Genomic DNA, 57,671 nt, shown 5'->3' with positions numbered 1-57,671 from the left:
CAACAGCTCACGGATAACTTTGCCGAGTACGAGGCGTGCTTGAACTTTGCTCAGATGCTCGGCGGCTGTCCGGTTGGCACCGAGACCGGTCGTCCCAATGCGCAGAACCGCGTTGCTGACGACCGTATGACCGACGAGGCACTCGATGCGTTTATGGATGGACTCGCGCGCGTCTGCGAGTGCGCCGCGGCCGTGGGTGGGCAAATACTGATCGAGCCCGGCTGGAACGAGACGGTCAACACGCCAGATCGCTGCCGTGAGGTGCTGGAGCGCGTCCCGAGCCCGGCGCTCGGCGTGATCTACGACCCGGTGTCGCTGCTGCATCCCAGCGTCGTTGGCGAGGCACAGGAAATCACCGCGCGTATGCTCTACTTATGCGGCAGTAAGATTCGCGTGCTGCACGCCAAGGATTTTGAGGTCGTCGACAACGAGGACGAAGCCGGCTGGTGCGACGGTACGGGTTCTCGCCTGGTGTGCCACGGCGTGGGCGAGACGGGCCGCTATGACTTTGAGCCCGTGGTGGCCTGGGCGGCTGCCGCCTGTTCGGGGATTCCTTGCGTGGTCGAGAACAGCGTGCCGGCGACGGCGGCTAGCTGCCTGGCGACACTCGAGCGCATGTCCGCTCGCTGCGGGGCTCCGCATCGCGAGATATAGCATTGGCTTTTGCCGTGGCGGCATATTGAGTTTGCTTGACTGGGGGCGGCAGTGAAGGGTTTTTTTATCGTCGCCTCATTGGATTACATCAAAAAGGGGAGTTGCGTGGCTATCCACATTGTCGAAGAGGCGAATCGTTGCCTAGGTTGCAAAAGGGCGTTCTGCCAGCTTAAGGGCTGCCCGGTGCAGACGCCTATTCCGCAGGTCATCGACCTGTTTAAGCAGCGCCGTCTGGAAGAGGCAGGTGAGCTGCTGTTCCAGAACAACCCCATGAGCGCGGTCTGCTCCATGATCTGCAACCATTCGGGCCAGTGCGAGGGCGCGTGCATTCAGGGCCGCAAGGGCGCACCGGTGCATTTTTCGAGTATCGAGAACTATATCTCGACTGCGTATTTGGATCGTAGGGAGTGGAAGCCTGCGCCGTCGTGCGGCAAGCAGGTTGCCGTGGTCGGTTCCGGTCCTGCCGGCATTACCGTGGCCATTAAGATGGCCCAGCTGGGCTGTGCCGTCACGGTGTTTGAACAGCGCCCCGAGATCGGCGGCGTGCTGGAGTACGGCATCCCCGAGTTTCGCCTGCCCCGTGCTCTCGTGCAAAAGTACCGTCACGTGATGTGCTCGCTTGGCGTGCGCGTTCGTCCCTCGACCACCATCGGTGGTGCGCTGCATATCGACGACCTGCTGCGCGACGGCTACGATGCGGTCTTTGTCGGTACCGGTACCTGGCGCGCCCGCAAGCTGGGTATTCCCGGCGAGTCGCGTGGCAACGTACTGTTTGGTATCGATTACCTGGTCGATCCCACGAGCGTGGCGATCGGTCAGAACGTGGCGGTTATCGGCGCTGGCAACGTGGCCATGGATGTTGCCCGTACGGCCCTGCGCTCGGGCGCTCGCAAGGTTACCGTGTATGCCCGATCGCGCCATATCTCGGCCATCGATGACGAGGTGGAGCTGACCGAGCTTGACGGTGCCGAGATCGTGCGCGGCAAGGCGATTTGCGCCATCGACGATAACGGTCCGGTGTTCGAGACGGCTATTTTTGACGAGGACGACAACGTGGTGGGCTACGAGGAAGAACTTGACCATGTGCCCGCCGACACGGTTGTGATTGCGGCCTCGCAGGTGCCCAAGGACAAACTGGTGCTTACGACGGGCGGTCTGGAGACCGACCATCGCGGTCTGCTTTCGGTCGATGAGTGCGGCATGACCACCGTGCCGGGCGTCTTTGCCGCCGGCGACGTGGTCAACGGCCCGCTCACTGTGGTCCATGCTGTAGCCGGCGCCAAGCTCGCCGTCGAAGGCATGACCAGCTACCTGGGCCTCTAACCCATCCCATCCATCAGTTGCGGTGAAATACGGACTGTTTTGGCTGTCAAAGGCCTTATCTACTCCGTATTCCACCACAACTTTTTGTGGGCTGAGTAAAAGCCGGGGGAGCGCGCACGGTCGGGTACGGCGCGGTTACTGATACGATAAGTACGTTAGCAACTGCCGCCGAGCGGCTCAAATGAAAGGAACCCTGTATGGAGTCCTCCGCCTACCCGATGCTCTTTAGTCCGATCAAGGTCGGTACGACCGAGGTCAAGAACCGCGTCTTTATGCCGCCGGTATCTACCAACCTGGCCGATCACGGCTATGTGACCGACGACTTGGTCGATCATTACCGTGCCCGCGCCAAGGGCGGCGTGGGCCTCATCATTACCGAGGTCGTGACGGTCGAGCCCACCTATACCTATCTGCCGGGTGACATGTGCTGCTACGACGACACGTTTATCCCCGGCTGGGAAAAGCTCGCCGCAGCCGTTCACGAGTATGGCTGCAAGATCATGCCGCAGCTCTTCCATCCCGCCTACATGGCCTTTAACATTCCGGGCACGCCGCGCCTGATCGCTCCGTCCTTTGTAGGCCCGTCCTATGCCCGCGAGGCGCCGCGCCCCATCACGGTCGATGAGATCCACGAGCTCACGCATCAGTTTGGCGACGCTGCCGTGCGTATGCAGAAGGCCGGCGTCGATGGCGTCGAGGTTCATGCGGCGCACGCCCATGGCATGCTCGGCGGCTTTTTGACTCCGCTCTACAACAAGCGCACCGACGAGTACGGCGGCTCGCTCGACGCCCGCATGCGCTTTTTGCTCGAGGTCATCGCCGAGATTCGCGAGCGCTGCGGCAAGGACTTCATCATCGACGTCCGTATCTCGGGCGACGAGTACACCGATGGCGGCCTGACCCTCAACGACATGATCTACGTCTCGCGTCGCCTGGAGAAGGCTGGCGTCGACATGATTCACGTGTCGGGTGGCACTACCATCAAGCGCGGCTCCGCCATTCCCGCCGCCGGCACCCAGCAGGCCTCGCACGCCGCCTGCTCGCGCGAGATCAAGAAACACGTGAACATTCCCGTCGCCACGGTCGGCCGCATCAACGAGGCATGGATTGCCGAGGAGCTGATCGAGGACGGCGCCGCCGACATCTGCATGATGGGTCGCGCTAATCTGTGCGATGCCGAGTTCTGCAACAAGGCCGCTGCCGGCAACGCCGACGACATCCGCCCCTGCATCGGTTGCCTGCGCTGCCTGAACGGCATCATGTTCGGCAAGCGCATCTCCTGCACCGTCAACCCGGACGTGGAGCGCGACGAGGCTGGCTACGAGCCTGCCGCCGAGGCCAAAAACGTACTCGTTGTGGGCGCCGGTCCTGCGGGCATGGAGGCAGCCTACATTGCCGCCAAGCGCGGTCACAATGTGGTGCTCGTGGATAAACAGGACGAACCGGGCGGCGAGATGCGCATCGCGGCCGTTCCGCCGGCAAAGCAGGAACTCACCCGCGTGATCAAGTACCAGTATCGCCGTCTTGCTAAGGCGGGCGTGAAGTGCGTCTTTGGTACCGAGCTTTCGGCCGAGGACATTCAGCGTGACTACGCGGGCTACGAGGTTGTCCTGGCTTATGGCGCCGAGCCCATCGCCCCGGCCTTCATGCAGGGATTTAAGCAGGTCATGACGGCCGACGACCTGCTGGGTGGCAAGGCCTTCCCGGGCAAGAAGATTATCATCGTGGGCGGCGGCACCGTCGGTTGCGAGACGGCCGACTACCTGGCCCCACTGGTCAACGATCTGTCGCCGGCCAATCGCGACGTCACCGTTATCGAGATGACCAAGACGCTCGCCGCCAACGAGGGTGGTGCCGGTCGCGCGGTGCTCATCACGCGCATGCTCTCCAAGGGCGTCCACGTGCTGACCGAGGCCAAGGTGACCGAGATCACCGAGGATGCCATCAGCTACGAGAAGGATGGCGAGGCCCACACCATCGCCGATGCCGATACGCTGGTGCTCGCCATGGGCTATCGTCCCAATACCAAGCTGGCCGACGACCTTGCCGCTGCCGGTGTTGCCACCCACGTGCTGGGCGATGCCAACAAGTGCGGCAACATCCGCGATGCCATCGGCGATGGCTACAAGGTTGCCTGCGAACTCTAGTCAACCCCTGGAGCTAGGGGGACAGGCTGCTTTGCACCAACGTGGTGCCTAGGTATCTGACCCCTCTGCACCATTCGATAGCAAAAAGCGGCGGCCGCCCCGGGCTTCGGGGCGGCCGCCGCTTGCGTTGGCTGCGATGAGTCGTGCGATTAGAGGCCCAAGATCTCCTTGACCTTGGCGATGATGGCCTCGTCGGTGGCGTTAGCAAAGAAGTACTCCTGGAAGTGCTCGCCGGCAAGTGCGCCCTTCACCAGGTCCTGGTCGATCTCGCCCAGGACGTCGACGAGCGGACGCATGGTCACAGCGCGCACGCCATCGAGGATCTTCTTGTTGCGCTGCTCGGGCTCAACGCGCTCGGCGGGGTAGCCGTTGCCCGAGCCAAAGCCAAAGAGCTTCTCGAAGGTGTACTCGAGGTTGAGCTCCTGGCCCCAACCGTTCTTGAGAGCGAAGGGCATGGCGACGGCGTTGCCATCGTTGACCTGAGCAAAGGTGTAGGCGTCAAGCGGGTCGGCAACATGGCCGCACAGCACTCCGGGGAAGGAGTTGCAGGCGAGCATGGCGCCCTCGCCGGTGCCGCAGCCGGTCACGACGTAGTCGGCTGCGCCGGAGTTCAGCAGCACGGCGGCAAGGATGCCGTTCTGCACGTAGGTGAGAGGCTTGGAGTCGGCATCGGCATACATGCCATAGTTAAAGACGGTGTGGCCCATGGGCTCGACAACCTTCTTAAGGGCAGCCTCGATCATAGGGTTCTTGGAGTTCTGAGAATTCTCGTTGATCAGAGCGATCTTCATGGGGGTTAACCTTTCACTTTATTTATTAGTTTTAGATATGTTGTGCGCGTCATCTTCGAGCAGTGGGCCGTTGTGCGGGCGGTCGACAGTTAAGTCTGTCGCGAGTTCCGCACGCAAAGGAAAGCACTTAATGTGCTTTCCGTCTTGCGCAGGACTGTCCGAGCAGCAGACTTAACTGCCGACCGCCTCGCCCAGTTTCCTTACTGCGGTTGCTTGCCGATGTAGGCCAGGATGCCGCCATCGACGTACAGAATGTGCCCGTTGACAAAGTTCGATGCGTCGGAAGCCAGGAACACAGCGGGACCCTTCAGGTCCTCGGGCGTGCCCCAACGGGCCGCCGGCGTCTTGGCAATGATGAACTGGTCAAATGGGTGGCGGCTGCCGTCGGGCTGCGTCTCGCGCAGCGGTGCGGTTTGCGGCGTGGCGATATAGCCGGGCCCAATGCCGTTGCACTGGATGTTGGCCTCGCCGAACTCGGAGCAGATGTTCTTGGTGAGCATCTTGAGTCCGCCCTTGGCGGCGGCATAGCCGGCGATGGTCTCGCGACCCAGTTCGCTCATCATCGAGCAGATATTGATGATCTTGCCGTGGCCCTTGGCGATCATGCCGGGCAGGCAGGCCTTGGACACGATAAACGGTGCGTTGAGGTCGATATCGACGACGCGGCGGAAGTCCTCTGCACTCATGTCGAGCATCGGGGTGCGCTGGATGACGCCGGCGTTGTTGACCAGGATGTCGGGCGTGGTGCCAAAATCTGCCTCGATCTTGGCTATGAGCTCGGCGACGACGGTCTCGTCGGTGACGTCGGCAACATAGCCGTGAGCATCAAAGCCCAGCTCACGGTAGTGCTTTTCGGCCTCGGCGACTTTGTCGGCGTGACGGGCGTTAAAGGCAATCTTGGCCCCGGCCTCACCGAGTGCCTCGGCAATGGCCATGCCAATACCGTAGGTGGCACCGGTCACGAGCGCGACTTTGCCATCTAGGCGGAAGCTGTCCATAAGATCAGACATAGCAATCCTTCCTAAAGAAACGTTCATCTTTATGAGTCCTACTTCTAATACAAGCTCAGTATAGGAGAAGCAGAGGAATTTACTCGCAGCTTTTCCTAGAATCAGGTGAACGTTCACTTTTAAAAGGCGAACGGTTGTGGCCGATTGTCGCGATGCCCGCCATTCGCTCTGTGCCTGTGCACTCTCCGCAATCATGTTGCGGTTGTAGGGCAGGTGCAAACACATCGCATCGTGTGCCGCGGTGGGCTTGCGCGCTTTGTGGCCATGCTTGCCATCTGCGGCTCGAAGGGGAGGCGACATGCTCATAACCTGTGCGGGGAGCGCCGCGGGATGCGATAGTATTACGTGGTGATATTCGACAAACCGTGAGCTTCATTCGAGGGCTTTATGGAACAACACCAGCATTATCAGAGCCTGCAAGATCAGGCATACAACGCACTGCGCTCCAAGATCATCTATGCCGAGCTCAAGCCCGGCACACGCCTTTCGGCGATTGGTCTGGAAAAGGAGACGGGGATCGGACGCACGCCCATTCGCGAGTCCTTTGTGCGCCTGCGCGAGCAAGAGCTGGTGGAAACGCGTCCCAAGAGCGGCACCTACGTCTCTAAGATCAGCATGGAACACGCCGAGAATGCCTGTTTCTTGCGCGAGAAACTCGAAAGAAGCGTACTCATAAAATGCTGTTCGGCCGCTTCACCCGAGCAAAAGCATCGGCTCGAGCAGATTCTTGCCGAGTCCGAGTCGCTCGACCATAGCGAAACGCGTCGCTTTTTCGACCTGGATAACCTGTTCCATGAGACGTGTTTCGTGATTGCTGGCCGTCACATGTTGTGGGATTGGATGAAGAGCGTCAACACGCATTTTGAGCGATACAACTGGTTGCGTATGGTGTCGCAGGATCTGGATTGGGAGCCGATTCGTCGGCAGCATCGCCGGATTCTCGAGGCCATTAAGAGGGGCGATACCGACGCGGCGAGCTATCTGGCAGAGACGCACCTGCACCTGATGCCCGAGGAGCAGGGCCCGGTTATCGCCCTGCATCCCGACTATTTTGAGCTGTCCAAAGACTCGGCCATCTAATCGTTTCCCCCATAAGTCGCGATGAAATAGGGGTTGTTGTGCTGCCCAGGTGGTGCAGACGCCCCCAGTTCACTCACGAGCTCGGGGCCTTTTTCGTCCGGATTGTTGACGTATTGCCGAACGAAAATAGTTTGCGTTTGGTAATAAGCGTACGAAAGCGCAGTTTCCATTCTCATTTCGGACGCAAATCAAGACGAAAACCGTTTTCGTCTTCTATTAATCTGTACGAAAACGGTTTTCGTCTTATAATACGGTCATGAATGGTACGAAACGAAGAGGCTGGGCGTATGGTTGTTAGAGAGAGCCCTACAGTCGAATACAAGGAAAGCGTTACGCCGACGTTTCTTAAAACGGTTAGCGCTTATGCAAACTACGGGACGGGCAAGATTGAGTTTGGCGTTGATGACGAGGGCGTGGCTGTCGGCCTTGCAGATCCGGTCGCAGAGTGTCTCCGCATTGAGAACATGATTAATGACAGCTTGGATCCCGCTCCCCGTTACACGCTCGAGCCCGATGAGAAACACGGGACCGTAATCCTTACGGTTTATGAGGGACAGGACAAACCCTATCGAAGCAAGGGAAAGGCCTACAGGCGAAACGATTCGGCAACGGTGGAGGTCGACCGGTTTGAGTATGGCAGGTTGACGCTCGAAGGCAGCAACGTAACGTTCGACGCGCTCGCGTCGACTTGCCAGGACTTGAGTTTTTGCACGCTCGAACAAAAGTGTGTCGAACATCTCGGCATATCTGAGCTAACGTCGGATATTATGCGCACGCTTCGCTTGCTCGGCAAGGTCGGCTATACCAACGCTGCGGCGATTTTGGCGGATAAGAATGATTTTCCTGGCATCGACTGCGTCCGTTTTGGTGATACCGAGGATGTGATCTTGGATCGTGAGTCGGCGACAAATGTATCCGCCATTGAACAGGTGGACAGGGCGGTGGCTATGTTTGCACGCTACTACCGTTATGAACGTATCGAAGGGATGGAACGCGTCCAAACTGATCGAATTCCTCTCGAGGCGTTTCGCGAAGCCGTTGCAAACGCTTTGGTGCATCGGACGTGGGACGTTCGAGCGAATGTTCAAATTGCCCTGTACGACGATCGCGTCGTTGTCACTTCGCCCGGATCGCTGCCCGCCGGTTTGACGACGGAACAATACCTGTATGGGCAGATATCCGTGCTCAGAAACCCAATTGTCGCCGAGGTCTTTTTAAAGCTGGATTACATCGAGAAATTTGGCACGGGAATCGCGCGAATCAGGCGTGCGTATCGAGATTCTTTAAGCCGACCGGTATTTGATGTTCGCGGCGGCATGGTGACCGTCACATTGCCCGTTATCGATGCCTTTGAGGGGTCTGAGGAAGAGGCCCAGGTTCTCAAGGCTTTGTCGGTCGGACGAATAATGTCGCGGGGCGAGATTGAGCAGCAGACGGGGTTGAGCCGCGCGCGTGCGTTGACGGCGCTTGAATCACTGATTGGGCGGAAAGCGGTTGTAAAGCGGGGGACTGGGCGTTCCACGAAATACGAGCGCGCATAGGCCAAAAGAACCATATTGCAAGACAGGCCCCAAGCCTTTGCCCGCTTGGGGCCTGTTGTATGTTGGCTGGCAGCGGTAGATTTATAGCAAGATATAGCAACGTTAGTGAGATATAGCAACGTATAGCGCTGTTCGCGGGTTCTTACGGTGGTGCTATTATCCGAATGCCGCGCGGATAAAGTGCTGGGCGAAGAGCTTGTTGGCGACGTTGATGACGTGGCCCAAGAACAGCGCCGAGATGGCTGTGGTCACGCCAAAGCCGCCTAGGTTGTGCATGAGCGCGAGCGACAGAATGAGGGACACGGCGACATGTGAGCAGTCGAACACGACTTTTACGTCGCCAAAGCGGCGTTTAAGCTTTTCGGCAATGACCTGCACCAAGCCGTCGGGCGCGTTGGGGACAACGCCCATGTTGACGACGAGACTTACGCCAAATGCGGTGACAGCGAGGGAGAGCAGCATGGTCGCAACCTGTGCGGGGAGTGCCGTGGGATGCAGTGGGTTGACCGCCATGAAGAAATCGGTGAAGCCGCCGATGAGCGTCGAGAAGCACAGCTCGAGCAAAATGCGCGGCTGGAACTCGCGTCGCAAGATGGCCAATTGCGCCAGGATGTAGGCGACATAGGTAGCAGTGATCCAAAAGCCGAGTGTCTTGCCGGTGAGCATGGATAGGGTTGTGGCAAAGCACGTGAGCGCAGCGACTCCCAAGCCGGATGCCGTCTGGAGACTCATGCCGAGTGCCAAGATGGCAACGCCGGCAAGATACATGAGCATCCTGATGACTGTGTGGAACCAATCTATATTCTCGCCATTCATTACGATGAGCGGCCGCATGTCGTGACCTTCCTTTCGGAATTTGGGAGATGCAGTAAAGGCTGCGGCGCCGCTTGGGGGAAAGATCGGAAGCAAGGATCCATTCCTCCAGACGGCGCCGCAGCTGTTTGGGTGACATGGCTTTTGTCGAAGTGGCTTAGTTGAGTGCGCCTGCCAGCCGCATAAACAAAGCGGCTCGGGTGCGTGTCGCTTCCGTCACGTTCTATCAGCATACAAGACGGTTTCGGTTCTTGTCCGTGACGGAAACGGCGCGCACCCGAGCCGTTTTAAAGGGGCGCGGCCTCGGTCGCGCCCCCACGATAGAGAGCGAGTCAAGCGGGGAAGTCAAGCAGAAAATCCACCATTTCACCCCGTCTCAGGCGGCAGGGTTAGCCGCGGACCTTCTTGACGACGTCCATGGCCTCGCGGGCGATCTGCTCGACCTTGGAGAAGTCGCCGTCGGCGAACAGGGCCGGCTTGACCATCCAGGTGCCACCGCAGGCGATGATGGCGCTGGAGCTCAGGTACTCCTCGACGTTGGCGGTGCTCACGCCGCCGGTGGGCATAAAGCGATGGCCGACAAACGGAGCGGCGAGGGCCTTGATGGTGTTCAGGCCGCCATACTGGGCCGCGGGGAAGAACTTGGTGACCTTGAGGCCGAGGTTCTCGGCGGCGGTGACCTCGGAGGGGGTCACGGTGCCGGGGAGGACGGGCAGGTCGATGTCGATGCAGTGCTTCACGACGTCCTCGTTGTAACCCGGGGAGACGATGAACTTGGCGCCGGCGGCGCGGGCCTGCTCAACCTGCTCGACGGTCAGGACGGTGCCGGCGCCAACGCACATCTCGGGCTCGGCGGCGGCCATAGCGGTGATGCACTCGGCGGCGCAGGCGGTGCGGAAGGTGACCTCGGCGGACTTCATACCAGCTGCCATAAGGGCGTGAGCGAGCGGAGCGGCGTCCTCGACCTTGTCGAGCACGACGACCGGCACGATGCCCAGGGATTCAAGCGTGGTGTAGAACTGATCGAACATGGTGTTCCTTTCGATGTGAGGCGCGCACGGGCGCGTGATTGCCAAAGAAGATTGGCCATGAGCCGGTTCCGGATTGGTTATCGGAGGCACTGCTTGGGGTTCAAGCAATTTCGGAACCGGCTACGAGGCCAGTCGTGAAGGAATGCCAGACAAAACCGGAATGGGACTAAGTGGTTCTACCTGGCCGGAGGAATCGGGGAGCGGGCTGCAGAGGTATGGGTATGGAAAGCTGCAGTCCGCGGAATGGGGAACGAATTAACGGGCGACGCGGGTGCCACCGTCGGCGGCGTTGGCCACAGCGGCGATCTCGTCGGCGGTCACCAGATTGGAATCGCCCTTGATGGTGAGCTTGAGGATCGAGGCCGCGATGGCGTAGTTGACGGCGTCCTGCGGGTCAAAGTCGTTGATGAGGGCATGGACGAGGCCGGCGTTGAAAGCGTCGCCGGCGGCAACGCCCTCGAGCACATGCACGTCGTGAGCAGGGGAGAACCAGTGCTCGCCGCTCTCGGCGTCAAAGAGCATGCCCATCCAGATGGAGCGCTCGACGCAGGAGATGTTGCGGACGACCGAGGCGACCTTCTTGCAACCGTACTCGGCGCAGATCTGACGGGCCATCTCGACGTAGGTGTCGCGCTCCTCGATTCCGTGGGCAAGGGAGCCGGAGACGCAGGTCATACCAAGGCCGGCGGGTGCGTCCTCGTCGTTGGCGATGCAGATGTCGACGAGTGGCAGGAGCTCCTTCATGGTTGCCTGCGACTTCTCGGGCGACCACATCTTGCCGCGATAGTTCACGTCGCACACGGTGGTGATGCCCTTGGCGCGGCAAGCGGTGAGGGCATCCTTGCAGGCAGCGGCCATCTCGTCGGACACGGCGGGAGTCACGCCAGAGAAGTAGAAGACATCGACGCCCTTGAGGATTTCGTCCCAATCAAAGACGTCGCGCTTGGCCATGTTGATGGCGGAATACTTGCGGTCGTAGACGCAGCCGTTGCCGCGCTGCGAGGCGCCAACCTCAAACACATAGGAGCCAAGACGGTCGCCCTGGCGCACGACGCGCGTGGTGTCGACGCCGTAAGCCTTCAGCGAGCGAAGGGCGCACTCGCCCAGGCGGTTGGCCGGAACAACGGAGACGTAAGCGGCCTTGTCGCCCTGATAGGCCAGGGAAAGCGCGGTGTTGGCCTCGGCGCCGCCGTAGCGAACGTCAAACTCGGTGGCCTGTTCAATGCGCAAGTGATCTTTGGGCGAGAGCCTCATCATGATCTCGCCGAAGGTAAGAACCGTTTTACCCATGGTCGCGCAGCTCCTTCTTGCTCGTGCGTACACCTTTGATATGGCGTTGGCACGGAGGTGCCAAGACGGTAGGGTGCATCTTTGCACCTCCGTGCCAACGCTCGCCGAAATCGGTTTACGAAATCGGTTTCGTTTCGAGTTGTAGTATACTCACCTACAGCGTTTTGCAACCGAGATTTTTAAAAAATGCCTAAAATGGCTCAGACCGCCGACAATTGGGAAACGGGGTGCGCTATGGCGCAGATGAGAATCAAGGACATTGCCGCCGCGGCGGGCGTGAGCCCGGCCACGGTCTCGCGCTATCTCAATAACCGCCCCGGGCAGATGACCGAGGAGACCCGCGCCCGCATCGCGGCGGTTATCGAGCGCACCGGCTATCGCCCACGTGCCGCCGCACGCAATCTGCGCAGCTCGCGCACCAACCTCATCGGCGTGATTCTGGCCGACATCGCCAACCCGTTCTCCAGCGCCATGCTCGAAGGGCTTTCCGCCAGCGCCGCCGCGCGCGGCTGCTCGCTCATGACGGCCATTAGCGGCAACGACCCCGCCAAGGAGGCAGAGTCGCTCACCAGACTTATCGATGCCGGCGTGGACGGCCTGGTCGTCAACACCTGTGGCGGCAACGACGAGGCAATCGCCGCGGCCGCGGGACGCCTACCCGTTGTGTTACTCGACCGCGACGTTGCCGATGGTGGCATCGATCTGGTGACCTCCAACAACCGTGAGCTGGTCGCCGGCCTGGTAGACGCCTTGACCGCTGCCGGCAGCGAGCGCCTGTGCCTACTTACCGAGGCAAGCGACGACAGCCCCGTGCGTCGCGAGCGCGCCGAGGCCTTTGCCGACGAGCTCTCGCGCCGCGACCTTGCGGGCGAGGTCGTCACCCTGGCCGACGGCGGCGCCACGGGCGTCGGCCGCCTGGACGAGACTATTCGCGGCAACGCAGGCAAAAAACTCGGCCTTATTGCCGTCAACGGCTTGGTCTTTTTGCGTCTGACCGAGGCGCTGGCGCAGCTTGGCCCCTCGCTGCCGGCGGGTCTCAAGATCGCGACGTTTGACGATTACCCCTGGAACCATGTGCTCTTTGGCGGTGTGACCACGGCCGCGCAGGACACCCTCACCATTGCCGAGCGCGTAGTCGAGCGTCTGTCCGAGCGCATCGATGTCGTTACCACTACGGTGGGCGAGGCCGCAAGGCTCGCCCCCAAGCGCATCGAGGTCCCCGGCCACATCGAACACCGCGCTTCGACCTCGCGCTAGTCTGTGTGATATTATATAGACAATGTCATACAGGAGGTATCCATGGCTGCGTCTGTGCTGAGTGTTCGAGTGGACTCGTCAATTAAAGATTCATTTGCCGAGCTGTGCGAAGAACTCGGCATGACTTCGTCCGTTGCGGTCAATATGTTCATGAGGCAGATGTTGCGCGAGCGCTCGCTGCCGTTTGTGCCTTCACTCGGTAAAAGCTCTGCGAGCGAAAGCGCCACAGCGGGCATTTTGGATACCGCTCAGATTGAGTCCGCCGTCCGCGAGGCAGCCAGCCCGATTCCCGCCATCAAAACCGTGATCCTATTTGGATCGTATGCCCGTGGCGAGGCGCGTGCAGATAGTGATATCGACTTGCGCCTCGAAGTCGATCGCGAGCAGGGCTTTGGTCTTTTTGCGTTGTCGGCGTTTGGCGAGGCAGTGCGCAAGGAAACCGGGAGGCAGGTTGATCTCGTCTCGAGTGATCATCTTGATGACGATCTTGCCGCGGTAATCGAGCGCGAAGGAGTGATCCTTTATGATCGCGCGTAAGTCAGACAGCCTGTTCGCGCACGTTTTTTGAGCGCTTGATACGCTTTAACCCTGCGGAAACATTTTTCTGCGATAGTATCTGCGATATAGACCAGTCGAAACCCGCCCGAAAGAAAGGGGAGCGACATGAACCAGCAGAACATCGATTACGTACTCCGCTCCGTAGAGCAGCGTGACATCCGCTTTGTGCGTCTGTGGTTTGTCGACATTCTCGGCCGTCTCAAGAACTTTGCCATTAGCCCCGAGGACCTCGAGGTCGCATTTGAGGAGGGCATTGGCTTTGACGGCTCGGCCATCGAGGGCTTTGCCACGCCCGAGGAAGCCGACATGCTCGCATTCCCCGATGCTTCGACCTTCCAGATCCTGCCGTGGCGCCCGAGCCACAACGGCGTCGCCCGTGTGTTCTGCGACGTGTGCACCCCCGATTGCAAGCCGTTTGCCGGCGATCCGCGCGACGCCCTGCGCCGCATGTTTCACAAGGCCGAGAAGGCTGGCTATCTGCTCAACGTGGGTGCCGAGCTGGAGTATTACTACTTCCCCGACGAGCACACCCCCGAGCCGCTCGACAACGTGGGCTACTTCGATCTTTCGGTGAGCGACGCCGCTCGCGACCTGCGCCGCAACACGGTCCTCACGCTCGAGAAGATGTCCGTGCCCGTGGAGTACACCTTCCACGCCGCCGGTCGCTCACAGCACGGCATGAGCCTGCGCCATGCCGAGGCCCTGAGTATGTCCGACGCCATTACCACGGCCAAGCTCATCATTAAGCAGCAGGCTTACGAGAGCGGCTGCCACGCCTCCTTTATGCCCAAGCCGTTGGCGGGCGAGGACGGCAGCGCCATGTTTTTGCATCAGTCGCTGTTCGACCATGACGGCAACAACGTCTTTTGGGGCGAGGGCGACGAGAGGTACCATCTCTCCGACGTCGCCAAGCACTACATGGCCGGCATCCTGGCACACGCGCGCGAGATCAGCGCCATCACCAACCCTACGGTCAACTCCTACAAGCGCATTACTACCGGCGGCGACTCCGTGCCGCAGTACGCCACGTGGGGCCTGCGCAACCGCGCGAGCATGATCCGCATTCCGGTCTACAAGCCCGGCAAGCAGCTGTCCACGCGCATCGAGCTTCGCAGCCCCGACCCCATGGCCAACCCGTACCTGGTCAACGCCGTCACGCTGGCGGCCGGTCTCGACGGCATCGAGCGCAAACTGGAACTCCCGCCCGAGGCCACGGCCGAGACGCTCAAGCTCACCGACCGTCAGATGGTCGAGGCCGGCTACACGCCGCTGCCGCGCTCGCTCAAAGAGGCGCTCGACGTATTTGAGGACTCGCAGTTTATGAAGGATGCCCTCGGTGAGCACATCCACAGCTTCTTCCTTAAAAAGAAGCGTGACGAGTGGCATAAGTTCGAATCCACGATCACCGAGTGGGAGATCAAGCACTACCTGGCGAACTCCTAATCGCGCTGGCTTGTCCCAGTACGATTGAGCTCATTTCTTTGGAGGCCGATATGTCCGAAAAGAGTGCCCTGTTCATGGCGCGCACGACGCGCTTCCACGAGTTTGCCCGCAGCTTGACGACTACCCTGGGTGTCGAGGTGAGCCTGGCCACCCCCGATTCGCCGACTGCGGCGCACGACTTCGACCTGCTGATTCTCGATTCCGATGGCATCCGTAGCGACCGCATCGATCAGATCGCCAAGTGGCTTGACGATCGCGGCGGCGTTCCCATGCTGGTGATCGTCGACGACGAGGCGCTCGGCACCCTGCGCCTGCCCAATCACGCGCATGCCGACTTTGTATGCCCCACGGCGACGCCCAACGAGCTCAAGGCTCGTGCGCAGCGCCTGATGGGCGAGGAGGAGACCGTCACCGCCGACGATGTACTCAACATCGATAACCTCGAGATCAACCTGGCTACCTACCAGGTGACGCTCGATAACGAGCCCATCGACCTGACGCTGATGGAGTACTCGCTGCTGAGCTTTTTGGCCACGCACCCCAACCGTGCCTACAGCCGCGAGGTGCTGCTGCACCGCGTGTGGGGCTTTGAGTACTGCGGCGGCACGCGCACCGTCGACGTGCACATTCGACGCATCCGCTCCAAGGTGGGCCCGCAGATTGCGGCACACATCACCACCGTCCGTGGCGTGGGTTATCTGTTTAAGGACTAGCAAGTAAATAGAGGGCAATGTGAGGGTACCGGAGATTTCACCAGTACCCTTTTCTCGTTTAGGGCGAAAAGAAGACCTTTCACCGATTAAAAGTGTGTCAGTAAAAACAATATCAAACGTATAACACTATCTAGCAAATATCATCTAGTTACCGTATCTCCCTACTACACGGATGGAGGAAGAAATGCGTTATTCGAGAAAGGTGATTGTCGGATTCATAGTGTTGCTTGCCGCCCTGATGTCTCCAAGGTTGGTTTTTGGAGACGACGACTTGGTCCGTGTCACACCGCAAATAGCTGTGGAGCAAGCGCAGGCTTTCTTTGATGATGTATCGGATGAGCCGGTGACCGCTTGTGACCCAGTAAAAATGGTGAATTCCGATGGGGAATCAATCGGGTATATCGTTCGTGCGAAGCGGGATGACGTTAACTATGGCTACGTCGTATTTGATTCAGAGCGATCTTGGTGGATCAGCGAATACTGCTTGGCTCCGAACGCTCTTTTACCTATCGAGAGTGCAAGCGAAGAAATTGCACTCCTCGCATCCTCGGATAACGTCGTTGCGTTAAAGATTGACGAGCTAACTGTTGGCGTTGCCGACTTAGATAAAAACATTGTTTTAGACGCAAGTGGAAAAAAAGTACCAAATAAATTGTCCTCGGGAGGCAATCGCAGCGGATCGCCGGAACATTTCGATGACGTTTTTGTATCTGCCAAGGATTTGTATAAACAGGGATATGTTGTTGATGCGAGCAAAACGGTTTCGGGAATAATAACGCCAACGCAAACAGAAGTTATCAAAGAAACGGGGACTTATGCTTGCGCTGTTTCGGCAATGTTTGCAGTTAGCAGTCACTATGTGACTTTGAACCGCCTTAAATTGTCCGATTTATACTCGGAGCTTTGGAGGCTGTCGGGGACATGGGAAGAAGAAGAAAAGAAATATGATCAAGCGACTGGTCTGTACTTTACTCAAGGCAAGACTTCTCCTGACAAACCCGCTCCGGCCTTAAAGGAGTTTTGTGCAAGACGAGGCAAGGAGCTTGAGACGTCATTCGTTTGGTATCCGTCATGGGATTCCTTTAGGGTGAATACCGACTCGGGGAATCTGAGTATTTTCTCTGGAAGGCTCCGGTCAAATGGCAGCGGGCACGCAATGGCAGTTGTGGGCTACGTGGCAATGCATAACACATACTCGAATGCCAAGAAGTACCTGCTTGTTGTTTGGAATGGATGGACAAACCAGCTACAGTTTCTTCCATATGACGTATCAATTTACACGTCTCACGATGGCACATATTGCAAGGGTTGATTGTACTCGTGAACGGCGACAAGTTCATTCGAAGGGCAATGCTCCTATTGGTGCTTTCCTTTGCTTTGCTCACCGCAGCGAGCTTCTTTCTGTTAAGGGCGACTAATGGGGGAGAAAACGACACGGTTGTTGCAGTCGAGGTGCGCGCTCTATCGGATGTTCATAACGGGCAATTTGAGGCGCTTATGCCAAGTGGTTGCCGTAAGAGAATCGATATGCGCCGTAAGTCAAGTTCCGGATATGTCTCAGGGTTGAAAGCAGGTGATAAATGGATTCTAGTTTTTGTGGAAGATAAGGAACTTGACGGGACTGTTCTGTATCCCCATTCAGCTGAGAAAGTCAAATCAAGTAGACAAGGGGAATGAAGAATGATTGATAGAAAGCAGTTCTTAGGTCTGATGGCGGGGGCTCCTATTTTGATGCGAGCCGGGATGGCAGAAGCCGTGGAGTTGCCGGACGCTCAGAAGCGATTGACGCTCGTGGTCGACACGGTGGTCAGAGATGAAAATGGCAATGAAAAAACGCGAACAAGAAGCAGAGAGACTATTTTCACGCCAGAGAGCAAAACTGTGTCTGCCGACGCTATGGCCGGTGATGTCATAACAATCCAGAGGGAATCAGATGAAACGTTGCCGCTGCTTGCCAAGATTGAGCTCACAGTCGCTTATTATAACGATAAAACAGAAATTGAGATTCGTTCCGGAAAGTACTCGATAGTCCAAATCGATCCGCTTGTGATGTATGCAAACGCTTGGTATGCGCTCATGCAGAAAGATAAATATGTGATGAACTACTTCGCAGAAGGCGAAGCATCATATGAAACGGGGTGGGGGCCAACGCCATACGACGCGGAGAAGGATAAGTGGACGTGCGGATCAGGCATGGGCGCGACGATTACGGACTTCATTAACGATTCAACATATAGCTTTGCTATCGACTGTTATATCGAATAGACATGACGGCATAAAACGAATTGGCCTATAAGCATGTCATTACTTAAGCAAAGCTGAAATCTTGGCATCTAGTGCTCGGGACTGCCCAGCTTGGGGTACAACTCAACGTGAACAATGATGGCCCGCCACATGTTTGGCGGGCCTTTGGTTATTTGACGAAAGGATCGCAGCTATGAGCGAGTACGATTCCCAGCGTCCCCAGGATGCGGGCAACGCCGGCGAGACCCAGCAGCAGCCGCGCGTGCAGGTGGAGTCGACGCCTGCCGATGGCAGTAACATTCCTTACGTGCAGGCCTACGACACGCAGACCGGAAAGCCGCTGGGCAGCCAGCAGGTTGTAAACAAGCACACCGTGGTCAAGACTAAGACCAAAAAGCTGCCGATCTTTATTACGGCGCTCGCCGGCTGTGCATGCGGCGCCCTGCTGGTCATTGCGCTCATTATGAGTGGCACGCTCAACATTGGCAGCGGAAAGAATGCCGTGACGGCGGGTGCTTCGGGTTCATCGACGCAAAAGATTACGATCGACTCCGAGGACACCACGCTGGCCGAGGCCGTCTCTGCCAAGGCGCTGCCCTCCGTGGTTTCCATTACCGCCACTTCGAGCGGCGGCCAGAATGGCTCGCTTTCGCAGTCTGCCGACGAGTCGGACGGCTCGGGCAGCGTCGGTTCGGGCGTTGTGCTCGATACCGAGGGCCACATCCTCACCAACAACCACGTGGTCGATGGCTATGACCAGTACGTGGTGACCATGGACGACGGCACCACCTACGAGGCCGAGTTCGTGGGCAACGATGCTTCGAGCGACCTAGCCGTCATCAAGCTCAAGGATGCTGACGCCTCTAAGCTCACGCCGATCGAGATCGGCGACTCTTCCAAGCTCAACGTGGGCGAGTGGGTCATGGCGATCGGCTCGCCGTTCGGCAACGAGCAGTCTGTCTCCACGGGTATCGTGTCGGCGCTGTATCGCTCCACGGCCATGAGCTCTACCAACGGTAACACCATCTATGCCAACATGATCCAGACCGATGCCGCCATCAACCCGGGCAACTCCGGCGGCGCGCTCGTTAACGACAACGGTGAGCTGGTGGGTATCAACTCGCTCATCGAGAGCTACTCGGGCTCCAGCTCGGGCGTGGGCTTTGCCATTCCCGTTAACTATGCCAAGAACATTGCCGACCAGATCATCGACGGCAAGACGCCGGTGCATCCGTACATGGGCGCTACGCTTTCGAGCGTCAACGCGCTCAACGCTCGCACCAACAAGCTGAGCACCGATAGCGGCGCGTACGTGGCGAGCGTTGTCGAGGACGGTCCTGCCGCCAAGGCCGGCATTCAGGAGGGCGATGTCATCACCAAGCTGGGCGACGACGAGATCACGAGCGCCGATGGCCTGATCATCGCACTGCGCAGCCACGAGGTGGGCGAGAAGGTCGAAATCACGCTCATGCGCGGCAAGGAAGAGAAGAAGGTCACTGTCGAGCTGGGCTCCGACGAGGAGCTGCAGAACCAGCAGCAGGACGACAGCTCGACCGACACCGGCAACGGCGGTATTACCGACGAACAGCTGCGCCAGTACCTGGAGGAGCTGCTAGGCCAGCAGGGCCAGGGGCAAGGCCACGGCCAGGGCTACTAACGAGCCGTTTCGCACATATCGAGGCCAGGGGGCTGTCCTATCAACGTGGGACAGCCCTTTTTTTTATTGATCCGTTGGGGACGGAGGAAAACGGATCATTTGGAACTGACAGGGGCATGGTTTGATCGCGCGATCCACCCCAGTCTGGCGGCTGCCGATTCGGTGCGGTTCGAGACCGCTATTCGGCCTCATTGCGACCGGTGGTACTCTAGTATCCGTTTGAAATCGAGCGAAGGAGTGCCGCTATGGAGCAATCGAGCCTGTTTGGTGACGGCGTGGACATCGATACCGAAACGCCCGCGAGCACGGATACCGCCGTACCGGCCGATGCCCGTGCCCAGGCGGCAGCGCGTGCGGCCGAGCTGCGCCACGAGCTCGATTACCACGCCTATCGCTACTACATGCTCGATGCGCCCGAGATCACGGACGCCGCCTTTGACAAGATGCTCGTTGAGCTGCAGGAAATTGAGGCCACCTACCCCGACCTGGTGACGCCCGACAGCTATACCCAGCGCGTGGGCGGGTACGTGAGCGAGCAGTTTACGCCGGTCACGCATATGGCGCGCATGTATTCCATGGACGATGCCATGGATCTGGACGAACTCGACGCGTGGCTCCAGCGCACCGAGGATGCGCTCGGTGCCGGCAGCGTCACCTATACCTGCGAGCTTAAGATCGACGGCCTGGGCGTGGCGCTTACCTACCAAAACGGCACCTTCGTACGCGCAGCCACACGCGGCGATGGCACCACGGGCGAGGACGTGTCGCTCAACGTCCGTACCATCAAGGATGTGCCCATGCACCTGTCCGAGCCGGCGCTCGCCCACATGGGCGCCGACCGCGAGCGCACCATCGAGGTCCGTGGCGAGGTCTATATGCCCAAGGGCAGCTTTGTGCGCCTGAACGACGAGGCCGATGCCGAGGGGCGCGACCCCTTCGCCAACCCGCGCAACGCTGCCGCCGGCAGCCTGCGCCAAAAGGACCCCAAGGTCACGGCGCGCCGCGATCTCGCTACCTTTATCTATGCCATCGCCGATACCGATCCGCTGCACGTCCACAGCCAGCGCGAGTTCCTCGATTGGCTGCGTAGCGCCGGCTTTAGCGTCAACCCTAACGTGGCTCGCTGTGCCACACCCGCCGAGGTCCACGAGTTCTGTGCCCAGGCGCTCGAACACCGCGGTGACCTGGACTACGACATCGACGGCGTGGTCGTAAAGGTCGACAGCTTCCAGCAGCAGCTCGACCTGGGCTTTACCGCCCGCGCACCGCGCTGGGCCATCGCCTTTAAGTTCCCGCCCGAGGAAAAGCAGACCGTCCTGCGCGAGATTCGCATCCAGGTGGGCCGCACCGGTGTGCTCACACCGGTCGCCGAGTTCGACCCGGTGACGGTTGCCGGCTCCACCATCGCGCGCGCCACGCTGCACAACATCGACGAGATCCGTCGCAAAAACGTGCGCGAGGGCGACACTATCATCGTGCACAAGGCGGGCGACGTGATTCCCGAGGTCGTAGGTCCGGTGCTCGATAAACGCCCGGCCGATTCGGTCGACTGGCACATGCCCGAGGTCTGCCCCGTGTGCGGTAGCCCCGTGGTCCACGAGGATGGCGAGGTTGCCTACCGCTGCGTGTCCATCGACTGTCCCGCACAGCTCAAGGAGCGCCTGCTTCACTGGGTAAGCCGCGGCTGCATGGACGTCGACGGCCTGGGCGACGAGATCGTCGACAAGATGATCGCTGCCGGCCTGATCCACGATGTCGCGGACTTCTACCAGCTCACGGTCGACGACATCGCAGGCCTGGACACAGGGCGCGTGTACGCTAGCTCCAACAGCAAAAAGGGCGTCAAGAAGGGCGACCCCATCCCGGTGGGCCTCAAGACGGCCGAGAAAATCATCGCCGAGCTCAACAAGTCCAAGAGCCAGCCGCTCGGTCGCGTGCTGTTTGCCCTGGGCATCCGCCACGTGGGCAAGAGCGTGGGCGAGGTCATCGCCGAGCGATTCCTGTCGATTGATAAGCTCATCTTGGCGAGTGAAGAGGACATCGCCGAGTGCGAGGGCATCGGTCCCAAGATTGCGGCGAGCGTCAAGCAGTTCCTGGCCGTGCCCGAAAACCTTGCCGTGCTGGAGCGTTTGCGCCAGGCGGGTCTGTCGCTCGAGGTCGACTTGGGCGCCGCGCATGCACAAGCCGCAGCCGACGCGGGCGTGGCGGGCGAGCTCGCCGATGCACAACCGCTCGCGGGTCTGACCTTCGTGCTCACCGGCACGCTCGTCAACCGCACCCGCGACGAGGCAGGCGCGGCGCTCAAGGTGCTCGGCGCCAAGGTCTCGGGCAGCGTGTCCAAGAAGACGAGCTATCTGGTTGCCGGCCCCAAAGCGGGCTCCAAGCTCACCAAAGCCGAGCAGCTGGGCGTACCCGTGCTGGACGAGGACGCCCTCGAGCAGATCCTGGCGACTGGTCAGGTGCCGGAGGCTTAAGGCGTCGATAACCAAATTGAAGAACCGCCCGGAAGCACGATGCCTTCCGGGCGGTTCTTACTTTGCTGGGGCAACCGGCACCGTGATCTGCGTCACGTAGGTTGCCGGGTCGTCGCTGATGATGTCATCGATCAGGGCAATCTCGCGTTGCCCCGCTACGCCACCAACTTGTCAAAAGCCCCGCGGCGGTTGAGTACGGTAAATGCAATCACGCAAATGACCGCCGACAGAATGGACCCGCACGGCGAAGCGATGCCCATGGGAAACAACGTATCGGAATAGGCGTTCGACAGCAGCCACGCGCCCGGCACGCGAATGAGCGCCACCGCCAGCACGTTGTGCGCAAAGCCGATGTAGCTCTTGCCGTATGCAGCGAAAAAGCCGCTAAAGCAAATGTGGATGCCGGCAAAAATCGCGTCGAAAATGTAGCTGCGCATATAGCCGGTGCCGGCGGCGACTACTGCAGCGTCCTTGGCAAAAAAGCCGATAAACGCCGGCGCCACCAGCCACATCAGCACCGTGATCAGGCAGCCGTACACTACCGAGATCGTCATGGCGTCCTTGAGCACCTGACGCGCGCGGTCGCCCTTGCCCGCGCCGGCGTTTTGCGCCGTGAGTGCGCTGACGGTGGCGCCCATGGAACTCGGCACAATGAACAAAAAGCTGATCATCTTTTCGACCAGGCCCACGGCGGCGGCGTCGACCAGACCGCGGTGGTTGGCGATGACGGTGATGAACATAAACGCCACCTGGATGCAGCCGTCCTGCACGGCCACGGGCACGCCGATCTTAAGAATGCTACCGAGCACCTCGGGCTGGGGGCGCAGGTCGCTGCGCTTAACGTGGATGTTCGTGCGGCGGCTCTTGAGCCACACGAGCGCGAGGGCAACGCTGGCCGTCTGCGCGGTCACCGTGCCGAGCGCCGCGCCCACGGGGCCGAGCCCCATGTGGCCGATAAACAGAAAATCGAGCGCGATGTTGATGATGCATGCCACGCCAATCACGTACATGGGCGAGCGCGAATCGCCCAGGCCGCGAAAGATGGCCGAAAGAATGTTGTACGCGGCGATAAAGGGAATGCCGATAAAGCAAATGCGCAGGTAGGCGGCGGTGCCCTCGACCGCCTCGGCCGGCGTGCCAATGAGTGCCACGATCTGCGGGCACAGCGCGAGCAAGATGCCTGCCAGTACCACCGAGACACCCATAAACAGCGTGATGGTGTTGCCGATGGCGGTCTCGGCGCGATCGAAGCGGCGCGAGCCCACGGCGTGGCCGACGATGACCGTCGTTCCCATGGCCAGGCCCACGAGCGTTACGGTAATGATATAGAGTGTCTGCGCGCCATTGCCCACGGCGGTGATGCCGGCGGCGCCGCTAAACTGCCCCATCATGTACAGGTCGGCCATGCCGTAGAGCATCTGCAAAAAGTACGAGAGCATATAAGGCAGGGCAAAGACCGCGATGGTCTTGGGGACATTGCCGCGTGTGAGGTCGTGTTCCATGGGCGGGGCTTTCTGGCTGGGTTTGTTTACGTACCAGTGTAGTGAAAACCCTATAACGATTGTAGAGTCAAGGTTTGTGATGACGACGGGGCGAAAATAGTCACGCTCCAAGCACGATGCTTTGACCCCTCCATGCCCCTCACCTAGCCTCAAACCATCACAACATTCGCCGTTTTTTGCCAAAATCGGGAAAAGCATCGAATGTTGTGATGGTTTTTCTGCCACTCGGCCGGGTGGAATCGCTTTCTTGTGCACGAAGGTGTGCGGACCCGTGGGCAGGGGAATAAGGTTGGTTATCCGACTCCATTGGAGGGCTCATGGACCTGCCGATCGTCTTGTCCCATAAGACTGCCTGGCTGTACCACAACGTGGCGCGCCCGTCCGAGCCGCTCTCGCGGGCAAGCAGCCTATACGATGAGGACTCGCTTGCTAACGAGGCGGAGCCGACCGCGAGCCTGCCCAAATTGGGACTCGATGCCAAGGGGCTGAGGGCTTCAACGGCAGTTGGGATCGTTACCGACTATCTGGTTTCGCTTGGTATTCCACGGGAAGAGCTCGATCATATCGACACGCTCGTCAACTTCGATTTTGAGCGCTCGACGCCGGCTGGATTTAGGTGCCACGTGTTTGGAGCGCCGGTACCTCCAGGCCATCTTATCGAGGTGGCGGAGGGCCTTCTGGTGGTTGATGAGGCCATGTGCTTTGTCCAGGCGGGTTCGTGGATGAGCGAGCCCGAGCAGCTGGAATATGGCTACGAAATCTGTGCCCGATACCATTTGAATCATCTGTCGACAGGCGATTATATCGAGATGGGGCAGAGGTATACCGTTGCCGACTTGATTGCTTATTGCAATGAGAACCGATCTCGCCAGGGGGCTACACGCGCGGCCGCCGTGCTCAAGCGCGTGCACGATGGCACGCGGTCGCCCATGGAGACGGCCACCGCAATCATGGTCGTAGCAAAACGTTCCCAGGGCGGGCTGGGATACGCCAAGATCGAGCTCAACCATCGGGTCGATGTTCCCAACGAGTTCAAGTATCTCGCAAAGGCTGGGTATTTCGAGATCGACGTATATGCGCCTGCGAGCGGTACGGGGATTGAATACAACGGCTCGGACCATCTTGATAAACAGCGCAGCGCGTTGGATGCGGAGCGTATGACCGTGCTGAGCGCGCTGGGCTTTAGGATGATCGTCCTCACCGGGACTCAGTTTGCCCACCAGCTGCAATTGCACCGGGCGATGAACGCCATTGCACTCGCTATGGGTCTCAAGTGCGACCGAAGCGAAGCGTTCCAAAAGCGGCAGAACGACCTGCGAGAATTCGTGATTCGTCACTGGGACGACGGCCTTTAGGGGCGTTCCGGCCCTTCTACGGGGTGCCGTGGGCAGGCAAACCATCACAACATTCGACGTTTTTTGCCAAAAACGGGAAAAGCATCGAATGTTGTGATGGTTTGTATGCTGAGGATGGGCTTGGAAAGTCCGTTTTGCTCGAAGCGACCTGTCCTGTCGTACGGGTGTCGGCATGATTCTCCCGTGGGGTATTATGTTTTCCGAAGAATAAAACGCCGCGTGAGGGGAGGGCTGCGTGGACGGGCACGTGCAACATGACGGCTTTGGCCGCGATATCAACTACCTGCGCATTGCCGTTACCGACAAGTGCAATTTTCGCTGCATTTACTGCATGCCGGCCGATGGCGTGGCGCCCCGCGCGCACGACGAGCTACTCAGTGCCGAGGAAATCGCCCGCTTTGTGCGCTTGGTGGCGGGAGAGGGCATTCGCCGCGTGCGCCTGACGGGCGGCGAGCCGCTGGTCAGCCGCCGTATCATTCCGCTCATTCGCGACATCCGCGCGATCCCGCAGATCGAGGACATCTCGCTCACCACCAACGGCGCCCTGCTGCCCAAGCTGGCGCCACAGCTCAAAGATGCCGGGCTTAACCGCGTCAACATCTCGCTCGACACACTCGACCCTACGCTGTTTGGAAAGATCACGCGCCTGGGTCGGCTCGAGCAGACCATGGCTGGCATCGACGCGGCGCTGGCTTGGGGCTTTGAGCCGGTTAAGGTCAACTGTGTTGTTGTGCGCCGGCTCAACCAGGATGTGGCGGCCCTCGCGCGGCTCACGCTCGACCGCCCCATCCACCTGCGCTTTATCGAATACATGCCCATCGGCGACGAACACACGAGCTCGCATTGCGCTGTGGACCCGCATGCGCCCGCGCTCAATCCCGAGCTGTGGGACGCGAGCGATACCGTGCCGAGCGACGAGCTGCGGGCGCGCATCAATGCCGGGGCCGCCGCGACGGGGCTGGGCGAGCTCGAGCCGCTCGACATCAACGACGCTCCTGCCGGCGCGGGCCCTGCGCGCTATTGGCACTTTCCGGGCGCGGCGGGAACGGTCGGCTTTATCAGCGCCATGTCCAACCATTTTTGTGCGAATTGCAACCGTCTGCGCCTGACGGCCGATGGCAACGTGCGTCCGTGCCTGTTCAGCGATGCCGAGTATTCGGTGCGTGAGGCGCTACGCCGTGGTGATGATATGCAGGTGCTTTCGATTTGGCGCGATGCCGTGGCCCACAAACCGCAGGAACACGCGATAATTGAGGGCACGCAACGATTTATGTCCCAAATCGGAGGATGATCATATGGCCAAGAGCAGGTACGCCGATGCCACCAAGGCCGCTCGCAGGGCCGCGATGTCTGCCCACAAAGTCACGGCTGCGGCCAGCGACGCCGTTGCAGGCACGCAGCCGTCTGCCAGCGCTGTCGCCGAGCCCGCCCGTGACGCCCGTCGCGACGAGCTGACGCATGTGGACGCCAAGGGCGAGGTGCGCATGGTCGACGTGTCCGACAAGGCCGAGACCCATCGCATTGCCATCGCCGAGGGCACCATCCTTATGCACCCCGAGACGCAGGCCATGGTGCTGCAGGACCGCGCCAAAAAGGGCGATGTGCTTGCCTGCGCGCGCGTGGCGGGCATCATGGCCATCAAACGCACGAGCGACATCATCCCCATGTGCCATCCGTTGCTCATTACCAAGAGCAAGTGCGACATTGCACCCATCGCTGCGGCGGGGACGCCGGCCGAGGACGTGCCCGAGGGCTGGGCGCCGGCGCGCACGGACGGGCAGGTTGGCTTTCATGTACTGGTCACGGCCGGCGTGACGGGCAAGACGGGTATCGAGATGGAGGCCCTGACCGGCGCGAGCGCCGCGTGCCTAACGATCTATGACATGTGCAAGGCGGTCGATCGTGGCATGGAGATCGTCGACGTGCGCCTGCTGCACAAGGAGGGCGGCCGCTCGGGCGTATGGGACCGCGCTGAGCGTCAGGCCGCTGCTGTTGAGGCCGTGGCCGCTGACGGTGCCGCGCCCGCGAGCGCACCCGTCGCCGTTTCGCCCGCAGCTCCGGCACCGGCCGTCCCCGCGATCGCGTTTATCGGCTACCAAAACTCGGGCAAGACAACGCTCGTCGAGAAAGTTATCGCCGAGCTCACCCGCCGCGGCCTGCGCGTGGGTTCGCTCAAGCATCATGGGCATCACGGCTTTGATATCGACGTACCCGCTAAGGATACGTGGCGCCATCACCAGGCCGGCTCCAAGCACGTGGGCCTCATCTGCGCCACGCGCTGGGCGGAGTACGCCGACACGCGCGAGGAGGACGAGATGCCCGCGCGCGAGCTGCTGTCGCGTTACAACGATGTTGACGTGGTGATCATCGAGGGCTACAAGACTGAGGGCTTCGACAACATCGTGGTCGCGCGCTCCGGTGTCGACCGTCTGCGCGGCAAGAGCTCGCTCGACCTTGTCGACGGTCACACGCTGGCCCTTGCCTGCAACGAGGCCCTGGCGCGTCAGGCCTTCGACGCCGGCTTTGCGACCCGAGCCATCAACATCAACGACGCCCGAGCCATCTGCGACCTTATCCAAGACCACCTGGCCTAAAACCTGCCAAAAAGGGACAGGTTTATTGTGGCAGGTTTTATCTGGGCAAACGTCATTTCTACCACAAAGGAGCCAGGCGCCTTTGTGGTGGTTTTTGCTTTGGTAGATGTGTGGGACATGCCTTACAATCTACCAAGTAGTTCATGCTGGGCGGAAAGACGGAAGGGGCTCGATGCGACCCTAGTCAGGCATACGGATAGATTGAGCCAATGGACAGTGGATGAATGGCCGCTGCCCGCTATTCGTATGCGATAAGGAGTCCCCATGCCCACATCTGTATTCCCAAAAGTCCGCTCGTCGCTGTCCACGCAGGCCAAGCGCCTGGTGGCGATGCGCTTTCTCATCTACACCGGTTTTCAGACCAGCTACTTTATCGGCGTCATCGGAACGCTAACCTATGCGGACGATGCCTCGGTCGTCGCGACATCGCTGGCCGTCCTGTTTATGAACGTTTTCGTAATCCTGGGATCCTTTGCGGGCGGCGCTGCGCTCGACGCATGGGGTCCGCGCCGCCATTTCTTGCTGAGCATTGTTGGCGCTCTCGCAACTGGCACGGCAATCATCGCCTTTGGTAGCGCGACCGGCGTCGTCCTGCTCGGCGCGGTGTTTCTGGGCTTTGTGATGGGATTCGCCCAGCCCATCGCCACGTCCTATCCGGCCTACCTCACCAACGACCCCGTCGAGCTCAAAGACATCAACTCCGCCATCGCCATGTTCTCAAACGTGAGTATCATCGTTGGCCCCACGCTGGGCGGCTTTGTCGCGGCGGCTGCATCGTCGCGCGCGGTGTTCGTGCTCATGATGCTCTTTACCGTGCTGGCGTTCGTCGTCGGTTGGGGCTTTAGGCCGCAGACCAGCCATGTCGCCGGGCATGCGGATGCCGATTCGGCAGAGGAAGGGGAGCGTGCGGGACAAAGCTCCAACCCCAGCACGCCCGCCCGCGCCACCTTCGCAGCCAGCATCAAGACAGTCTTCACCAACAGCGTCCTCGCGCTACTTTTCTGCATCATTTTTCTTTCGAACTTTGGCTATGGAGCCTTCGATCCGCTCGAGTCGTTTTTCTATCGCGATGTCCTGCATGTCGGCGTTGAGTGGATGGGCTGGCTCTCGTCGGCCTCGGGCGTGGGCGCGGTGCTGGGTGCCGTGCTCGCGCTCCGCTTGCCGCCGCACCTGGTCAACCTTAAAACACTGCTCGTGGCACTTATGTCCGTGGGCCTGGGAAGTCTGCTCTATGTGGGGACACCGTACGTGGGCGTGGCCCTCATCGGCCAGATCGCCCTGGGCATAGCTTGGGGTGTCGTCAACCCGCTCCACAACACCATTGTGCAAACGACGGCTCCGCTCGAGCAGCTCGGTCGCGTGAACTCGGTTATGGGCTTTGGCAATATGTTCGCCGGTGTGGCACCGCTGGCGATTGCCCCGTGGCTGGCGGCGACGTTTGGCGTGCAGCAGACGCTCATCGGAGCAGGCATGGTCGTGACGGCGGTTCCTGCGGCGTTGCTGCTGTTTGGACGCGATCACTTGGATCGTGCCGCAAGGCAGTAAAGACCGTCACAACATTCGATGAAAATCGCGATTTTGCCGAAAAACATCGAATGTTGTGATGGTTTGGCCCGCAAACGTCGCAACCACCACAAAGGGGCCAGGCACCTTTGTGGTGGTTTTTGCTTTGACGGGCCGCGCCTGCGCCTTGGTATACCATGTACGCCGTTCACGAATACACTCCACACCGCCGTACAACCCAGAAAGGCTCCCATGGACGCCACCTTCAGCCACATCAAAGCCGTGTTCTGCGATATCGACGGCACGCTGCTCACGAGCCAGCACACGGTGTCCCCGCGCACCGTTGCGGCGATCCGCGCCCTGCGCGAGCGTGGCGTGCTCTTTGGCCTGTGCACCGGGCGCGACGCCCACGCGACCGAGGCCATGTACGAGCTCTGGGGCATCGAAGGCCTGGTGGACGTGCTCGTGGGCTGCGGTGGCGCCGAGGTCATCGACCGCGCGCACGACATCAACGAGCTGAGCTATCCGCTGCCGGGCGAGACCATCGCGCGCATCTGCAAGCACATGGCGGACCTTCCGGCAACGCCCGTCTGCCCCCGAGACGGCGTGTTCTACGTGCCCGAGAGCAACGCGTGCGTCGAGCACCTGTCGCGCGTCGACGGCGTGCCCTACCAGGTGGTCGATTTTGCCGAGTTTTTGCGCGAGCCGCAGCCCAAGGTGATGTTTACCATGGCGCCCGAGGTAATGCCGCGGGTGATTGAGCGGGCGTCGACGTTTGCCGACGACACTGTTAAGGCGGCGGCTCTGCAAACCACGCAGCGGCTCTACGAGTTCATGGATCCGCGCGTGTCCAAGACGCGCGGCCTTGTGCGCGTGGCGGAGCTCAACGACATGGAGCTCCAGGACATCTGCGTGTTTGGCGATGCCGATAACGACACCTGCATGGTGGCTGACGCCGGCGTGGGCGTGGCCATGGCAAACGGCAGCGACGCCACCCGCTCCGCTGCCGATTTTGTAACCGCCAGCAACGACAAAGACGGCATCGCGATCTTTATCGAGGAACATCTGCTGTAGCGCTGGGGGAGAACCACCGCAGAAGGGGGCAGGCTCTTTTGCGGTGGCCTCAGGCGATTTGGGCGAATTGGTACCTAAAATCTGTGGAAAAATTCAAATATTGTTGTCTGAACATCATGCTTCTAACCACCGATGGGTATAAGATATTCTCATCAATTTGGTAGGATATTCATCCCGGTTAATGACCTACCGCTCACGGTCGATTTTCGACCGTTCACAGGATGTTTGCTCTTGAGCAAAATGTTGTGCAAATAAATCTAATGCCATTAAAAAATAATAGGCAACTAAATTACCAGCAGAAACAAAAAATAGATAGCGAATAAACGAAGGTAAATCTGAGCAAATGTCAAGAGAATTGAGAACTCGCTACAAAAATGTCGGTTTTGTTGCTCAGATGTCTAAACAATCGTTATAATTGCATTACTAAACGAGTGCAATTACAGATTGCGCAGATACGTTTGATGGTGAAAGAGCAAGATCGCGGTCTCTTGGGGAGGAGACATCGATGAAAGCGAATTCAGACAAATCTAAGCAGAGTAAAAAAGCGACGCGCCGTGTACTGGCAGGCGTTTTGTGCGGAGCATCCGTGCTGAGCCTGGTACTGTCGCTCGTCATGCCCCCGATCTCGCAGGCCATTGCCAACGATGCCCAGGCAGCTCCTACCGAGAAAACTGTGATGGGGGGGGGTTCCTCAAGTGAGTCTACTGATGTAGAAAACACCAACAATGGGGATACCAAAAAGCTGAATAGCGGCGAGACCGAGGGCGGCGCGACCGAAGACGCTGCTGCTGCGGGCTCGACTGCCGATAGCGTGGAGGCCAAGGGCGCCGCACAGCCTTCCGACGCACAGCTTGCGGATGATGAGAATAACGATGAAAACGCGAACGCTCCCGCCACCGTCAGTGCCAATGACTATACCGAGGTAAGCAACGATGTTTCTGAGGCATTTGCCAATGGCGGCAAGTTCCGACTGACGGGATCTGCCTATTCGGATAAGCAGATCGATATCAACAAAGACACCACCATCGATCTTAACGGCAACATGCTCTGTAACCGTTCTGGCGGCTTAGACTCCTTCTTTGTGGTCGAAAACGGAGCCACACTCACTATCGAGGATTTAAGCAAAAAAACAAATGATTTACCAAGACCGGTCGATACGGCTAATACGTCGGCGGGTCAGCCTGCGAGGATGGAGTGGGAAAGGGGAAGCGGCTCTAATAACGGCACTCCTGAGAGTCTTACTTACTATGAGACTAAGAGCACGCCCAATACAAATAGACTTGGCACCACCGAGACTACGTACGAGCATGTCGTTACGGGCTTTGGCGCTATTGATGCAGCATCGGAAAGCGGTTCCGTAAAGTATGTGGTCAACGTTGAAGCGGGCGGCATACTCAATCTCAAGGGCGGCATGATTACCACGGCTGCCAACCTGAGTAACGACGGTCATGTGATTTTTTCTCAGGGTACGGTCAAAATCGAAGGCGGTTACGTCACCAACGGCAACGGCGGTGGCTGGGGCGGTGGTCTGTGCATAACGGGTGCGAATGCCAGCCTCGAAATGACAGGCGGCGTGGTCGCGGGAAACAAGGCAGCTGCCGGCGGCGGCGTCTTTGCTGATAATGGAGCCACTCTGAACCTTGCGGGCGGAATTATCTCTGGCAACGCAACGTATGATAAAGCTATCAATAATGGTGAAAACACACGCGATGGCGGCTACGGTGGTGGTGTTTATACCAAGGGTGCAAAAGTTACCATTAGCGGTTCTGCCTGTATAACCAACAATCGAGTCGATGCTCGCATCACAGATATTGACAACCTTGGCAACAATGGCCTGCTCGGTGGTGGTGGCATTGCGTGTACGCACGATGGCACGCTTAACTTAACGGGCGGCTTCGTTACGGCCAACTATTCCTATGAGGCTGGCGGTGGCGTCTACGCTGGTTTTTATGATAAAGATAACGACGGCGAGATCGAGAAAATCACTTTTAAAATGACTGGCGGTACGATTGCCGGCAATGTTGCCGATAACGCCGAAGGCGGCGGTCTGCGTGTCGCGGGCGGCGACAGCGCCGGCACGATGGCAACAATTAACGCCAGTGATACTGGCAGGGTTTACATTACGAACAATAAGACGAATACGGGTAGCACCAAAGGTCGTGGTGGCGACTGGGGCGGCGGTGGCGTCTTTATTCAGAAGGGCGGCAAGCTTAACATCGTAAGGACGCTGATTACTAACAATAAGGCTGGTGGTTGGAGTGGCGGAATTGGTGCTTGTCCTACGGGCGAGACAATCGTTTCGCACTCAAATGGCGCTGCTGTCTATGACAACGCAGATAACGTTGATCAAGATGGCAAAAAGCTGGAAGCGTATCATTATTCCGCTGGCGGTGACAACAAAAAAGAAGACCATGATGAAAAACAATACGTTACTCCTCTCTTCCAAAAATCCGGCCATAAGGATTTCTTCTTGGTCCGTAATAAGGAAGGCGCGGATAAGATAATCGCTGTCGTTCTTGGCAAGATGCTCGGCGGCGGCTCGGCTGGCTGGAAGGGCACCTGCGATGGCAAAGAGATCGAAATCGATGCCAACGGCGGTGCCGAGGCCAAGTACATGTTTGGCCTTAAGGCTCATCCTTCCGACCAGGCTAAAATTGATGCACAGGCAGCGGCTACGACCATCATCAGCGGTAACTACTCTTACACCCACGGCGGCGGCATCATGACCAACGGCGACCTCATCGTCGGTGAGGTTACTTCCCTGGACGTGTATCCTGCAATCAAGGTCAAGGCTAACAAGGTCCTCATGAAGGACGGCAAACCGCAAGGCCTCACGGGCCACGGCTATAAGTTCAAGCTGTTGGGTAAAGCCGCCGATTCAGCTGGGGAGCCGTATTGGAATACGGACGGCTCACTTAACGCAAACGGATGCGAGGCGACGTCCGAGGTTACCGTTAATGAAAGTGGAGAGATCGTCATTGATACGGCTGCGAACTACCAGTCGGGCAATTACGACCTCTACCTTGTTGAAGTCCCTATCAATGAGGAAGGCACGACCTTTGATAAGGCCATTTACAAAATACATATAAAGGTTGGTACGACACCAGTTAATGCGACCAACCTCTTGGGGATCAATATTAATCGTTATGAAGTTGATAAGAGCGCTTCCACAGTATCCGTTAAAAGGGAAGGCGAAACGGGCTTCACCGAGTGTAAATCTCCTGGGTTCTATAACTGGAGTGTAGATCCGAAAGACAATACAATCTCGACCGTAAAAATCGGCAACAGCTCCAAACCTGCGTTTACGAACGAACTTGCGCCCTACCAGACTTCAGGCACTTGGACACCTCAGGTGACCAAGAAGGTCGATGGCGGCGAGATGAAGAAGTTCAAGTTCGAGCTATATACCATGGATGGCAGCGAGAAAACGGTGCTTGATACAAAGAGTACCGCTGATGACTCGAACAACTTGCAGACGGTGACGTTCGCCGAGCAGAAGATCGGACCACTCAAAGTCAGCGACTTCAACGGCGGTAAGGCAACATTCACTTATTACATTTGTGAATGTGCTGCTGACGCCGGCGAAGGCACCAGCCACAAGGGCTATACCAACGACACCAAGACCTTCAAGGTTGTGGTGACGGCAACGGATGACGGCGAAGGACATCTGACCTGCAAGCCGGCCTACTACGAGGTCGACGCCAACGGTCATGAGAACGAGCAACCGACTGACAACCCCACCTTCACCAACACCTACTCCACCTCTTTGCCCCTTTCTGGTATGTCGGGCGTCACTCTGACGTACCTTGCCGGCGCGGCGGTGCTCTGCGCTGCTGCGGCCTGGATGCACATTCGTCGCAAGGCGAATGCGAAGGGAGGTGAGCGTCGTGAATAAGAAAGTTTGCTCCTTCCCGATCTTGTTTGCGCTGCTTGCCCTCCTGATCGGCACCTGCGCGGTTGTGTTCCCCGCATCCGCGCAGGCCGCGCCGACCTCGACCGGTTCCATCACGGTGAGCGGCACCGTGGCGCGCAGCTACGACGCCTACCAGATCTTTAGCGCCAACGTCGTCGACGGCGACAGCGACGCCAAGATCGCCACCGACCTCGCCTGGGCAAGCGGCGCCGCGCGCGATGCCGTGTTGCCTGTGCTGCACAGCGCCGGCATGCCCAATTCCCAGACCACCGCGCAGGAAGCTGCCGAGTGGCTCAACACCGATTCCCACCTTACGAGCGCGCTGAGCGCACAGCTCGCTCGTTCCCTTCAGAGCTCTGGCGCCGAGCCCGTGGCCCTTAACGCGGGCAAGGCGGCCGAGCTGCCCTGTGGCTACTGGCTCATCGTCGCCAAAGACGACGCCATCGCCCAGGGCGAGGCCGGCACCGCGCAGGTCATGGCCCTGGTCGGCGGCAGCGCCGTCACCGTCAAGCCCAAGGCCGCGACGCCCAAGGTGGCCAAGCACGTGCTGGAGGACAGCACCGCCGCCTGGGGCAAGGCCGCCGACGCCACGGTCGCCGACGACCTGTACTGGCGCCTCTCTGCCACGGTCCCGGCCGGGCTCACCGCCTACGACACCTATACGGTGCAGTTCGTCGACACCATGGGCGCGGGGCTCGACCCCTCCAAGGTGGCCGCGAGCATGCGCGTGTACGTGGCGGCGGGCGCGGACGGCGGCTTTGACGCGGTCCAGACCGGCAAGGACGGCCGCGCCGGCACCGACCCCGCGAAGGGCTGGACCGACATCACGGCCCAGTGCGCCACCAAGGTAGCGGCCGACGGCAAGACCTTCACCGTGCGCACCGGTGACCTGATCGCCGCGCTCGGCGGGGCCGACGCCTTTACCGTGGGCGCCCGCGTGGTCGCCGTGTACAATGCGCCGCTCAACAGCGCGTGCAACCACGGCATCGCGAAGGGCAACCCCAATGAGGTCTACCTGCGCTACCCGCGCTCTCCCTTTGCCGACCAGTCCGGCGACGCCGGCTTTACCCGCACGCCGAGCGACGATGCGTGCGCCTACACCTGGGATCTCGCGCTCACCAAGCGCGGCAGCGACGGCGACAAGCCGCTTGCCGGGGCGGTCCTGAGCATCGCCGACGACCGCGGTCGCACGCTAGCGGCCGACGGTACGTGGGATGCGGAGGGCAAGGCCACCGTCACCACGGGCGAGGACGGCCGCGTGACCGTCTCGGGCGTGGACTCGGGCAAGCTGGAGGTCCGCGAGCTCAAGGCGCCCAAGGGCTACACCGCCTTCGAGGGTACGCGTTGCGTGACGGTCAAGGCCGAGGGCCTGGACGTCGACCAGGTGGCCGCCGCCAAGCCCAAGCTCACCATCACGGCCGAGTCGCCCCTGCGCGCCGACAGCGCGGACGGGTCGACGGGCAGCCTGGAGGCCTCGCTCATCAACACGCCCACCGGCACACCCCCTAGCATTACCACCGGAGGCTTTATGCCCTCGACTGGCGATATGGCAATGTACGCCGCGGCCGCCGCAGCGGTCGCCGGAGCCGCGCTCATCGTGGTCGCGCTCCTGGTCAAGCGGGGAGGTGGCAGCCATAAAGAGTAGCTGGCAGCCCCACAGAGAGCGGGGCGAGACGTAGCGAAGCAGATGCTAAGACACAGACAGATGATGACCGATCGAATGAGAACCAACCGGAAAACGGAGGAAAAGAAGATGAGCATGAGCAAGAACATCGCACGCCTGGCAGTGACAGCAGGCCTCACCGCAGCTCTGAGCTTCGGCGGCGTGATGGCCCCGGTGACCATGGCGTTTGCTGAGGGAACGGGGTCGACCGTCACGTTCGAGGACGCCGATTACGCTGCGTCCACGACCTATAAGGGTATCCGGATCTTCAAGGCGACGGTTACCAAGACCGGCGAGAACACCACGGTAAGCGGGATTGAGTGGGCCGGTGCCGATGCGGATACGCAGCAGGCGATTCAGGATGCTGTTGTTAAGGCGATTAAAGTTAATAATAAGAATTACGACAGCACGAACGCTCAGGATGCAGCCGATTGGTTGAGTGCCCACGCTGAGGGTATTGGAACCGACTCGAAGGTCGCGAGCGACAACGTCTTCAGCTTAATCGCCGCTAACCTGAAGGACAGCACGGCTTGGCAGAAGACGACCAAGGGCGACGCATCCCTTTCTGGTCTCGATGCCGGCTACTGGCTCTTCCTCACTGATACCGCCGGTAAGCCTGCTGATAAGTCGACCGATGCGTTCACTTCTCCCGTGTACGCTGTAATCGACGGCGAGAGCACGACGACCGTCAAGCCTAAGAAGAGCGTCCCCACGGTTGTGAAGAAGGTCCTTGACGACGCCGACGCCTACGCTGCCGTCACCGACATCAAGAGCTCCGACAAATGGAAAGATGTCGCCGATTCCCAGATTGGCCAGGATGTTAACTACAAGCTTACCGGCACGATCGCCAGCAACTACGCTACCTTTGACACATATGCTTACAAGTTCACCGATAAGCTTTCCAATGGCCTTGATTATGTCAACGGCTCGGTTAAGGTGTACGCACTGAACGATGAGAAATACAGCGAGATTGATTCGAACAATTATACCGTGACGAATGCTGACACTAGCAACAACAACACGCTGACGGTCGATTTCAAGGTCGGCGAGGGCAAGAAGGGCCTCAAGGATGTTAATGGCGTGAATGCCAACACCAAGATCGTCGTTTTCTACAAAGCCAAGCTCAACAGCCATGCCGTGATTGGCAAAGCTGAAGGCAGCACTATGGGTGGCAACACCAACACCGTTAAGCTCACGTACTCTAACAACCCGTATGCCGAGGGCGAGGGCGAGACGATCGGGGACACCGTCGCCGACTTCGCCTTCAAGCTCAACCTCAACAAGGTCGACCAGGGCACCGAGAAGGGCCTTCAGGGTGCCGTCTTCACCATCCAGTCCGCTGATGGGAACTCTAATGGCCAGTATATTGCTTCGAAGCCGGACACTACTGCGGGCGTCGTCGCGGGCCAGCTCGTGACCGTTACCGATACCAACAACCTGCCTGACTACGTGATGTTCACATCCGACAAAGAAGGCAAGATCCCCGTCTCCGGTCTCGACGCCGGCTCCTACACGGTGACCGAGGTCCAGACTCCCGCCGACTCCTACACCAAGGCCAGCCCCTTCACCTTCACCATCTCACCGACGTATGACGAAATGACCATGAAGGTGACGGATCTTAAGGCAGAGGTTTCCGAATCCGATAAGATCCGCACTGACATTGCCTTCGGCACGCTCGACGGCACTGCCGGAGATAATAAGCTGACCGGCAAGGATGGCACTGGTACCAATGCCGCCGCCGGCGAAGTCACCATCAACGTTGGCAACACTAAGTCCATTGGCCTTCCCCTCACCGGTCTTAACGGTGTGACCTTTACTTGGATCGCTGGTGGCGCGGTGCTGTGCATCGGCGTGGCGCACCTCATCCGCAGCCGTAAGCAGGCTGAGGAGTCCGAGCAGGAGTAACGCTCGCTCACCCATCCCTTTGGCAGGCGAGAAGTGATGGCCATGAGACTTGCGGACACTTTTCTCGTCTATCTACGTTCTTGCTTCGCCATTCTCTTTTCTGGGCAGACTCCGCACTGGAGTCTGCCCCGTTTTTTTGGGATAACGCAGCCAGCCTCCACCGTCCGATGCGGGTACGTTCGTCATCGCGTTTCTTGACTCGTATGAGGTTCGGATTAAGGTCCGTAGGCGCACGCGCGGTGCGGACGGTAGAAGGCATTTGCGCCGCAGCAAGCGCAAACAAGAATGCCCGGGGGTCGGATCCCGGGCATTTAACAACGTCGGAAACTGGTCGCCCGCGCTCCTAAGTACTTACGCGGGGTGCATCGTTTTCTATTGACATTGTATCCCGAATCGCCCAGCCGATCCGGGACATTTTGAAAACGCAAACACGTCGGGCAAACCCGGACAATGCGGCCAGGCTCCGCTGGATGATGAATAGTGTTTGTAACTATCGAACAGATGTTTGCAAATATTGCGTTTACCAGCTGTAAGTGTGAGTGCTCGCAGTAAAATACCCTTGCGACGCATCCCGTGCGCGGGCGGCCGACGACTCGATCGGAGGTTCCCAAATGCTGAAATTCCTTAACGCGCTCGCCGCCCTCGCGGCGGTTGGCACGTTCGTCATCGCGTTTCTTGACTCGTATGAGGTTCGGATTAAGGTCCGTAGGCGCACGCGCGGTGCGGACGGTAGAAGGCATTTGCGCCGCAACAAGCGCAAATAAGAATGCCCGGGGTTAGAGGCCCGGGCATTTAACAAAACCAGAAAACTAGGCCGCCCGCGCTCCCAAACATTTACGCGGGGTGCGTCGTTTTCTATTGACATTGTATCCCGAATCGCCCCGCCGATTCGGGATATTTTGAAAACGCAAATGCAGACCCATGCTCGCGCCGCGCAATGCTGTTTAGCTGCGTTGTCTGGCGCATGAGTTCGCTAATCGGCTATTATTTGTTTAGACAACTTGAGTTGTAGAGGAGTGACCGGCGATGGTGCAGGGCGCTAAACATATGAAGAGCAATAACGCCGCGGACAACGGCGGCTCAAACCCTCAGCCCAAACCTCAACCAAAGCCCAAGCGCCGTCGCAAGCGGCTGCCGCGCTGGGCCGACCGGCTCATCACCATCGTCATCATCCTTATTGGCGTGGGCCTTATGACCTGGCCGTGGATCTTGGACCGGCTTGAGGCCTCGGGCGTGTTCAACCAGATCAGCACCGTGTCCAGCACCGTGGACGCGCTGTCTGCCGAGGAGCGCGAGCGCATCCTGCTCCAGGCGCGCTCCTTTAACGAGCAGCTGGCGGGCGAGGCCACCGAGCTTCCCGCCGACCAGATCGAGCCCTACGCCCAGCAGCTCATCTTTGACCGCGACCCCATGATGAGCTGGGTCGAGATCCCCTCCATCGACGTGAGCATGCCCATCTACCACGGCACGAGCGAAGAAGTCCTTATGGCAGGCGTCGGCCACCTGGAGGGCACGAGCCTGCCGGTGGGCGGCACCTCGACGCATTGCGTGCTCACCGCGCACTCGGGCATGCGCAACCTGAGCATGTTCGACGACATCCACTCGCTGGAGCCCGGCGACCTGGTGCTGCTGCACACCATGAACAAGACGCTCGCCTACAAGATGGTGGACTCCGAGGTCGTGCTGCCCGAGGAGATGGAGTCGCTAACCATCGAGCCCGGCGCCGACAAGGTGACGCTTGTCACCTGCACGCCCTACGGCGTGAACGACCATCGCCTGCTGGTGCATTGCGTGCGCACCAAGTACAACAAGAAGGACGTCGACAAGCAAAAGTCGCTGGCCGGTCGCCACTGGGGCAAGCGCGAGTTTGCCGTGCTCATCGTGGTCGTGGCCATTGTGCTGTTGCTGCTGGACATCGTGATCCACACGATCCGTAAGCGCCGCAAGGCCAAGGCCTCGGCATAGGACATTCTTCAGAACCACCACAAAGGGGACAGGCACCTTTGTGGTGGTCGGGGCTTCCAAACCATCGCAACATTCGATGAAAATCGCGATTTTGACGAAAAGCGTCGAATGTTGTGATGGTTTTCATTATGGACGGCGCGGTTTTCATTGTGGACGGTACGGTTTTCGCTACGGACGGCGCGGTTTTCGCTGCAGAGCCGCCAGCCCGCAGCCTGCCAATCCACCGCCCTCGTTACGTTTTCGCTGCATTTAGGTAAAGCGCCTGCTCCAAGCCGGCGCTGCCCTGTATACTAGAGCGGTTTATCTGTTATGCGGAAGGGAGCGCCTATGGCACTCAGCGAGAAAGACGTGCGCGGCATCGCCGAGTACGCAAAGATCGCACTGACCGATGACGAGCTCACCCAGATGACGTCCTATATGAACGACGCCGTCCAGATGCTCGAGCCCGTCTTGCAATATGACTTACCCGACGTGGAGCCCACGTTCCATCCCATCGGAAGCCTGTCCAACGTGATGGGCGATGACCTGCGCGAGCCCGAGCGCGACCTGCCGCTCGACGTCGCGCTCGAAAACGCTGGTAGCGCGCGCGATCGCTACTTCCGCGTGCCGTCCATTTTGGGAGAGGGGGAGAGCGAGTAATGGCGCAGAGCTTCGATTCCCTTACCGCCGCCCAGATCGCCGCGGGCGTTGCCGCCGGCGACTTTACCGCTACCGAGGTGGCCCAGGCCTCCCTTGCCGCCATCGAGGCGCGCGAGGGCGGGGTTCAGGCATTCCTGCAGGTGGCGCCCGAGCTTGCGTTCGAGGCTGCTGCGCGCGTGGATGCCGACCGTGCCGCAGGCAAGCCGCTGCCCCCGCTTGCGGGCGTGCCGCTGGCCATCAAGGACAACATGAACCTCGTGGGCACGCGCACTACCTGCGCTTCCCGCATGCTCGGGGACTACCAGAGCGTCTACACCGCCACCTGCGTCCAGCGCATGCTCGATGCCGGCTGCCTGCCCATGGGCAAGGCCAACATGGACGAGTTTGCCTTTGGCAGCTCCACCGAGAGCTCGGCGTTCCACCGCACCAACAACCCCTGGGATACCGAGCGCGTGCCCGGCGGCTCCTCGGGTGGCTCCGCTGCGGCCGTCGCCGCGGGCGAGGTCGCGCTCTCGCTGGGCTCGGACACCGGCGGCTCCATTCGCCAGCCGGCGAGCCTCTGCGGCGTGGTGGGCTTTAAGCCCACGTATGGCGCTGTGAGCCGTTACGGCGTGGTTGCCTTTGGCTCGTCGCTCGACCAGGTGGGCCCCTTTGGCCGCACGGTCGAGGATGTCGCGCTGGCCATGAACGCGCTTACCGGCGCGGGCCATGATCCGTACGACTGCACCAGCCAGGATTGCGCCGTCGACTTTACCGAGCATCTCAACGACAGCATCGAGGGTAAACGCGTGGGCATCATCCCCGCGTTTATGGAGGCCGAGGGCCTGACGCCCGAGGTCAAGGCCGCTGTTCAGCGCGCCGCCCAGGAGCTGCAGAACCAGGGCGCCGAGCTGGTCGAGGTCGACCTGCCGCACCTGGACGCCGCCATCGCCGCCTACTACGTCATCGGCCCGGCCGAGGCGTTCTCCAACTTGGCTCGTTTCGACGGCATTCGCTACGGCTATCAGGAAGAGGGCTGCGCCAACCTGTCCGACCAGAGCTCGCTTTCGCGCGCCCACGGCTTTGGCGCCGAGGCCAAGCGCCGTCAGATGCTCGGCGCCTACCTGTTGAGCTCGGGCGTGTACGACAAGTACTACTACGCCGCACAGAAGGCTCGCACACTCATCACGCAGGATTACGACGCCGCGTATGCCAAGGTGGACACCATCCTCATGCCCGCCTCGCCGCGCACGGCCTTTAAGTTTGGCGAGATCAGCGACCCCACGCAGATGTATCTCTCCGACCTGTACACCATCTCGCTCAACATTTGCGGCAACGGCGGTATCTCGGTGCCGCTGGGCCTGGGCGAGGACAGCAAGCTGCCCGTTTCTGCCCAGCTGGTGGGGCCTGCCTTTAAGGACCGTCAGCTGCTCACGTTTGCCCGCGCCCTGGAGCGCGGCTTTGCCGATGCCGCCACGGGTGCGCCCGCGCTTTCCGTAGCGCCCGATTTTGCCGGGAAGGGAGGCGAGCTGTAATGAAGGAGCTTTCCGAGGTCCTGCAGGATTGGGAGGCCGTGATCGGCCTGGAGATCCATACCGAGCTCACCGCACTCGATACCAAGATGTTCTGCAACTGCAAGCTCAGCCACGATGACGAGCCCAACGCCAACGTGTGCCCGGTGTGCCTGGGCCTGCCCGGTGCGCTGCCGGTGCCCAACAAGCGCGCCATCGAGAGCATCGTCAAGGCAGGTCTCGCCACCAACTGCGAGATCCAGCGCCACTCGATGTTCTACCGCAAGCACTACTTTTATCCTGACATGGCCAAGAACTTTCAGACCACGCAGGGTCCGGTCGCCTTTGCCATGTACGGTCACCTGGACCTGGACGTGACCGGTCGCGGTGCCGCCGAGCGCCCCGACTGCGCATTTGGCGAGGCCGAGGCCCAGAGCCTGGCGAGCGCCTCGGCCAACGCCGAGGGTCTGTCCACGTCCATGACGTCGACCATGCGCGAGGGCAATCAGCGCGCCGGTCATCTGGCCAGCTACGATGCGTCCAACCTGCAGATGCCCGAGCGTCGCGAGGACGGTTCCTACACGGTGCCCATCCGCATCCTGCGCATCCACATGGAGGAGGACGCCGCCAAGATGGTTCACGTGGGCGGCGCCGAGGGCCGCATTACCGCCGCGGCCGAGTCGCTCGTCGACTACAACCGCTGCGGCACGCCGCTGATCGAGCTCGTCACCGAGCCCGACCTGCGCACGCCCGAGGAGGCTCGCCTGTTTATGGAGAAGCTCCGTCGCATCTTTGTGACGCTGGGCATTTCGGACTGCTCCATGGAGAAGGGCTCCATGCGCTGCGACGGCAACGTGTCGCTGCGTCGCCGTGGCGAGACCAAGTTGGGCACCAAGACCGAGCTCAAGAACCTCAACTCGTTTAAGAGTCTGCACGACGGCCTTGCCTACGAGATTTGCCGCCAGGCCGAGGTGCTCGAGGAGGGCGGCATCATCTATCAGGAGACCCGCCACTGGGAGCCCAGCCGCAAGCGCACCGTGGTCATGCGTGTGAAGGAAACGGCAGACGACTATCGTCTGTTCCCCGATCCCGACCTGGCGCCGTTCGATCTGGACGACGAGTTCATCGACCGCTGCCGTGGCGAGATTCCCGAGCTGCCCGATGCCAAGCGCGTCCGTTTTGAGGCCGACTTTGGCATTAAGACGGCTGACGCCGAGCAGATCGCCGGCGACCCTGAGTTTGCCGACTTCTTTGAGGCCGCCGCTGCCGGTATGGCCGGCAAGGAGGCCCAGACGGTCGCAAACCTGCTGGTCAACGAGATGATCGCCTACCTTAAGGGCGCAGGCGTGTCGCTCGCCGAGTCCGGCATCGCGCCGGCTCAGGTGGCGGCACTCGCCAAGCTGCTGGCGACCGATGCCATCAGCTCCAACCAGGCGCACGAGGTCTTTGAGGCGATGGCCCAGACCGGCGACGACCCCAACAAGATCGTCGACGAGCGCGGCATGCGTCAGGTGAGCGATGCCGGCGCACTGCAGCCGATCGTGGACGAGGTGCTGGCAAACTGTGCCGATCAGGCGCAGCAGTATCGTGACGGCAACCAGAAGGTCATCGGCTTTTTGGTAGGCCAGTGCATGAAGGCGAGCCGCGGCAAGGGCAACCCGAAGCTCTTCAACGAGTTGCTGAGAACGTCGCTCTCGTAGCTGCGAGGCCGGGGAAGCCCCGAGTCGCCGGGGTATTTCCTCCAAATTTCAAACAGTCCTATGCAAGACGAAGGCCACATTTAGTGGCCTTCTTTGCATGCGGAACTCATTTGGAGCAAACACCCCGGCGACTCGGGGCTTCCACGATCAGACGACTCGGCCGTTCGGGTCAGGTGGGCTGGATTGAATTTGGTGAATGAGGGCGCCGTTGGCGCCTTCATTCTTTATATATGTTGGGAGCGCCAGGCGGTGGGGGTTGTGCCGGTGTGTTGCTTGAAGGCTTGGGCGAAGGCGGCCTGCTGAGGGTAGCCTAGACGCTCTGCCACCTGCGCTATCGTGAGCGCGCTATCGGCCAAAAGGTCCTGTGCTCGCTCTATACGGCGTCTGCGAATGTAGGCGCCCAGGGACTCGCCAGTTTGGGCCTTAAAGGTGGCGCATAGTTTGGAGCGGCTTGTGTAGAGCCTCTCGGCCACCTCGTTGATACCCACACGTCTGCCTTTGTCGAGCGCGCGCTCAATCATTGCCGTTGCTTCTTCGGCAATGGTTATGCTGACGCGTGTGTCTGCCGCCTGCCGCGCCTGCTTGTGGGCCGCGCGCGAACAGGCGAGCTCCGCGACCATGGTCTCCACGATGCCTTGCATATAGACGTGTCCGCCTACGGTACGGGCGCGTTCCTCGTTAATCCGACGCAGCGTGTGGCAGATGGCAGACGTCGCCTCCTCGTGCCATGGCTCGGCAAACGCCTCGAAGATTCCCGCGAACTCGGTGGGATAGCGGTGCTCCAGTTCGTCAAAAAATCCAGGCAAAAAGAGCACCGAGCGCGAGTGATAAAGCTGCCCTGCAAACAGCGGACTTAGCTCCTCGCCGCAGCTATCTTGGATAAAGCTGCACACCGCGCTGTTCGGCCACGGCCCGCGCAGTGGCTTAAGGTTCGCAGGCGTTATGCCAGCCTTGGGCATGCATATGAGCGTGGGCGCGCTGACCTCGCTCACGCACGCGTACGGTTCGGGCGTGTATTCGGCTAGGTGCATGTTGTGCATCGGGGTAATGAAATGCTCCATGACGATGCAGGTGGGGGAAAGGGGCATGATCCATGCGCGTCCGTGCGCCCGATCGTTTGCCACCTCACCGGTAAAGACGGCGCCCTTGCCGGAAAGCTGCAGGCCAAACTGCTCAAATTGCGGTGCGTAGAGCTCGGTTATATCGGTTGCTGCCCGCCGCATTTTCAAAAGCGTCCCCTTCCTTTGCGGAAACGTCCACGCCTGGCTCGATTGTGTGCCTCGGCTAACACGCCAATGATAAGTTTCTAACGGTTAACTCTCAAGCCGTTAGAAAGGAATCTCATGGCAAAGGGATCAAAAAGGGAAGGCGGCGGCATCGGCGAGCTGCTTGCATATGCCGGCGACCGTAAATTCCTAACATATTTGGGCATGGCTCTCTCGGCGCTCTCGCAGCTGCTGAGCTTTGGCCCGTACGTGTGTATCTGGTTTGTTGCGCGAGACCTTATCGCCGTGGCGCCTAACTGGAGCGAGGCCACCGACATCGCGATGTATGGTTGGTGGGCTGTGGGCTTTGCCCTGGCGAGCATTGTGGTTTATTTCGTGGGACTCATGTGTACGCACCTATCCGCGTTTCGCTGCGCGTCCAATATCCGCAAGGCTACGAGCGAGCATCTGCTTAAGCTGCCGCTCGGCTACTTTGACACGCATGCCACCGGTGAGCTGCGCCGTATCGTAGACGGATGCGCCGCCTCAACCGAGACGCTGCTCGCACACATGCTACCCGATATCGCCGGCGCCACCGCCATGGTTGCAGGTCTGCTCGTGCTGCTTTTCGCCCTCGATTGGCGTTTGGGCGCGGCGTGCCTTATCTCGGTCGTCGTTTCGCTTGGCGCCATGGCTACCATGATGGGCGGCAAGGGCGGCGAGTTTATGAAGGCCTACATGGGCGCGCTGGTCAAGATGAACAAGACCGGTACCGAATACGTACGCGGCATTCCCGTGGTCAAGGTGTTTCAGCAGACGGTCTATTCCTTTAAGGCGTTCCACGACGCGATCGCCGAATACGCCGACATGGCGCAAAACTATTCGGGCACGTTCTGTCGAGGTCCGCAGGTACTCAACCTTACCGCGCTCAATGGTCTTGTGGCATTCCTATTGCCCGTGGCGTTGCTGTTGGCGCCGGGCGAGACGGACTTCGCGCATTTTATGGCCAACTTCACGTTTTACGCGATATTTTCGGCCGTGGTGCCGACGGCCATGACCAAGCTCATGTTTGTGGGCGAGGCGTCTCAGATGAGTGCCGATTCGCTGGCTCGCATCCGAAGCGTCATGGATTCCAAGCAGCTCTCCGTGCCCGCTCAACCCAAGCACCCTGCCAGCAGCGACGTGCGATTTGAGGATGTGAGCTTTACCTACGAGGGCGCCGAGGCGCCTGCCGTCAACCATGCGAGTTTTAGCGTTTCCGCGGGTAGTACCCTCGCGCTTGTGGGTCCTTCGGGAGGCGGCAAGTCAACCTGTGCAAGCCTGATCCCGCGTTTTTGGGATGTTTCCTCGGGTCGAGTGCTCGTAGGCGGTGTGGACGTTCGCGATATGGATCCGAACGAGCTTATGGACCAGGTCGCCTTCGTGTTCCAGACCAACCAGCTGTTCCGGCAAACACTTGCCGATAACGTGCGCGCCTCCAAGCCTACGGCCACTGACGACGAAGTGCGTGCGGCCCTCTCCGCAGCTCAGTGCGACGACATTGTGGCCAAGCTCCCACAGGGCATCAACACCATGCTCGGCGCCGGTGGAGCATATCTTTCGGGCGGCGAGGTCCAGCGCGTGGCACTCGCCCGCGCGATCCTTAAAGACGCTCCTATCGTGGTGCTCGATGAGGCCACGGCGTTTGCCGACCCCGAGAACGAGGCGCTCATCCAGCGCGCCTTTAGCAAGCTGGCGGCGGGTCGCACGGTCATTATGATCGCGCACCGGCTTTCTACCGTGGTGGGGGCCGACAAGATCGTGGTGCTCAACCAAGGTAGCGTGCAGGAGGCCGGCACCCATGCCGAACTGCTGTCCCAAGAGGGTCTATATGCCAAGATGTGGGCCGAATACGAACAGGCCGCGAGCTGGAAAATCACTGCTTCGACCGCGGATGCCGCCGTCGCGAAAGGAGGCGAGGCCTAAATGTTCGCCTCATTCCAAAAGAAGTATTTCCTATCCGATAAAGGCATCGCCGGCGTAAAACGCGGTGTCTTCTGGACCGCGCTCACCAATCTTATTACCATGGCCGGCATGGGCTTTTTATTCCTGGTTATGGCCGGCTTTGTCGAGCATCTCGCCAGCGGGGCTGACCTGCCGGATGCCCTGCCGATCGTGGGCGGCCTCCTGGTCTTTTTCGTGTTGCTCTTTGCCTCTAACTGGCAACAGTATTACTACACCTACTGCATCTTTTACGAGGAGTGCGGCAAGCAGCGTATGGAGATCGCCGAGCGCTTGCGCAAACTGCCGCTGTCGTTTTTTGGTCGTCGTGATCTGGCCGATTTAACCGAGACCATCATGGGTGACGTTCAGACTATGGAGCATGCCTACAGCCATGTGCTGGGAGAACTCTGGGGCGCCATCATCGCAAGTGCCATCGTGTTCGTGTCGTCGCTGTTCTTTTGCTGGCAGCTGGCGATCGCGGCGTTTTGGAGCATTCCCGTGGCCTTTGCCGTGCTGTATCTAACACGCGGCCCCATGACCCCGGTGTTCGACCGCGTGCGCGCCGAGAAGGTCAAGGTCACCGAGGCGATCCAGGAGACGCTCGACTGCGTGCGCGAAATCCGCGCCACCAACCAGGAGGCCCATTATCTTGAGGGGCTCAACGCCGTGATCGATGTCGAGGAGCGCGAGACCACCAAGGGCGAGCTCGTCAACGGGCTTCTGGTCAACTCCGCCTTTGCCATCCTGCGCCTGGGGATAGCCACCACGCTGGTCACGGGCGCCACGATGGTCGCCTCCGGGCAGGTCGACTTTTTGGTGATGTTTGCCTTCCTGCTTATGGTGAGCCGTATCTACGCGCCGTTTGATCAGGCCCTTATGCTCGTGTCGGAGCTGTTTGTCGCCGAGTCGTCTGCCAAGCGCATGCGTTCCATCATGGAAGAGCCTGTGGCGCGGGGCAGCGAGAAATTTGAGCCCGTGGGCCACGATGTGGTGTTCGATCACGTGGCATTTGGCTATGGTGCGGGCGAGGACGGCCGCGCCGGCGAGAAAGTTCTTACCGATGTGAGCTTTACCGCCAAGGAAGGCGAAGTTACGGCGCTGGTCGGTCCTTCGGGTTCCGGTAAGTCTACGGTGAGCCGCCTGGCCGCGCGCTTTTGGGACGCCACCGAAGGCACGGTCACCGTGGGTGGCGTGGATGTTGCGAGCGTGGACCCCGAGGTGCTGCTGCGCGACTACGCCATTGTGTTCCAAGACGTGCTGCTCTTTGACGACACGGTGATGGGAAACATCCGTCTTGGTCGTCGCGATGCCACCGATGAGGAAGTGCTTGCTGCCGCGCGTGCCGCCAACTGCGACGAGTTTGTGAGCCGCATGCCGCAGGGCTACGACACCATGATCGGCGAGAACGGCTCCAAACTGTCCGGCGGCGAGCGCCAGCGCATCTCCATCGCCCGCGCGCTGCTCAAAGATGCGCCGATTGTGTTGCTGGACGAGGCGACGGCGAGTTTGGATGTGGAGAACGAGACCGTGGTGCAGCAGGCGCTCTCCCGCCTGCTCGCAGGAAAGACAGTTATCGTGATCGCCCACCGTATGCGCACGGTAGAAAATGCCGATAAGATCGTTGTACTCAAGGATGGTGTGGTTGCCGAGCAGGGCACTCCGGCGCAGCTCAAGGCGGCAGGTGGAGAATTCGCCCGCATGGTTGCGCTGCAAAAGGAAGCGGCTGCCTGGCAGCTGTAAGAAGGGGCAAAGGAACAGTCCCTTTGTCACATTGACAATCGGTTACTCCGCATCGTTAATTTTCAAAACCTTGATTATCGACTTTATCCGAACACCTCCCATATTCATCCGCACATGTACGGATGAATATGGGAATCCGATACCCTGAGGGCCGGACCGGCCGGCCCCGGGAGATCGGAGGACGGCATGTCCGGAAAGAAGAAAAGGGGCTCCGCAAGGGCGGTCCCGAGGGCCTACGGAAGGCTCACGAGGCACGAGCGGGACACGGTCCAGAGGATGCTGGAGCGCAGGGCGTCGTGCAGGGAGATCGCGAGGGAGCTGGGCAGGTCGCCCTCGACGGTGAGCGCCGAGGTGGCGTCGCACAGGTTCGTGACGGCGCCGAAGGCCAGGCGCGGCGAGCGCGTGGACGCCTCCGCCGACCTGTCGGCTGCCTGCCCGCGCCTGGCCGCGTGGCCGCGCTGCTGCAACGGGTGCGGGCGGTACCGCGCGATCGGCTGCAAGCGCCGCCCGCACGTCTTCTACGAGGCCCGGGCCGCGCAGCTGTGCGCCGACTCGGTCCTCGTCTCGTCCAGGCGCGGGATAGACGCCGACGAGCCCGCCGCGGCGGCCAGGCTGGAGGCGATAAGGGACTGCCTGCGCCGGGGGCTGTCGCCCGAGCAGATGGCGGCGCGCAACGGCGGCCCGGTGGACCTGTCGCCGTCGACCATCTACCGCTGGGTCTCGGCGGGCTACGACGGCATGACCAGCATGGAGCTCAGGCGCAAGGTCGGCTACAGGCCGAGGAAGCGCGCCGCGGGCCGGGCGGCGACCCGCCACTCCGCCCGCAGGTCGCATGCCGCGTTCCTCGCCCTCGGGGAGGACGCGTGCGCCGCGGCCTGGGAGATGGACACCGTCGAGGGCGCGCGGGAGGACTCCGCCTGCCTGCTCACGCTGCTGCACCGCCCCAGCAGGCTCCAGCTCGCGCTGCCGCTGGAGGAGAAGACCGCCGGGTGCGTCGCGGGCGCCCTGGAGGGCGTCCGGGCGGTCCTCGGCGCCGACGGGACGCGCCGCGTGTTCCGCGCCGTGCTCACCGACAACGGCGCCGAGTTCTCCGACGAGGGCGCGATCGCCGGGCTGATCGGCGAGGGGCCGGGCGAGACGAGGCTGTTCTACTGCGACCCCGGGCGCAGCGACCAGAAGGGCGCCTGCGAGCGCAACCACGTCGAGATCAGGAAGCTGCTGCCCAAGGGCCGCGGCCTCAGGTTCGACCGGCTGGCCCCGGCGGACCTGTCGCTCGCCATGTCGCACGTGAACTCCGAGCCGCGCGGCGCGCTCGGCTTCGCGACGCCCGCCCGCGCCTTCCGGGCGATGCTCGGCGGCGACGCGGCGGCGCTGCTGGATGCGTACGGCGTGGAGGACGTGCCCGTCGGCGAGCTCGACCTGACGCCGCGGCTCATCGAGCGGGCGCGCGAGGAAAGGGGCGATGCCCCGCTGGCCTAGCCTGAAAGGGAAAAACGGAATAGACGGAACCGACCGTTCGGCTGAGTCTGGGAAGAGGCGCCGGGCGGCGGGCGGAGCATGGCCACCGGACCCATCGAAACACATCTCCACCGTTCCTTCAACTGGGAAAACGGCGCCCCCGGGCCCCGGGAGGGGCCGCGGGGGCGTTCGGCTAGGTGCGGGAACGGCCTATTTGCTCAATGTGTTCGGCTGAGATCGGAAATCAACCCAAATAAATCAGCTAATTAGGCTACTTACAGATTGTCGGTATCGAGGACAATGGTGAACGGGCCGTCGTTGACCAGGTCGACTTTCATGTCGGCGCCAAAGATGCCGTGCGCCACGTGGTCGACGTCCTGGGCGACGAGCGTCAGAAAGTACTCATAAAGCTCGTTGGCGACATCGGGCGCGCCAGCATCCGTAAACGACGGACGACGGCCGTGGCGGCAATCGGCAAACAGCGTAAACTGCGACACCACGAGCACCTCGCCGTCGACATCGGCAAGCGCCAAGTTAGTCTTGCCGTTCTCGTCCTCGTTGATACGCAGCCCACGGAGCTTGCCCCATAGTTTATCGGCCTCGGCACGCGTATCGCCATGGCCCACACCCAGCAATACCAGATAGCCGCGCCCAATGCGGCCCACGCACTCGCCGTCGACCGTCACGCCGGCGTTGAGCACGCGCTGCACCACCGCGCGCACGGCCTACTCCTCGCCCGTGAGTTTGGCGGACAGGTGCTCGAGTGCATGGAAACGATGGCTGATGGCGTTCTTCTCGTCCGCTGTGAGCTCGGCCATAGTCTTGCCCGGCGTATCGACCGGCAGGAACAGCGGGTCGTAGCCAAAGCCGTGATCGCCGCGGCCCTCGTGTGCGATAACGCCCTCGCAGGCGCCCTCACCATAGGTGACCAAACCGTCCGTGTCGATAAGCGCAACGACGCTCATAAAGCGCGCAGTGCGGTCCTCGTCGGCCACACCTTCCAGGTTAACGAGCAGCTTGGCATTGTTGGCGGCATCGTCTCCGTGCACGCCCGCATAGCGCGCGCTATACACGCCAGGCTCGCCGTCCAGGGCATCAACGACCAAGCCCGAATCGTCGGCAATGGCCATAAGGCCCGTCTCCTCAACCGCAGCCTGCGCCTTGATGATGGCGTTCTCCAAAAACGTCGTGCCGTTTTCCTCGGGGTCCTCAAAATCGCCCAGCTGGCCGAGCGCCACAAAGCGAACCTCGGGCATAACCTTGCCCAAAATGGCCTCGATCTCGGTGAGCTTATGAGCGTTTCCGGTTGCCACGACGATGGTCGCCGCGGGGTCGAGGGTGTCGATGTCGATCTTCTCAAGTGCCATGAGTGGTCTCCTTGTCTCTATAGCAATGCCGCGCCGAGGGCGACGAGGGCCTCTGCCTCTCCCCTCTCAATCAACGGCAGTCTTGTGTCTAGACGTCTCCGCAGATAAAACCTACCAAAATAAACCTGTCCCTTTTTGGCAGGTTAGGCGAGGGCTTGGCACTGGAGCTCGATGAGCTCGGCGATACCCTTGTCGCCCAGGTCGAGCAAGGCGTTGAGGCGCTTACGGTCAAAGGGCGCCTGCTCGCCGGTACCCTGGAGCTCGATCATCTCACCGGTATCGGTGGCGACGAGGTTCATGTCGACCTCGGCATGGCTGTCCTCGGAATAATCGAGGTCGAGCAGGGTGCTGCCGTCGACGACACCCATAGAAATCGCGGCAACCTGGCCGGTAAGCGGGATGCGCTCGATCTTGCCTGCCTCGACCCACATGGCAAGGGCGTCGTGCAGCGCCACCCAGGCGCCGGTAATGCTCGTCGTACGCGTACCGCCATCGGCCTGGATCACGTCGCAGTCGACGGTGACGGTGTACTCGCCGAGCGCCTTCATGTTGACGACGGTACGCAGGCTGCGACCAATGAGGCGCTCGATCTCCATGGAGCGACCCTTGCGGTTGGCGTGCTCGCGCTTGCAGCGCTTGCCGGTCGACGCCGGCAGCATGGCGTATTCCGCGGTCACCCAGCCGGCCTTAGCTCCCTTTCGCCAGCCCGGCACGCCCTCCTCGATAGTGGCGGCGCACAGCACGCGCGTGTCGCCGAACTCGGCCAAACACGAGCCGTGGGCGTGCTTCATGACGCCACGGGTGAGCTTAACGGGGCGCAACTCGTTGGCGGCGCGGCCGTTGGCGCGGTTGACCTGCATATACTCCATAGAAATATCCTTTCGGCAAAAGGTGAAGGTGGGCCTTTGGTCGGTGACCTTATATCTATTTCAGTTCGTCGATATCGATATGCTCAATGCTCTTGAGCGGCTGGCCAAAGATAAAGCTGCCCGCCACCGCAAACTCGGCAATGTTATCGGCCGTCGTGGCAAAACGATGCTGCGGCTCGGCGGCGTCGCCCGCCAGCTGCTCGCGGCGCGTGAGGATATCGGTCAGCTCGCGCGTGGTCTCCTCGGCGGAACTCACGACGCGCACCCCAGGCCCCAGCGCATGCCGGATAGGTCCCACCAACAGCGGAAAATGCGTACAGCCGAGCACCACGGTATCGATACCGTGGTCGCGCAGCGGCTCAACCGTGGCACCCACCAGCGCACGCACGGCAGGCGTATCGAAGATGTCCTCGTTCTCAAGCCACTGCTCTTGCAGATGCGCGCCCGAGGCGAGCTCGTGTTCGACAACCTCGACAAAGCTCGAGGCAGGACAGCCGTATACATCGACGCCGGCATCTAGATCCTGAATGGCGCGCGTGTAGGCGCCCGAGCGAATGGTGAGGTTGGTGGCGAGCACGCCCACGCGACGCGTACGCGTGCTGTTGATTGCCGCACGGGCACCCGGCGCGATCACGCCGATCACGGGAACGTCGAGCACCTGCTGGGCCAGACGCAAGGCCGCAGCGGTCGCCGTGTTGCAGGCGATGACCATAATCTTGACGTCGTGCTTCGAAAGCCAACGACCCGCCTGCAACGCAAACGAGCGCACTTCATCCTCGGTGCGGGTGCCGTAGGGGCAGCGCTTGGTGTCGCCAAAGTAGTAGACGGACTCGTGCGGCAGCGCCGTCGCAATCGCGCGCGCAACCGTCAGACCGCCCAAACCAGAATCGAACACGCCAATCGGGCGCGTGTCGCCTGCCGGATTCTCGATATCGGACATTACCTCACCAGTCTCTCTCGAAAAGACATGTCCAAGTGCGGCGGCGCGCTACGAACGCGCCGCGACCAGCAGCTCTGCCGTCGCCGCCCAACCGTCGACAATTTTGCCACGCGTAACGAAAGCGTTCTCGCAAGCAGCCAGGAACTCGGGCGCGCCGGCGCTCGTCAGGCCATTCTCGACCAGGCAGAACGTGCCCACGTGATCGGCCATGTAGAAGTCGGACTCGGAATCGCCGAGCGCGAGCGTCTCCTCGCGCTCGATCCCCAGGTGCTCGCAGAAGCGCGCAATGGCGACGCCTTTGTTGAGGCCCGCGGGGTTGATGTTGAATGCGCGACCGTCCTCGACGCGATCGAGCTCGAGCGTCGTCGGCTTGGACAGATGCGTCAGGTGACCGTTACAGGCCCACACCAGGCCGCAGCCGGCCTCGTCCAGGATGGCCTGAACCTCATTGTCGGGCACATCGCCGCGCATACCGACGGTGACCTCACGGTATTTGTAGCCGGTCGACATGTCGTTGTGGTACTCGATCTTGTGCGGCCAGCGGGCAAGGATCTTCTCGCACACGCCGGTCTGTTCGATCACCTGGTGCGGAGTAAGGCCGCAGGCGGGGTCGTAAGGCATGTCACCGGTCAGATACTCCCAATCGTTGGCTTTGAGGTCGTACATGACCAGGCCGCCCATCTCACCAATGTAGGAGTTGAGGCCGAGCACGCGCGCGTCCTCGTGGATCATGGTACGGTTGCGGCCCGAGGTGGGAACCACCTGAATACCAGCGCGAGCGAGCGCCACGACGGCCTCGACGAGTTTGGTCGAGGGGTTGCCGTCGTTGTCGCGCAGCACACACGAGCCGGGCGCGAGCATCGTGGCATCCAGGTCGGTAAAGACGTACTTGACCTTAGCCAAGCGCTCGCGCATCTCGCCCGAAAGCTCGGCAACGGTCGGCAGGGTGTTGTGGGACATGGTTACTCCGTTTACGTAGAAGGGTTTGGACTTGGACGGCATGTTTTGATTGAGGGAACACGCTTATGGCGACAACGCACTCAGGGCGCCGCCGCCATCATGGTTCATTAGTCAAACTGGGTAACATCGATCAGGCGATTGGCCAACGAAAGGTCGCTCTCGATGGGCACGAACTCGTCGCCCACGTGCATGAGCTCCTCGTCACCCTTTGCCAGCAGCAAGACAATGGTGGGGGCATCGGGGTTGACGTACTCCTCGCGCGCCGCCTTGAACGCCGCATGCACAGCGGCTTCGCGATCGAGGATGATCTTGTTCGGCGTATCGTCGGGAACATGCTCGGCAAGCTCGCGACAGACCTTCATCGGGTCCTCGTGAGCCGGGTCCTCATTGGCAAAGATCATTAGGTCGGAATACGGTGCGGCCTCGCGTGGAAGCTGCTCGCGGCGCTCCTGCGCCTTGCCGCCGGCAGCGCCAAACACTGCGATGACCGGGCTGACGGGAAACGCGCGCTTCACCGACGAGAAAAGCGAGCGGAACGAAAGCTGGTTGTGTGCATAGTCGACGACGCAGATCACGCGGCCGTCCTTCGACTCCACGACCTCCATGCGGCCCGGCACACGCAGCTTGGAGAGGCCCTTCTTGATGGCATCGATACCGATGCCGATCTCGCGCGCAGCGGCGATAGCGACCAGCGCGTTCTCCACGTTAAAGTCTCCCGCAATGCCCAGCAGGACCTTCTCCCCCGCCTCGGACTCACCGGCACACAGGCCATGCAAGTTGAACTCGATGCTAAAGCCGACCATGCGTACGTCGCCCGCCCACAGGCTTGCCTCGGGATGCTCGACGCCAACGGTCACCAAGCGCTCGGCCGTCGACGCTGCCTCCAGCACACGGTCGACCTCTTCGGTGCCCAGATTCACCACGGCGGTCTTTGCCTGGTCAAAGATCCTGAGTTTGCTCTCAAAATAATCCTCAAACGTGGGGTGTTCGATCGGCGAGATGTGGTCGCGGCCGATGTTGAGGAAGCACGCCACGTCAAACGGCAGATTCTCGACGCGTTGGTACTTGAGCGCCTGGCTCGATACCTCCATGACCATGGACTGGCGACCGGACGTGCGGCAGTTGGCGATATGGCGCCAGACCTCGGGGGCCTCGGGCGTAGTATTGGTGCTCTCGTAGCACTCGATACCATCGTCGGTGTTCACTGAGCCGATCATGCCGCAGGACTCGCCCGCCGCTTTGATGATGGACTGGAGCATAAAAGCGGCCGTGGTCTTTCCCTTGGTACCGGTGATGCCCACGATCTTGACGTCGTGGTCGGGACGGTCGTAGACCTCCGGCGGCAACAGGGCCATGGCCGTGCGAACACTATCAACAACCAGCATCGCAGCACCGCTCTCCTTCGCCAGCGGCTCCAGAGACTCGACCAGCGACTCCTCGCACACAAATGCGACGGCGCCCGCATCGAGCGCCATGCTCAAAAACGCGGGCTTAAAGGCAGCACCTTTGCAAAAGAATACGTCACCTGCCGAGACCGCGCGCGAATCAAACGAGCAGCCGGTCACGGCACGCTCGTCAACCTGCTCTGATGCGCGCAGCTCGCCGCACACATCGAGAAGCTTGGCAAGCGTATCGACCGTGGTCACGGTCGCGGAATCCGAATGGTGCATCTTTCACCTTTCTCAGCCATTTGGCAGGGACGGTTTTATAGTAACTGAAACGCACCCACGCAAAAACGGCTCCCGGAGGAGCCGTTACGCGCAGGCGTTCGTAAGCCGAGGCTAGGCAGCCTGAACAGCGGGCTGGTCCTCGTCGATAAAGAAGCGCTTGTACCACACCAGGAACACGAGCGGCGTATAGATCTTGCGCTGGAAATCGCCCTTGCCCGCAAAGTGCAGATCGAGCAGGTGCATGAGCTCGTCGGTATCGAAGAACTCGCTTGCCCACGGCGCGGTGAAGTACTCCTTGACATAGTCGTACCACTTTTGCTCGCGCAGCCAGTAGACAATCGGCACCGGGAAGCCCACCTTGGGACGGGTGGCCCACTCATCGGGCAGCGACTTGTTGGCAGCGTGGCGGAGTACCTGTTTGTTGCCGTTCTCGTTGATGCGGTAGCGATCGGGAATGTGCTCGGCGAACTCCATGACTTTGCGATCCAGGAAGGGCACGCGCAGCTCCAGGGAGTGCGCCATGCACATCTTGTCGGCCTTAAGCAGAATATCGCCCGGAAGCCACATGTTCATGTCCAGGTACTGCTTCTTGACCAGCTCGGGCTGGCCCTTCACACGCGCATAGATAGGAGCGGCGAGTTCGAAGGCGCCGTCGCCGGCGTTGTACTCGGGCTTGAGCACGCTATCGACCTCGCGCTCCGGCCACACCAGAGCCTGTCCCAGGAACGACTTCTCGGGAATCTCGGCACCCTTGACCAAGAAGTTGTGGCCCTTGAAGTACGGCATGTGCAACGCCAGGTTTCCGAGCGCGCGACGGATGGGCAGCGGCACCATCTTTTTGTACTTGCGAACCGGAACCGTGTCCTCGTAGTAGGCATAGCCGCCAAACAGCTCGTCGGCGCCCTCGCCCGAAAGCACGACGGTGACGTCTTTGCGCGCCATCTCGGCCAGGAACCACAGCGGCACGGACGACAGGTTGGACTGCGGCTCGTCCATGTGATACTGGATGTCCTCGAGCGCGCCGAAGAACTCGTCGGCGGTAATCATCTTGCGAACGTTCTCGACGCCGAGCTTGTCAGAAAGCTCTTTGGCGTAGTTGGTCTCATTGAAGTTCTTGTAGTCAAAGCCCACCGAGAAAGTCTTGTCGGGCATGAGGCAGGCAGCGATGTAGCTGGAGTCGACGCCACCGGAGAGGAACGATGCGACCTTAACGTCGGCGATGCGATGGGCCTCGACGCTCTCGTGCACGACCTCGTCCAGCTCATCAACATACTCTTCGAACGGCTTCTCGACGGCAGAGTAATCGCAATCCCAGTAGCGCTCGATGTTCATCTTGCCGGTCGGGATATCGACGGTAAAGTAGTGCGCCGGCGGCAGCTTGTAGACACCCTCGAAGAACGTCTCCTCGGTTGCCGAATACTGCAGCGTCATATACGGACGCAGGGCCTTTTTGTTGACCGCCTTGTGGAAGTGCGGGTAGTCCAGGAAGCTCTTGATCTCGGAACCAAAGAGCACGCCCGGAGCGCCGTCGCCCGCATCGGCCATGGGATAGTAGTAAAGCGGCTTGATGCCAAAGATGTCGCGGGCGCCAAAAAGCTTGTTCTTCTTTTTGTCCCAGATGACGAAGGCGTACATACCGCGCAAACGATCGAGGACGGCCTCGCCCCACTCCTCGTAGCCGTGCAGGAGGCTCTCGGTGTCGGCGCCGCAGTGGAACTTGTAGCCCTTGGCCTCGAGCTCGGAACGGAGTTCTTGGAAGTTGTAGATCTCGCCGTTGAAGACAATGACGACGCTGCCGTCCTCATTGGCCATGGGCTGAGCGCCAGCCTCGGTCAGGTCGAGGATCGACAGGCGGCGGAAGCCGAGGGCAACGCGGCCGTCGATAAACTGACCGCCCATGTCGGGACCGCGATGGACGATGCGGTCCATCATCTTGGTGAGCACCTCGGATTGGTTATCCGTCCCACCGACAAAACCGACAAAACCGCACATATACTATCCCCTCTGCTGTTGCTGGGCATCAAATCGAATCAGTAGCTTTTGAGTATACCCGAGGGCGTAAAGAGGGGCGGAATGTTCAGGCAATCTCAACTGAATCAGCTCCGCTGTGACACGCGGGTTGATTTCCGATCTCAGCCGAACACATTGAG

General features: G+C 60.4%; 43 protein-coding genes (1 of these 43 running past the window's edge). 29 read left to right on the top strand and 14 right to left on the bottom strand.

Annotated features, from left to right (window positions below; all coding sequences use genetic code 11):
* The 3 genes from DW913_RS00210 to DW913_RS00200 all read left to right on the top strand — a co-directional run.
* Positions 1–654: the 3' portion of a sugar phosphate isomerase/epimerase gene (locus tag DW913_RS00210; protein ID WP_158566164.1), read on the top strand. The gene continues 252 nt to the left of window position 1, outside the view; 654 of the gene's 906 nt are visible here — the last part of the coding sequence; its start codon lies off the left edge, out of view; the stop codon is at positions 652–654.
* 105 nt (positions 655–759) lie between these two features.
* Positions 760–1,977, top strand: coding sequence for an FAD-dependent oxidoreductase (locus DW913_RS00205; RefSeq protein WP_117797093.1), 1,218 nt, complete (start codon positions 760–762; stop codon positions 1,975–1,977).
* Positions 1,978–2,174: 197 nt separating this feature from the next.
* Positions 2,175–4,124 (top strand): NAD(P)/FAD-dependent oxidoreductase, encoded by a 1,950-nt coding sequence (locus tag DW913_RS00200; protein WP_117797092.1) that lies wholly within the window; start codon positions 2,175–2,177, stop codon positions 4,122–4,124.
* 149 nt (positions 4,125–4,273) lie between these two features.
* On the opposite strand, the gene DW913_RS00195 is transcribed toward DW913_RS00200, so the two are convergent.
* Both DW913_RS00195 and DW913_RS00190 read right to left on the bottom strand, forming a co-directional pair.
* Positions 4,274–4,915 carry an RpiB/LacA/LacB family sugar-phosphate isomerase gene (locus tag DW913_RS00195; protein ID WP_055309683.1) on the bottom strand — a complete coding sequence of 214 codons (642 nt, stop codon included), beginning with the start codon at positions 4,913–4,915 and terminating at the stop codon, positions 4,274–4,276.
* Between the two features lie 200 nt (positions 4,916–5,115).
* Complete coding sequence (locus tag DW913_RS00190) at positions 5,116–5,925, bottom strand: gluconate 5-dehydrogenase (protein WP_117797090.1); 810 nt, start codon at positions 5,923–5,925, stop codon at positions 5,116–5,118.
* A 387-nt stretch (positions 5,926–6,312) separates the two neighbouring features.
* On the opposite strand from DW913_RS00190, the gene DW913_RS00185 reads away from it, so the two are divergent.
* Both DW913_RS00185 and DW913_RS00180 read left to right on the top strand, forming a co-directional pair.
* Entirely contained in the window at positions 6,313–7,005 is a 693-nt protein-coding gene (locus DW913_RS00185; RefSeq protein WP_117797088.1) for a GntR family transcriptional regulator, read from the top strand.
* A gap of 287 nt (positions 7,006–7,292) precedes the next feature.
* Positions 7,293–8,546 carry an ATP-binding protein gene (locus tag DW913_RS00180; RefSeq protein ID WP_158566163.1) on the top strand — a complete coding sequence of 418 codons (1,254 nt, stop codon included), beginning with the start codon at positions 7,293–7,295 and terminating at the stop codon, positions 8,544–8,546.
* A gap of 156 nt (positions 8,547–8,702) precedes the next feature.
* Here DW913_RS00180 and DW913_RS00175 read toward each other — a convergent pair whose 3' ends face one another.
* The 3 genes from DW913_RS00175 to DW913_RS00165 all read right to left on the bottom strand — a co-directional run bounded on the left by DW913_RS00175 (position 8,703) and on the right by DW913_RS00165 (position 11,680).
* A complete protein-coding gene (locus DW913_RS00175) occupies positions 8,703–9,380 on the bottom strand; it encodes a YitT family protein (RefSeq protein ID WP_117797084.1) in 678 nt (225 codons plus the stop codon).
* A 368-nt stretch (positions 9,381–9,748) separates the two neighbouring features.
* On the bottom strand, positions 9,749–10,390 hold the full coding sequence (eda, locus tag DW913_RS00170; RefSeq protein WP_117797082.1) for a bifunctional 4-hydroxy-2-oxoglutarate aldolase/2-dehydro-3-deoxy-phosphogluconate aldolase: 642 nt from the start codon (positions 10,388–10,390) through the stop codon (positions 9,749–9,751).
* A gap of 255 nt (positions 10,391–10,645) precedes the next feature.
* Positions 10,646–11,680, bottom strand: a complete 1,035-nt coding sequence (locus DW913_RS00165; protein ID WP_117797080.1) for a sugar kinase — start codon at positions 11,678–11,680, stop codon at positions 10,646–10,648.
* 234 nt (positions 11,681–11,914) lie between these two features.
* On the opposite strand from DW913_RS00165, the gene DW913_RS00160 reads away from it, so the two are divergent.
* From DW913_RS00160 to ligA, 9 genes are all read left to right on the top strand, one after another.
* Positions 11,915–12,937, top strand: a complete 1,023-nt coding sequence (locus DW913_RS00160; RefSeq protein ID WP_158566162.1) for a LacI family DNA-binding transcriptional regulator — start codon at positions 11,915–11,917, stop codon at positions 12,935–12,937.
* Between the two features lie 42 nt (positions 12,938–12,979).
* Positions 12,980–13,474 carry a type II toxin-antitoxin system RelB/DinJ family antitoxin gene (locus DW913_RS00155; protein ID WP_117797077.1) on the top strand — a complete coding sequence of 165 codons (495 nt, stop codon included), beginning with the start codon at positions 12,980–12,982 and terminating at the stop codon, positions 13,472–13,474.
* A 126-nt stretch (positions 13,475–13,600) separates the two neighbouring features.
* Positions 13,601–14,938: a glutamine synthetase family protein gene (locus DW913_RS00150; RefSeq protein ID WP_117797075.1), complete on the top strand. Its 1,338-nt coding sequence runs from the start codon at positions 13,601–13,603 to the stop codon at positions 14,936–14,938.
* Positions 14,939–14,988: 50 nt separating this feature from the next.
* Positions 14,989–15,651, top strand: coding sequence for a response regulator transcription factor (locus DW913_RS00145; RefSeq protein ID WP_006234733.1), 663 nt, complete (start codon positions 14,989–14,991; stop codon positions 15,649–15,651).
* 184 nt (positions 15,652–15,835) lie between these two features.
* Complete coding sequence (locus DW913_RS00140) at positions 15,836–16,963, top strand: hypothetical protein (RefSeq protein WP_117583360.1); 1,128 nt, start codon at positions 15,836–15,838, stop codon at positions 16,961–16,963.
* Positions 16,964–16,971: 8 nt separating this feature from the next.
* The gene (locus DW913_RS09970; RefSeq protein ID WP_117648531.1) at positions 16,972–17,328 is read left to right on the top strand and encodes a hypothetical protein; all 357 of its coding nucleotides are present in this window, start codon (positions 16,972–16,974) and stop codon (positions 17,326–17,328) included.
* A gap of 3 nt (positions 17,329–17,331) precedes the next feature.
* A complete protein-coding gene (locus tag DW913_RS00135) occupies positions 17,332–17,916 on the top strand; it encodes a hypothetical protein (RefSeq protein ID WP_117628960.1) in 585 nt (194 codons plus the stop codon).
* 172 nt (positions 17,917–18,088) lie between these two features.
* Positions 18,089–19,552: a S1C family serine protease gene (locus tag DW913_RS00130; protein ID WP_117797074.1), complete on the top strand. Its 1,464-nt coding sequence runs from the start codon at positions 18,089–18,091 to the stop codon at positions 19,550–19,552.
* Between the two features lie 245 nt (positions 19,553–19,797).
* On the top strand, positions 19,798–22,026 hold the full coding sequence (gene ligA / locus DW913_RS00125; RefSeq protein WP_117583357.1) for an NAD-dependent DNA ligase LigA: 2,229 nt from the start codon (positions 19,798–19,800) through the stop codon (positions 22,024–22,026).
* 155 nt (positions 22,027–22,181) lie between these two features.
* On the opposite strand, the gene DW913_RS00120 is transcribed toward ligA, so the two are convergent.
* Positions 22,182–23,726, bottom strand: a complete 1,545-nt coding sequence (locus tag DW913_RS00120) for an MATE family efflux transporter (RefSeq protein ID WP_369832254.1) — start codon at positions 23,724–23,726, stop codon at positions 22,182–22,184.
* Between the two features lie 119 nt (positions 23,727–23,845).
* Between DW913_RS00120 and DW913_RS00115 the strand changes: the two genes are divergently transcribed.
* From DW913_RS00115 to gatB, 12 genes are all read left to right on the top strand, one after another.
* The gene (locus DW913_RS00115) at positions 23,846–24,883 is read left to right on the top strand and encodes a hypothetical protein (protein ID WP_117775960.1); all 1,038 of its coding nucleotides are present in this window, start codon (positions 23,846–23,848) and stop codon (positions 24,881–24,883) included.
* Positions 24,884–25,118: 235 nt separating this feature from the next.
* Positions 25,119–26,174 carry a GTP 3',8-cyclase MoaA gene (gene moaA / locus DW913_RS00110; RefSeq protein WP_233541961.1) on the top strand — a complete coding sequence of 352 codons (1,056 nt, stop codon included), beginning with the start codon at positions 25,119–25,121 and terminating at the stop codon, positions 26,172–26,174.
* Positions 26,175–26,178: 4 nt separating this feature from the next.
* The gene (gene mobB / locus DW913_RS10240) at positions 26,179–27,477 is read left to right on the top strand and encodes a molybdopterin-guanine dinucleotide biosynthesis protein B (protein WP_117797070.1); all 1,299 of its coding nucleotides are present in this window, start codon (positions 26,179–26,181) and stop codon (positions 27,475–27,477) included.
* Between the two features lie 264 nt (positions 27,478–27,741).
* The gene (locus tag DW913_RS00100) at positions 27,742–29,022 is read left to right on the top strand and encodes an MFS transporter (RefSeq protein ID WP_117797068.1); all 1,281 of its coding nucleotides are present in this window, start codon (positions 27,742–27,744) and stop codon (positions 29,020–29,022) included.
* A gap of 210 nt (positions 29,023–29,232) precedes the next feature.
* A complete protein-coding gene (locus DW913_RS00095) occupies positions 29,233–30,054 on the top strand; it encodes an HAD family hydrolase (RefSeq protein WP_117797066.1) in 822 nt (273 codons plus the stop codon).
* Between the two features lie 505 nt (positions 30,055–30,559).
* Positions 30,560–33,949, top strand: coding sequence for a Spy0128 family protein (locus DW913_RS00090; protein WP_117797065.1), 3,390 nt, complete (start codon positions 30,560–30,562; stop codon positions 33,947–33,949).
* The gene (locus DW913_RS00085; protein WP_158566161.1) at positions 33,942–35,612 is read left to right on the top strand and encodes a SpaA isopeptide-forming pilin-related protein; all 1,671 of its coding nucleotides are present in this window, start codon (positions 33,942–33,944) and stop codon (positions 35,610–35,612) included. The genes DW913_RS00090 and DW913_RS00085 overlap by 8 nt, the downstream gene beginning before the upstream one ends.
* A 114-nt stretch (positions 35,613–35,726) precedes the next feature.
* On the top strand, positions 35,727–37,535 hold the full coding sequence (locus DW913_RS00080; RefSeq protein ID WP_158566160.1) for an isopeptide-forming domain-containing fimbrial protein: 1,809 nt from the start codon (positions 35,727–35,729) through the stop codon (positions 37,533–37,535).
* A gap of 1,047 nt (positions 37,536–38,582) precedes the next feature.
* On the top strand, positions 38,583–39,500 hold the full coding sequence (locus DW913_RS00075) for a class C sortase (RefSeq protein ID WP_158563825.1): 918 nt from the start codon (positions 38,583–38,585) through the stop codon (positions 39,498–39,500).
* Between the two features lie 327 nt (positions 39,501–39,827).
* Positions 39,828–40,139: an Asp-tRNA(Asn)/Glu-tRNA(Gln) amidotransferase subunit GatC gene (gene gatC, locus DW913_RS00070; RefSeq protein WP_055250987.1), complete on the top strand. Its 312-nt coding sequence runs from the start codon at positions 39,828–39,830 to the stop codon at positions 40,137–40,139.
* Positions 40,139–41,653: an Asp-tRNA(Asn)/Glu-tRNA(Gln) amidotransferase subunit GatA gene (gatA, locus tag DW913_RS00065; RefSeq protein WP_117797057.1), complete on the top strand. Its 1,515-nt coding sequence runs from the start codon at positions 40,139–40,141 to the stop codon at positions 41,651–41,653. Before gatC ends, gatA begins: the two co-directional genes overlap by 1 nt.
* Positions 41,653–43,329 (top strand): Asp-tRNA(Asn)/Glu-tRNA(Gln) amidotransferase subunit GatB, encoded by a 1,677-nt coding sequence (gene gatB, locus DW913_RS00060; protein WP_117648459.1) that lies wholly within the window; start codon positions 41,653–41,655, stop codon positions 43,327–43,329. Before gatA ends, gatB begins: the two co-directional genes overlap by 1 nt.
* A 224-nt stretch (positions 43,330–43,553) precedes the next feature.
* Here the strand turns inward: gatB and DW913_RS00055 are convergent, their stop codons facing one another.
* On the bottom strand, positions 43,554–44,552 hold the full coding sequence (locus tag DW913_RS00055) for an AraC family transcriptional regulator (RefSeq protein ID WP_117797055.1): 999 nt from the start codon (positions 44,550–44,552) through the stop codon (positions 43,554–43,556).
* 120 nt (positions 44,553–44,672) lie between these two features.
* Here DW913_RS00055 and DW913_RS00050 point away from each other — a divergent pair, with 120 nt between their 5' ends.
* The 3 genes from DW913_RS00050 (at position 44,673) to DW913_RS00040 (ending at position 49,736) form a co-directional block, all read left to right on the top strand.
* The gene (locus DW913_RS00050) at positions 44,673–46,499 is read left to right on the top strand and encodes an ABC transporter ATP-binding protein (protein WP_199580697.1); all 1,827 of its coding nucleotides are present in this window, start codon (positions 44,673–44,675) and stop codon (positions 46,497–46,499) included.
* Positions 46,500–48,257: an ABC transporter ATP-binding protein gene (locus DW913_RS00045; protein WP_117797053.1), complete on the top strand. Its 1,758-nt coding sequence runs from the start codon at positions 46,500–46,502 to the stop codon at positions 48,255–48,257.
* A 186-nt stretch (positions 48,258–48,443) separates the two neighbouring features.
* Positions 48,444–49,736, top strand: a complete 1,293-nt coding sequence (locus tag DW913_RS00040) for an IS30 family transposase (RefSeq protein ID WP_117797051.1) — start codon at positions 48,444–48,446, stop codon at positions 49,734–49,736.
* Between the two features lie 254 nt (positions 49,737–49,990).
* On the opposite strand, the gene dtd is transcribed toward DW913_RS00040, so the two are convergent.
* From dtd to asnB, 7 genes are all read right to left on the bottom strand, one after another.
* Positions 49,991–50,437, bottom strand: a complete 447-nt coding sequence (dtd, locus tag DW913_RS00035) for a D-aminoacyl-tRNA deacylase (protein ID WP_117797049.1) — start codon at positions 50,435–50,437, stop codon at positions 49,991–49,993.
* 3 nt (positions 50,438–50,440) lie between these two features.
* The gene (rdgB, locus tag DW913_RS00030) at positions 50,441–51,082 is read right to left on the bottom strand and encodes an RdgB/HAM1 family non-canonical purine NTP pyrophosphatase (RefSeq protein WP_022094898.1); all 642 of its coding nucleotides are present in this window, start codon (positions 51,080–51,082) and stop codon (positions 50,441–50,443) included.
* Positions 51,083–51,225: 143 nt separating this feature from the next.
* On the bottom strand, positions 51,226–51,951 hold the full coding sequence (rph, locus tag DW913_RS00025) for a ribonuclease PH (RefSeq protein WP_117797047.1): 726 nt from the start codon (positions 51,949–51,951) through the stop codon (positions 51,226–51,228).
* A 55-nt stretch (positions 51,952–52,006) separates the two neighbouring features.
* Positions 52,007–52,891, bottom strand: a complete 885-nt coding sequence (gene murI, locus DW913_RS00020) for a glutamate racemase (RefSeq protein ID WP_035137557.1) — start codon at positions 52,889–52,891, stop codon at positions 52,007–52,009.
* 48 nt (positions 52,892–52,939) lie between these two features.
* Positions 52,940–53,851, bottom strand: coding sequence for an HAD family hydrolase (locus DW913_RS00015; protein WP_117635958.1), 912 nt, complete (start codon positions 53,849–53,851; stop codon positions 52,940–52,942).
* 107 nt (positions 53,852–53,958) lie between these two features.
* Complete coding sequence (locus DW913_RS00010; protein ID WP_117797045.1) at positions 53,959–55,521, bottom strand: Mur ligase family protein; 1,563 nt, start codon at positions 55,519–55,521, stop codon at positions 53,959–53,961.
* Positions 55,522–55,632: 111 nt separating this feature from the next.
* On the bottom strand, positions 55,633–57,513 hold the full coding sequence (gene asnB, locus DW913_RS00005) for an asparagine synthase (glutamine-hydrolyzing) (protein ID WP_117797043.1): 1,881 nt from the start codon (positions 57,511–57,513) through the stop codon (positions 55,633–55,635).
* Positions 57,514–57,671 lie beyond the last annotated feature (158 nt).

The organism is Collinsella sp. AM42-18AC, from assembly GCF_003467965.1.
Lineage (GTDB): Bacteria > Actinomycetota > Coriobacteriia > Coriobacteriales > Coriobacteriaceae > Collinsella.
This window is presented reverse-complemented; position numbering and strand designations above follow the sequence as displayed.

What these genes read in the sequence shown, in the direction of transcription:
- DW913_RS00155 (WP_117797077.1), top strand. Translation starts at nt 12,980, where the DNA reads ATGGCTGCGTCTGTGCTGAGTGTTCGAGTGGACTCGTCAATTAAAGAT.
- DW913_RS00055 (WP_117797055.1), bottom strand. Translation starts at nt 44,552, where the DNA reads ATGCGGCGGGCAGCAACCGATATAACCGAGCTCTACGCACCGCAATTT.
- DW913_RS00115 (WP_117775960.1), top strand. Translation starts at nt 23,846, where the DNA reads ATGGACCTGCCGATCGTCTTGTCCCATAAGACTGCCTGGCTGTACCAC.
- eda (WP_117797082.1), bottom strand. Translation starts at nt 10,390, where the DNA reads ATGTTCGATCAGTTCTACACCACGCTTGAATCCCTGGGCATCGTGCCG.
- DW913_RS00160 (WP_158566162.1), top strand. Translation starts at nt 11,915, where the DNA reads ATGGCGCAGATGAGAATCAAGGACATTGCCGCCGCGGCGGGCGTGAGC.
- DW913_RS00180 (WP_158566163.1), top strand. Translation starts at nt 7,293, where the DNA reads ATGGTTGTTAGAGAGAGCCCTACAGTCGAATACAAGGAAAGCGTTACG.
- DW913_RS00010 (WP_117797045.1), bottom strand. Translation starts at nt 55,521, where the DNA reads ATGCACCATTCGGATTCCGCGACCGTGACCACGGTCGATACGCTTGCC.
- asnB (WP_117797043.1), bottom strand. Translation starts at nt 57,513, where the DNA reads ATGTGCGGTTTTGTCGGTTTTGTCGGTGGGACGGATAACCAATCCGAG.
- DW913_RS00095 (WP_117797066.1), top strand. Translation starts at nt 29,233, where the DNA reads ATGGACGCCACCTTCAGCCACATCAAAGCCGTGTTCTGCGATATCGAC.
- DW913_RS00120 (WP_369832254.1), bottom strand. Translation starts at nt 23,726, where the DNA reads ATGCTTTTCCCGATTTTGGCAAAAAACGGCGAATGTTGTGATGGTTTG.
- rdgB (WP_022094898.1), bottom strand. Translation starts at nt 51,082, where the DNA reads ATGGCACTTGAGAAGATCGACATCGACACCCTCGACCCCGCGGCGACC.
- DW913_RS00150 (WP_117797075.1), top strand. Translation starts at nt 13,601, where the DNA reads ATGAACCAGCAGAACATCGATTACGTACTCCGCTCCGTAGAGCAGCGT.
- DW913_RS00185 (WP_117797088.1), top strand. Translation starts at nt 6,313, where the DNA reads ATGGAACAACACCAGCATTATCAGAGCCTGCAAGATCAGGCATACAAC.
- DW913_RS00040 (WP_117797051.1), top strand. Translation starts at nt 48,444, where the DNA reads ATGTCCGGAAAGAAGAAAAGGGGCTCCGCAAGGGCGGTCCCGAGGGCC.
- gatA (WP_117797057.1), top strand. Translation starts at nt 40,139, where the DNA reads ATGGCGCAGAGCTTCGATTCCCTTACCGCCGCCCAGATCGCCGCGGGC.
- DW913_RS00145 (WP_006234733.1), top strand. Translation starts at nt 14,989, where the DNA reads ATGTCCGAAAAGAGTGCCCTGTTCATGGCGCGCACGACGCGCTTCCAC.
- DW913_RS00100 (WP_117797068.1), top strand. Translation starts at nt 27,742, where the DNA reads ATGCCCACATCTGTATTCCCAAAAGTCCGCTCGTCGCTGTCCACGCAG.
- gatB (WP_117648459.1), top strand. Translation starts at nt 41,653, where the DNA reads ATGAAGGAGCTTTCCGAGGTCCTGCAGGATTGGGAGGCCGTGATCGGC.
- murI (WP_035137557.1), bottom strand. Translation starts at nt 52,891, where the DNA reads ATGTCCGATATCGAGAATCCGGCAGGCGACACGCGCCCGATTGGCGTG.
- DW913_RS00090 (WP_117797065.1), top strand. Translation starts at nt 30,560, where the DNA reads ATGAAAGCGAATTCAGACAAATCTAAGCAGAGTAAAAAAGCGACGCGC.
- mobB (WP_117797070.1), top strand. Translation starts at nt 26,179, where the DNA reads ATGGCCAAGAGCAGGTACGCCGATGCCACCAAGGCCGCTCGCAGGGCC.
- DW913_RS00080 (WP_158566160.1), top strand. Translation starts at nt 35,727, where the DNA reads ATGAGCAAGAACATCGCACGCCTGGCAGTGACAGCAGGCCTCACCGCA.
- DW913_RS00195 (WP_055309683.1), bottom strand. Translation starts at nt 4,915, where the DNA reads ATGAAGATCGCTCTGATCAACGAGAATTCTCAGAACTCCAAGAACCCT.
- DW913_RS00130 (WP_117797074.1), top strand. Translation starts at nt 18,089, where the DNA reads ATGAGCGAGTACGATTCCCAGCGTCCCCAGGATGCGGGCAACGCCGGC.
- DW913_RS00050 (WP_199580697.1), top strand. Translation starts at nt 44,673, where the DNA reads ATGGCAAAGGGATCAAAAAGGGAAGGCGGCGGCATCGGCGAGCTGCTT.
- DW913_RS00190 (WP_117797090.1), bottom strand. Translation starts at nt 5,925, where the DNA reads ATGTCTGATCTTATGGACAGCTTCCGCCTAGATGGCAAAGTCGCGCTC.
- DW913_RS00045 (WP_117797053.1), top strand. Translation starts at nt 46,500, where the DNA reads ATGTTCGCCTCATTCCAAAAGAAGTATTTCCTATCCGATAAAGGCATC.
- DW913_RS00175 (WP_117797084.1), bottom strand. Translation starts at nt 9,380, where the DNA reads ATGCGGCCGCTCATCGTAATGAATGGCGAGAATATAGATTGGTTCCAC.
- DW913_RS00135 (WP_117628960.1), top strand. Translation starts at nt 17,332, where the DNA reads ATGATTGATAGAAAGCAGTTCTTAGGTCTGATGGCGGGGGCTCCTATT.
- DW913_RS00165 (WP_117797080.1), bottom strand. Translation starts at nt 11,680, where the DNA reads ATGGGTAAAACGGTTCTTACCTTCGGCGAGATCATGATGAGGCTCTCG.
- DW913_RS00015 (WP_117635958.1), bottom strand. Translation starts at nt 53,851, where the DNA reads ATGTCCCACAACACCCTGCCGACCGTTGCCGAGCTTTCGGGCGAGATG.
- DW913_RS00200 (WP_117797092.1), top strand. Translation starts at nt 2,175, where the DNA reads ATGGAGTCCTCCGCCTACCCGATGCTCTTTAGTCCGATCAAGGTCGGT.
- DW913_RS00140 (WP_117583360.1), top strand. Translation starts at nt 15,836, where the DNA reads ATGCGTTATTCGAGAAAGGTGATTGTCGGATTCATAGTGTTGCTTGCC.
- ligA (WP_117583357.1), top strand. Translation starts at nt 19,798, where the DNA reads ATGGAGCAATCGAGCCTGTTTGGTGACGGCGTGGACATCGATACCGAA.
- rph (WP_117797047.1), bottom strand. Translation starts at nt 51,951, where the DNA reads ATGGAGTATATGCAGGTCAACCGCGCCAACGGCCGCGCCGCCAACGAG.
- gatC (WP_055250987.1), top strand. Translation starts at nt 39,828, where the DNA reads ATGGCACTCAGCGAGAAAGACGTGCGCGGCATCGCCGAGTACGCAAAG.
- DW913_RS00075 (WP_158563825.1), top strand. Translation starts at nt 38,583, where the DNA reads ATGAAGAGCAATAACGCCGCGGACAACGGCGGCTCAAACCCTCAGCCC.